The following is a 57,671-nucleotide window of genomic DNA, read 5'->3' on the forward strand; positions in this document are numbered from 1 at the left end:
GAAACACAATGTCGTAGTGGTCCCGTTCAAGGGCTGTTACGGGGGGTAAAATCACGTCGGCGTGGCGAGAGGTTTCTGTGATGTAGAAGTCCACAGCAACCATAAAATCTAATTGTGCAAATGCCTTGTCGAGCTGTTCAGCGTTAGGCGTAGTGACTACCGGGTTTCCCGCCCCAATAACCATGGCTTTAATTTGTCCGTCTCCGGGGGTAAGGATCTCTTCAGCTAAACAGGCAACCGGATACTCGCCAGCAAAAGCTGGAAGGCCGCGCACCCGGGAGGTAAACGTGCCCAAACTGCCCTTTCCTGCAACAGGCAATGTGTCTGCCGCTGGCTGGGTAAACATCATGCCGCCACGCTTGTCTAAATTACCGGTAAGTATGTTAAATAGCATAATGAGGTATTGGGTTAGCGTACCAAATGCTTGTACGCTTGCCCCCATTCTACCGTAACACACTGCCGCTTCTGCTTCGCAAAAATCGGTAACGAGCTGGATTATTTGCGAGGCCTGAATACCGGTTTTTTCACTGACTTTTTCTGGTGAAAAATTGCGTACGTAATGCTCTACTTCCATTATGTCTTCAGCATAAGGAAGAAGCGCCTCTACATTGTATAATTGTTTTTCAAACAGCACATGCAGCATGGCGAGTAGCAATAAAACGTCACTACCCGGGCGAATAAAGTGGTGTTCACAGCTAAGGTCCGCGGTTTCACTTCGCTTCGGGTCGATAACGACTACCTTGCCACCCCGTTTTTGTATGCCCTTCAAACGCTTTTTCACGTTCGGCACGGTCATAATACTGCCGTTTGACGCCAAAGGGTTCCCACCAATAATCATGAAATGCTGAGTATGATCGATATCCGGAATAGGTATTTGCGACATATGGCCGAATAGTCTGCGGCTGATGATGTGGTGAGGCAATTGGTCCACCGACGTCGCAGAATAGCGGTTATGCGTTTTAAGTGAGCGATAAAAGTAAGGCCCAAATAAAATAGCCCCCATGTTGTGCGCGTTGGGGTTACCTAAATACACACCCACCCCATCTTCGCCGTGCTCTTGTTGAATACCGTGCAGCTTATTGGCAACAAGGTCAAACGCATCCTCCCACGTAATCTCTTGCCAATTATCGCCCACTCTTTTTACAGGGCGTTTAAGGCGGTCAGGGTCGTCGTACAAATCTTTTAGCGCACTGGCTTTAGGGCAAATGTGACCTTGGCTAAAGGGGTTATCTTTATCCCCTTTTATTGACAGTATTTGTCTGCCCTTCGTTGCCACTTCAATACCACACATGGCTTCGCACAGCGTACACGTAGAATAATGCAATTGTTGTTCAGTGTTGCTCACGATAATTCCCACACAACTTGTTGTTAACGACTTGTTACGAAATTAGCCGCTATTGCTGTAATAGACAAGCATCACTTAAAGTGATGATAGAAGCGTTAACCGCTGAAATTGTACTTACAATCGCATAAGCTAAATAAATCCGTCGTACTTTGCAGTAAGATTAACCTAAGCTTTACAATTCGAGGGTACAAAAGAACCAGCTTAGTCATGTACTCTGATGTAGACAGAAAATAATTAAAAAGCAGTTGGAAACTCAATCATGATAACGACAAAGAAAAGCCTACTAGCAGTTACGCTAGTAAGCGCTCTTGGCTTGGGCATGGCGCCGGCCTCTTACGCACAAAACGACAGTGAAGAAAAAACCGAATACGAACTCGATAACTGGGACGTCAGTAACCCACCTTATGCGTTAAACGAAGTCACCATCAAAACAAACGAAACCACATGGTCTAGCTTAGACGTTGCGCCAAATGGCGAGTTTATGGTTTTCGACATGCTTGGCGACCTTTATAAAGTAAACATGAACGGTGGTGATGCCACGCCACTTACCCAAGATTTTGCGTGGAATATTCACCCGTCTATTTCTCCTGACGGCAAACACATTGCGTTTATCTCGGACAAAGACGGTCTAAGCAACGTATGGGTAATGGACATTGACGGCAGTAATCTTCGTCAAGTAACTAAAGAAAAAAGCAATCTTATCCACTCTCCTAAATGGAGCCCTGACGGCGAATACCTAGTGGTTACCAAAGGCATCATGTCTAGCCGCAGCATTCCCGCGGGCGAGATTTGGATGTATCATAAATCCGGCGGCGATGGCCTGCAAATTAAAGCCCGCAACAGCGGTAAACGCGACCAACAAAACATTGCCGACCCTGTATTTTCGCATGACGGTAAGTACATCTACTTTACAGAAAACACCGTGCCAGGCGCACGTTTTGAATATAACCGCGACCCGTTAGAAGGCATTTTTGCTATCACTCGCTACGACCGCGAAACGGGCGAAGAGAGCCGCTATATCAGTGGTACAGGCGGTGCCGTAGTCCCTACGCCTTCGCCTGACGGTAAATACATCGCTTTTGTGCGTCGCGTTAAAGACAGAACGGGGCTTTTCCTTAAAGAGATAAAAACCGGCGTAGAAACGCCGCTTACCCTCGAACTAGAGCGAGACATGCAGGAAGGGTTTGGCTCTGAAGGCTACTTTGCCTATTTCGACTGGATGCCGGATAGCAGCGAAATCGTATATTGGACAGGCGGTAAATTCCACACTATCGATATCGAAGATAAAATCACACGCACCATGGATATCACTGTTGAAGGCACCGTGAAATACGCTGACGCTCTGCGCTTTGACGTAGACGTAGCCCCTGATGAATTTGATGTGCGCATGATTCGCTGGTCTCAAATGTCGCCTAACGGTAAAACTGTACTCTTTCAAGCGCTAGGTAAACTTTACGTGCGCGACGTTAAGTCTGGCAAAATTAAGCGCCTGACCAAGCAAAACGACCACGACGAGTACTACCCTCGTTTTTCTAACGACGGTAAGAAGATTGTTTACACCACGTGGGACGACCAAGATTTAGGTACGGTACGCGTAGTATCAGCCCGTGGTGGTAAAGGAAAGGTTATTACCCAGCAGCCCGGTCATTACATTGAGCCTTCGTTCTCGGCCGATGGCGAAAAAGTGGTATTCCGCAAATTTACCGGCGGCTTTCTGCTAGACCCGACCTACTCGGTCGAGCCAGGTATTTACGTTGCCGACCTTGAAGAAGATTCTGTAAGTAAGGTGACAGACAATGGCTACAACGCCCACTTCGCGGGTGGCGACGACCGCGTATATTTCACAGAATCTGCCGGCGGCGAAGCGTATTATGAAACGCAACTTTCAAGCGTTAATTTGCAAGGTAATGACAAGCGTACGCATCTATACGGCGCAAATAAAGTAAGTGAGTACAAACTTTCGCACGATAAAAAATGGGTTGCGTTTGTATATCAATTTAAAACTTACGTGGCACCGTTTGTAGAAAATGGTAAGCGCATTACCATTGGTCCGAACATGACCTCGCTACCGGTAACACAGCTTTCAAGTCGAGCTGGTGAATACCTTACTTGGTCACCAGACAATAAAACCCTTAGCTGGTTTAACGGCCCGACACTTTTCAGCCGTTCACTCGATGAAGCCTTTGCCTTTTTAGACGGTGCACCTGAAACCTTGCCTGAACCGGTAGCTGAAGGTATGGATTTGTCGTTTACCACCAAGGCCGACAAGCCTTCAGGATACAAAGCCTTGGTTGGCGGTAAAGTGGTAACCATGCGCGATGCTGACAATACCCAGGAAGTCATTGAAAATGGCGTTGTACTTATTAAAGACAACCGTATTGAAGCGGTAGGTAAGCGTGGCGATATAGCTATTCCTGGTGACGCTATGCAGATAGACACCTCGGGTAAAACCATTATTCCTGGGCTCGTTGATGCGCACGCCCATGGTTCACAAGGTCGTAATGAGATAATTCCTCAGCAAAACTGGAGTCAGTTCTCCAACGTGTCGTTCGGTGTAACCACCATTCACGACCCATCAAACGACACCACGGAAATTTTTGCTGCAGCAGAGCTTCAGCGCAAAGGTAAAATTGTTGCGCCGCGTATCTACTCTACCGGTACTATCTTGTACGGTGCAGAAGGACTGGGTTACAAAGCTATCATCAACGACTACGAAGATGCTTATTTCCACGTAGAGCGCTTAAAAGAAGCCGGTGCTATATCGGTGAAAAGCTATAATCAACCTCGCCGTGATCAGCGCCAACAGGTACTTTGGGCAGCTAAAAATCAAGCGATGATGGTGGTGCCTGAAGGGGGCGGTAAGCTTCAGCAAAACCTAACCATGCTGGTAGACGGTCACACCGGTCTTGAGCACAGCATTCCGGTTGAAAAAGGCTATAGCGATGTTACTCAGCTATGGAAAGCCACAGAGTTTGGCTATACCCCTACCTTTGTTGTGTCGTACGGCGGCATGATGGGTGAAGAATATTGGTACGATAAAACGGAAGTGTGGAAGAACCCGCGTCTATTGCGCTATACCCCTTCTACTATTTTAGACAAACGCGCTATTCGCAGACCGACCGCGCCAGAAAACCAATACAACCACCAAAACGTCGCCAGCTACGCTAAAGAACTCCGAGATAATGGGGTCAGTGTACATATTGGCGCTCACGGACAGCGTGAAGGCCTAGCTGCACACTGGGAACTGTGGATCATGGAACAAGGTGGCTTTACGCCTTGGGAAGCGCTGCGCGGCGGGACTATTGATGGTGCTAAGCACTTAGGCATGGGCAAAGACCTTGGTAGTATCGAAAAAGGGAAGCTTGCTGACCTAGTGGTGATTGATGGCGATGTATTAAGCGACATTAGAAAGAGTGAGTACGTTGAGTACACGGTGTTAAACGGCCGTGTTTACGAGTCTGCCACCATGAACGAAGTGGGCAGTAAAGAAAAACGCGAACCTTTCTTCTTTGAGCAAGATAACGCGACCTTTATGCCACAGCAAACCGCGGATGAAGTGGAGGCGAAAGCCCACCACTATCACTGGGAGCATTAATCGCACGCAAACACGTTTGATGTAGTTTAACTACCACTAGGAAAAAGCCGATAAAGCCCTGTGTTTTATCGGCTTTTTTATTCTGGTTATGTTTGCTGGTAAGCCGCTTAAAACAAAATCAATGTTTTGTCTTTCGTAAAAGAGTGCTATAAATAAAAAAGGACTAGGGCTATACATGTATTTGTATGTATCAAGCCAATTAAAATAAAAGGACTTATTTGGCTATGCCGCATCATTTGCCCTTTGCACTATTACTTCTCACTTTTTTTCTCGCGCCTGTTTACGCACAAACAAGCGAGACGCCTACGTATTATCAAGATTGTTCCGTTCTCGACTTTGGTGACAAAGATATGTCTACCATGACAGAGGCTGAAAAAATTCAAGCTTTAGATGACTCTTTATTCGGTGCTTTAGAGCAAAGTGAAGAATGCATGGATGCCGCAGCGCAATCTAGCGCACAAAGTGTGGCTAGCGCCGCTGGCCAAGGTGCTGGTGCAGGAAATGGCGCAGCCTCGGGAAGCGTGTCTAGCGCTTCAGCAGCCAGTGGCGGCCAAGGGCAGTCAAATGCGCAAAACAGCGCCCAATCTCAAGAATCATCAACCCATTCACAAACGACCACCTCTAGTTCAGCTCCTTCAAAGCAATCTACTGGAGGTAAAGCAAAAGGTGGAAGTTCAGCGGTATGTGATGCCGTAATTGCCGGTTTGCAAGGAGCGACAACAGAGCAAGAAAAAGCTCATTTCCAAGCATTAAAAGAGCAATACGGCTGTAAATAAAACTCAGAGGAAGGAAAGGAAATGTCTTCATTTAATCCAAAGGCCCTGTTTACAGTGGTCGCTACGGCATCGTTTATACTCTTAGGCGGATGTGGCTCAACCCAAACTAATGTAACTAGCGTAGGCCCGTCGATGGTTGGCCCTGGCGGTGGGCAACAGCTTGGCGCGAACTCGCACCGTTATCGCTACAACTCAGATATATATATGGATGTCGCTATCCCGGTTTTTGACCCCGGCTTTCCTACAGAAAGCGATGGTTCAATAGATTACGATGAAATAGAAGAAGAAGGTATCTGGCCGCAAGTAAGACGCTTAGAAGCAAATCGATTTGCTATTGCCACCAAAGAAGCGTTAGGTGAAACCAAATCGTTTGGAAGCATCAATGTAACCCCAGACGCGTCGGCACTCGCTGATGTTTATATTCTTGGTAAAATTAATTATTCGGATACGGAAACCGTAGAAATTGGCGTAAGGGTTATGGACGCAAAAAATACGGTATGGGGCGAGGAAGAATTTGAGTACCGCGTTAGCGAAGGTTGGTATAGAGATGCGATGTCTCGTGGAGAAAACCCTAATGCGCCCGTGTTTGAGCAAATTGCTAAATACGTCTACGACCTGCTAATGAAAAAATCAGAAGCCTACAAACAAGAAGTACAGATGGTGTCAGACTTGCGCTATGCACAAATGTATAGCCCTGAAGCGTTTAGCCAGTATCTTTCTCAAAGCCGTAAAGGTGAAGTTGAGTTGGTGAGTGCGCCGTCTGAAAGCGATCCCATGCTTCGCCGTGTCCGCGCTATTCAAGCGAAGGACGAGCAGTTTATTGATAGCCTTCAGGAAACCTACGATTCATTTTGGGTAACCACAGAAACGCCTTACAGAAAATACCAAAAAGAAACCCTTCCAGAGGCTAAGAAAATCAGAGAGCTAAAAGCTGAGCGCACCACTAAACAGGTGACGGCCGGTTTGTTTGCCGTAGCCTCAGTACTACTGGGCTCAAACTCTAGCTCAACTGCTGGGCAAGTGGCAGCCGCCGGTGCAGGGATTGCCGCCATTGGCACCCTTAACGAAGCGATTAAAACGAACAAAGAACTTCACGCACAGCGGGATCTCTTTGACGAAATGGGCCAAAACCTTGATATTCAAGTTGCCGATCAAATTGTTGAAATTGATAACCAGCGTATTGAACTTCAAGGTAGCGCGAGTGAACAGTACTACCAACTGCGTTCACGCTTAAAAGATATCTATGAAATGGAAGCAACACCTATGACTGCGCTTTAAGCGTAGTCATATTCTGTTAAAACCGTTCTCATCTATTTATAAGATCATAGTAAAGGATTACGCATGCCAAGCGTTGAACAGCAAATTGAGCAAAGCAGAGCAAAGAAAAAAGCACTGATTAAAAAAAGTATATTGGGCTTTTTTGTTGTCCTCTTTGTTGGCGTGGCAGGCGTACTCCTTGTGTCTTTTTTACCCACTGTGTCCAACGAGGCGAAAAGCCCCATGGCACAGACCGACAACGCCACGCAATCCAACAACCGGGAAACACCAAACCCGCAGGTTACAGAATTTAGCGAAGCAGAGCGTAAAGCATTACAAGTCGCGCTTAGCGAGTCAAAACAACGGGTGACAGGCCTAGTGCAACGCGTAAGCCAGTCACGCCCTTTCGCCGTTAAAGCCGGTCAAATAGAAGCGTCGTTAAACCAAGCGTTTAATGAATACGGTGCCTCGAACTACGGCGAAGTAACATCGTTATTAAACGATATCGATAACAACACAGCAGCACTAAATAAAGAATACGAACAGGCCTACACAGCGCCTTATGAAAAAGCCCTCAACGCGTTTAATAACAATAATTCTGAGGCGTTTAACTTAAATCGACAGTCACTTAATATTAACCCCGACTTCGAGCAAGCCAAGATACTTCAGCAGCGAATTGATGTCTTTAATCAGGTGCAAGATGCCTACGAACAAGCCCGGGTGGGTAAGGTTGAAAACAACATTAATAAACAGCGGGAAGCCTACCGGAAGATAATTGCTCTAGACCCCTATCGAAGTGATGCAAAACAAGCCCTAGCCACCATAGATAATCAATTAAAAAATAGCCGCTTCAACGGATTATTAGCAAAGGCCAATGACGCTATAACACAGCAAAACTATGCCGCAGCTAAACAATACCTAAAGGACGCCAAATCTATCAATGGGTCAAGCCGTGAACTTGAGACCATTAGCAAAAAACTTAACACGCTGGTAGCGAGTGAAGAGCAAAACAAGATTGAAGAGCAGGTTACGCTTTTTGCACGTGCTGATGAATGGCAGACGGTCGCCCTATTATCGAACAAAGGTTTATCGTCTTTTCCCTCCAGCCCCATACTGCAGCAGGCAAAACAAAATGCCGAAGCTATCTTAAGCACGGCAAAACGCCTAAAAGAATTTCAGCAGCGCCCTGAACGACTGACCGATAACACAGTGCGAAGCCTTGCGCAGCAAGAAGTTGATGACGCTCACGCATTAGCACAGAAAAGCCCCAAACTGCTGGCTCAGATACGCGCCCTTGAAGAGGTTATGGATGACGTTAATACGCCTCGTGATGTCACGATAACATCGGATAACGACACCTATATTAAAGTGTTAGGCGTAGGACTGGTAGGCGAAGTAAAACGCAAGACCATCAAGCTTAAACCTGGCACCTACCGGATTGAAGGAAGCCGTGACGGCTACCGCTCTACTATTCGAGAAATCGAAGTATCACCGTCAGCAACCAACCTTTCGGTACATATTGCATGTACTGAAAAAGTATAAGGAACACGTTAGTGAGTAGTATCGATGAAGCCATTGCGAAAGGGAAGAAACGCCGCAAAGGAATGGCTATCGCTTCATTAATTGGGCTAGCCGTGATCTTGGCCCTTTATTTTAGTTGGCTTTTTCTCACCAAAGGGTATGCGTTTGTGGTGTCGCCAGAGCGTGCGGCAAAAGCGCCTGAGTTTAACGTGGTAAGCGGCACTGCGCTCTTTATGGCCGACAAGTTATATGTTTTTGGCAGTGCGGCGGAAGTTACCGTGTCGGCGCCCAAATACAAAGCCGCCAGCGTGGTGGTTGATGAAACCTCGTCAAGCACGATAAACGTCACACTTGTGCCTTTACCTGCCACCTTAACCGTTACCACGTCTCCTCAGCTCGACGAGGTCACATGGAAGATTAACCAAGAAAAAGTCGCCGTTTCGCCCAGCCTATCCACTGAACTGGAAGAGGGAAGCTACACGGTTAATGCTAGCCACCCTCACTACCAAGATGCACAAATACAGTTTGATGCCGATATTGCACAAGACATTCAACGTAATATCGCGCTAACCGCTATTGAGGGGGTTATTAGTATTAATTCCACGCCTTCTGGCGCTAGCGTTTCGCTCGACAAAAAAGAAGTTGGCGTAACGCCTCTGAAGATAAATACACAAGGTGGACAATATCGCGTAAGCGTGACTAAAGCAGGCCTGGAACCTTTAGAAGATACTATCGAAGTCACTAATCAACGCCCCTTACCGACTCGAAATTATAACCTTCAGCCGCTACAAGCGGAAATTGCAGTATCGATGAAGCCACAAGGTGGCGTACTGACGGTTAACGGTAAGCCCGTGAAGGCGAATACCCGTTTAGACGCTAATAAGGCACACACAGTAAAGTATGAAAAGACCGGCTTTATTGCGCAAAGTCAGCGCGTAACACTCGCCCCGGGCGAAACGAAAGCGCTGTCATTTGAGTTAGAAAAAGAGCTCGGTCGCGTGGTTATTACCGCCTCTACTGACGCCCTTGTTTCAATTAACGGAGTTAAGCAAGGACAAACGCCTTTAACGCTGAACCTTCAGGCTTTGCCTCATACAGTAACCTTTGAGCGCGACGGATACCGCAAGATACAAAAAACGGTGACACCTAGTGCGAAATCGTCAACCAAGGTACACGGTGACATGCTTACAGAGTTTGAAGCAAGGCGCCGAGACGGTACGCCGCTTTTCGCTACTACGTTAGGTATTCAGCTGTCATTGGTGACCCCAAAAGCGTTCACCATGGGCTCGCCAGCTAACGAAAAAAATCGTCAGCGTAACGAACACCAAAGAGACGTTTCTTTTTCTCGTCAAGTATGGGTGTCGAAGCACGAAATCACACAAGCTCAGTTTGCCGCGTTTAAAGGGAAAGATGGGGGAACTAAGCTTCCTGTCACAAATGTTTCATGGGATGAAGCGGCGGCCTTCACGAATTGGCTAAGTGAAAAAGAAGGGCTCACTGGGTTTTACATTATGCAAAACGGAAAAGTAAGGGGGGTTGATAAAGCCTCAAAAGGGTATCGTCTTCCCACCGAAGCAGAGTGGGAGTTCGTTGCCAAAATGCATCGTCGTGCATCATCTACAGCCTTCGTGTGGGGCAATCAGTTCCGACTCAGAGACAAGCAAGGTAACTTTGCCGACGCGTCGCTACGTGGCAAGCAGACATTCATCTTAAAAGACTATGACGATGGGTTTGCAGATAAAGCGCCTGTAGGTTCGTTTAAGGCAGACCGAGGTGGGTTTTACGATTTAGACGGAAACGTTCGCGAATGGGTTCACGACATTTACTCGGTAACGCCACAACATCAATCAGGCACCTACGCAGACTACATGGGCCCAGGCGGGCAAGGCAAACACGTTGTTAAAGGTGCGTCTTTTAAAATCGGTAGGTTGAAGAATATAAGAGCCAGCGTGCGCAGCGGCGAGAGCGCGCCAGCTGATGACATTGGTTTTCGAATAGCGAGATATGAGAATTAATATGAAAAAGAAACTAATCATTGCCGCCGTGCTATTAGCTATAGCGGGCACAGCCAGTGCGTACTTTGTTTCGTTAGATTCACCCCAAGACTTCCCAACAAATATTTAGGCAGCAAGGACTAAGAATGAATAAGAATAATACGTTGTCGATGAACCCCAGCTTTCTAGTTAGCGGCGGGGTGTTTCTACTTATTTTTGCGGTCGTGCACTTTTTATTTGCAGGCTTAATTCGCCCGGCGGCGGAAAAAGTGATGGCGACGGTGGGTACAGCCTCTCTGTCTTCTATTTGGGTCATTCTTAAAGATATCGAACAACAAGTGTGTATCTCACTTATGTTGTTTTGTATCTTTTTAATGGTGTACAAGTTATGGAAGCTACTTGATGAAGAAGAAATTTATTCAAGAGATTTGCTACCAGAACACGACAAAGACACGCCGCTAGATGTCGATAAAGCGCTGAACGAACTATCGTCTTCGTCTTATAGCGATACACCGGCGTACAGCACATGGATAAACTGCATAAGACGGTATAAAAACACCCAAAACGTGCAGCACGCGGCCGATGCTATTCACGCATCAGTAGAAAACATAGCGGCGCAGCTTGAAAGCGGCAATAACGTTATTCGCTATATTATCTGGGCTATTCCCTCGATTGGATTCGTGGGCACGGTTCGCGGGATTGGCGCAGCCCTAGCGCAGGCCGATGCCGCACTGGACGGTGATATAGCCGGAATGACAGCGTCTTTGGGCGTGGCGTTTAACTCAACGCTCGTTGCGCTTTTCATCTCACTTATTTTGATGTTGTTAATGCATTTACTCAATGGCCGTCAAGACACCATGGTTATTCGCACACAAGAGTCGTGTGAGCATCATTTATTGTCTCATCTGCACCATTAATTAGGCGAAGTAACTATGCCTAAAGTGCGTAAAGCCGAAGACGGATTTAACCTTGCCTTCTTAGACGTGATGGCCTGTGGCCTTGGCGCGGTTATTCTTATTTTTATTCTGGTCGACTTTAAAGCGTTTACCCCAGACCCGACCGAAGAAAAAGAGAAGCTAGAGCAAGAGCTCGCCGCGGCAGAGCAAGAACAACAAAAGCTCAAAAAATCGATTGATGAAATAAACGATAAGATAGCCTTGGAGTCGGCCAAGCAGGATGACGCTGAACAAGCCCAGGCCGACACCACGCAAGACCAGTCTAAGCTACTGCAAGACATGTCAACAGAAATGGCGGTGGTGGCCGACCTTGAAAACCAGCTTGCCGCCTTGTCTAAAGAAGTCGAGAAATCAGCTAACATCCAAATGCAGGGAACCGGCGAGCAAAACTACATTACCGGGATGAAAATAGAAGGCCCCGAAATCGGCTTTCTCATCGATAAAAGCGCATCGATGATGGGCGACAACTTGCTCGATATATTGGGCAAACTGGCACTAAGCGATGGGCAAAAAGTATCGACACCTAAATGGATAAGAACCAAGCGGGTAGCACAATGGATGCTAGCGCGCGTGCCACTGGAATCTCGCGTGACAATGGTTGCCTTTTCCGACACCGCAACCACCTTAGGTCTTCGCAACGTAAACAGCGCCAAAGTAAGCGGTTCGATGAACGCCATTGTGAAAGACTTGGGCGACATTGTGCCTAATGGAGGCACCAATCTTCAGGAAGGCCTAACTACCCTGTTTAAAGCCAACCCCAGCATAACGGATGTTTACATTGTGACCGACGGGTTGCCGACGCTCGGAGATGGCCTTCCCATGAACTGTAAAAACTTCATTAGCAGTAAAAAGTCCATTTCGTCGGATTGTAGAAGAAAACTATTTGTAGAAACCATAAAGCGAGCCAAAAAAGGGGTGCACTACAACGTTATTCTATTGCCTATCGAGGGCGACCCGTTTGCCTCACCCATGTACTGGGAATGGACCCGCGCAACCAGCGGCACCTTCCTATCACCGGCACCAAAGTGGCCTTAATGAGTAAAATACTGTGAAGAAGATTCAGCGCGCCCCCGTTGAGGTATTCAACATCGCCTTTCTCGACATTATTTCCTGTGCCTTCGGTGCGGTGGTTATGCTGGTGCTATTGGCTAAAAATGGCACCGAAGATACCGAACGAGGCCCCAGTAATGTAAGCGTGCTTATCGATCAGGTGCTGCAAGCACAAGCTGACGTAGAAACCCTTAAAGGAGCGCTATCGGATAAGCTTCAAGAGCTTAAGGCGGCGCAAAGCAAAACAGCGTCGGTCACAGAGCAAAAAGATAATCTAGACTCGTCGATACCCCGGGCACAGCAAACCATTAATCAGTTAAAAGACAAAGCGTCGTCCCTGCGTAATGAAATACGTCAGGCAACGGCTATGCTAAATACGCCTAATCCCACTGATACCCCTGATGATGACGTAGGCGGTATACCTACCGACGCTGAATACGTCATTTTCGCTATCGACAACTCTGGGTCTATGTCTTCTGGCAGTGGATGGAATCGCGTGATAACCATTGTGAACGACATTTTAAAAAATCACCCTAAAATGAAAGGTTTTCAGATAATGTCTGCCGACGGAAGCTTCATGTTTGCCAGTAAAGCAGGCCAATGGCTTGACGACAGAAAAACCATGCGAGATACGGCGATGAGCCAAATGAAAAGCTTTAAAGGGGGCGCAAGCCAGCCGGAGGCGGGGATCTTAAAAGCCATAAAGCTTTACAAGAACACCAAAGGCCGCGTGAGCCTATACGTGTTTGGCGATGACTACCAAAGATCAAACCTAGACCAAATTGTGGGTCAAATTACCCAAGCTAACCAAGGAGCCAATGGCCAGCCTGTTATTCGTATTCACGGCGTAGGCTTTAGCCGAAGTAACGGCAACGCACAGCGCTTTAGCGCATTTATGCAAGCGGTGGCGAAGCGCAATCGCGGTGCCTTTATTGGCCAATATTTTTAGGTATAAAGGGCGCCTACAAGCGCCCTTAAGATTAATTAAATTAGCTTTCGCTGTGTATAATCCGTTATTGATGCACCCTACCTATTTCGGCCATACTGCTCGTGAGATGACACCCAGTCAGATGAGCTAATGGCAGAGGCCAGCGAAATTTCACCGGCAAGCACAACCGACGCCACAATTTCAGCAAACTTATACACCCGATCGCGCCCGTAACAGTCTAACAGCTCTAAACATTCACGCTGCGTACCTATGCCTGTACCGCCGCCATAAGTCGCTACAATAAGTGATGGAATGGTTATAGACACGTATAAGTCGCCGTCGTCAGTAAGCTCAGAATACATCATAGCCGCAGACGACTCAGATACGTTCGCCACATCCTGTCCGGTAGCGATAAACATGGCAGTGATGCCGTTAGGCGAATGTAGGCCCGTGTTATTCACACCGGACAAGAACGAACCCACGCCGGCAACACGCCCGTGGTAATCGATTTGTTTAGGGTCGACCCGCATAACTTCGAGTAAGTGCTCACGCTTAATGGTTGCCTCGGCAGTAACCCGCTTACCGCGAGTACGCATTATGTTTATTTGTGAGGCTTTTTTATCGGTGGCAAAGTTAGATTCAAGGTAGAAATTCTCTATTCCTTCGTAGTGATCTAAAATCCATCCGCAGGCGGCGAAAGTCGCACGTCCCACCATGTTTTGGCCGGCGGCATCCCCCGTTCTAAAGTTAAACCGCAGAAAAGCGAATTTATTCGATAAAAAATGATCGATGTAAGTAAGCGTAGCTACACTCGATGTCGCTTCGGCTTCTTCTTTTATCTTTTCGAAATTCTCTTTTATCCATTTCACGAAATCTCTTGCGCCCCGAGCATTTTCAAAAATAAATACAGGGGCTCGCTGCATAGCGTCGTCAACAACGGTCGCCGTTACCCCCCCACTCATGTTAAGTAGCTTCATACCTCGATTATAGGATGCCACCAGCGTACCCTCGGTCGTTGCCAACGGCACTACAAATTCTCCTTGTGCATTCTCGCCGTTAATTTTTATAGGCCCAGCAATACCGATAGGAACCTGCGCCACGCCTATAAAGTGCTCAATATTGCCTTGCAGCGCTTTCGGATCAATGGAGTACTGACCAACATGGTCAATTTTCTTACCCGTAGCGCTTTCAAAATACGCTTGGCGTGTTTTTATAATGCTTTCGCCGTAGTCATCCATGTCATCTCGAGGGATAAATGCACTACGCTGACCAGGGGCAGTAATATTATCTTCTACTTCAAACTTTAACTTTCCAAAGGGGGAAGCAGAGAAGCAAATACCCAGTTTGCGCTTTTCGGGGCAAGGCGCTTCATCGATATCTAAATGTACGGTAATGGTTTGACGCAAGCCAAAGGGCTCGCCGTCTGATTGATTTAGCGCTTTGACAGAAATACAGGAGTCGGCAGTTAATTGAAGGGATATTTTATCTTCGGGAATTTTTTCCCCATCAAGTGATATCCATTTTACTTCTTTAATCGTCGCATCCTTCAATCTATTTTTAAGAGAGAAAGATAAGCCTTTATCTGTTTTGGTTAGACTTGCGCGTGTATAAAGTTGCTTTAAAAGTATACTGGGTACAAACATGAGACTACCTTCTGTCTTTTTGCTGTGTTATTTCCCTATCCCTCTGCTTTTTATAGCACATTCTTTATACAGTTCTATGACTTCTTTCTATTTCTTCGCCAAACATTTGCGTCATATCAACTTTCAATTTTGAGCCAAGCGCTTTTAAAAATGCGCCAACCCCTGAGAGTTAAAGTGCTCCAGAGATTCGGACCTTAGCCATAATTCGCCCACTTCTAAACACTCCTATAGTGAATACCGTCACCGCAGTAATGATGACCACGAGGTATCTGGCAGTAGCATAAAGGAGGCGTCACGGATTGAGATGCCAAGGATAAAAAGCCTACACGGAAGCGGCAGCCAGATACCTTTTATGTGCCCTATGCGTGATGCGTTTTTGGCATTGATGTCGTGTTTAGGCGGCTCATAGTGCAACCACACGCACCGAACAATTGGCCCAGTACAAGGACAGAAAATGAGAACAGGACTGTTTAGAAAAGAAGCAATTGATGAGCAATCTAATGAAGTAGACGGGAGCTTTTTAATGACGCCCAAACCGGTTTACTCGGCTATTGCTTTTGTATTGGTTGCTTGGATAGCAACTGCCCTTGTTTATTTAAACTTAGGCAGTTACGCACGCAAGGCATCGGTAGACGGGTGGCTAGAACCGAGCCACGGAGTATTTAAACTGTACGCAGATGCAAGGCGCGGTAATGTCGTCGACGTTTTAATTCACGAAGGGCAACATGTAGAAAAAGGCGCGCCATTAGTAAAAATTAACTACAGCAATAGCGACGCGTTGGGCAATCGCGTGAGTAGCCAACTGCTTATAGAATTGGAAGCAAAGCAAGCGCGAACTCACCAGAGCATTTCACGCCTTCGCGCACTACATCAAGCTCAGCTCACCGGCTTAGAACAACGCTTATCTCAAGCTAAACGCGCTTTGGACGACCTGAATGACATTGTTGATTTAGCCAAAATACAGTGGGTTATGGCAACCGAGCATTGGGAAAACGCTCAACTTTTATTGAACCAAGGGCATATAAGCCACGCCGAGCTTGAGAATCACACAATTCAACGAATAACCGCGCAGCAACAGCTCAAACTGGCCGAGAGAGATAGCAGTACAGAACAGGCAAACATAGCCTCCCTCACCCATGAACTCGCAACTCTGCCTCAGCAACAAGCCAACGAATTGGCGAGTTTTGAAAATACGTATAGCGACCTTAAGCAACAGATTGTAAGTCATAAAAGCAATTATGAGGAAACCATTTACGCCCCGCACAGTGGCTATATATCTGGCCTTCACGTTAAAGCGGGATATACCGTCGATAGTTCGCGCCCGTTGCTTACTCTCCTTCCCAAAGATGCTGATATTCAAGCGCGCATCGCGGTTCCCGTTCGCGCTGCAGGCTTTTTGCGTGAAGGGCAAGCTTTACACATTCGCTACGACGCATTTCCCTACCAGAAGTTTGGTGTGCAGAAGGGCGAAATCCTCAATGTTTCCCCGTCACTTGTACTGCCGGGCGAACTTATCGACGCGCCTATTGCTATCAATGAACCCGCCTATCTCGTTACGGCAGCCATAAGTACGAAAGAAATATTAGCGTATGGCAATCATATTTCACTAAAGGCCGGCATGACCTTCTCAGCTGATGTGCACCTAAGTCAACGTACGCTAATGGAATGGTTAATGGAACCGCTTTACAGCATCTCAGGGAAGCTTTAATGATGATGAGTATGACAATGCCCCACGTTAGCCACACCCTGACCACTAAAAAACGCGTGCCTGTCATCTTACAAAGTGAGGCGGCTGAGTGCGGACTTGCCTGTATGGCTATGATTGCCCAGTACTATAGAGATAAACGGGATCTCAACGCCCTACGCCAATCTATGTCAGTGTCGTTGCGTGGCACCACATTAAAAGATGTAATGAAAATTGCGAGTGATATGGGCTTTCAAACCCGGGCAATAAAGATAGAGCTTTCCCATATCACGCAACTTACCTGCCCTGCCATCTTACATTGGAATATGAACCACTTTGTTGTGCTGACGAAAGTGAAAGGTGACCGTATCACAATACATGACCCGGCACTTGGCGAAAGAAGGCTGTCCTACAAAGAAGCGTCTAAATGCATTACCGGCATTGCGCTTGAGGTATCACCTAGCGACAGCTTTAGCCCAATCAAAGCTGGCCCGCGGCTTGGCCTTACCCAGTTTTTCAAACGTACCACGGGGTTTAAACGCAACCTTCTTACTCTATTCGCCTTATCCCTGGTGCTGCAGTTATTCGCCCTCGCTGCGCCTTATTACATGCAAACCGTGGTAGACGATGTACTTATCTACAATAACAACGCCCTACTCAAAGCGCTCGCTATTGGTTTTGCCCTATTACTGATACTAGAAACCTTTACTAGCGGGGTAAGAAAGCTGGTTATTTTGTCGGTGTCATCGCGGCTTCAACTTCAAATGTCGGCGTCAGTATTCAAACATTTGCTGTCACTTCCTCTCGACTACTTCGACAAGCGCCACATTGGCGACGTGGTATCTCGATTTGGCTCACTGGCAAGCATTAGAGAGTTTTTAACCACCGGCGTGGTAACAGCTTTACTAGATGGGCTAATGGCCGTCGTCACCTTAGCGGTAATGATGGTTTATTCGGTGAAGCTCTCCCTCGTCGTAGTGGCAATCATGGCCACATATTTAGCCATTCGCTTAGGGCTACTCCCCCTTATTAAACGCCTTACCACAGAGCGCATTGCCCTTGCAGCGTCCGAACAAAGTCACTTCATGGAAAGCGTGCGGGCTATTTTACCAATTCGGGTTTACGGGCAAGAGACACAGCGTCACGGACAATGGCAAAACAAACTCGTGGCCACTTTAAACAAAGACATAACACTGGGTAAAATCAATATTGGCAGCACGCTGACTAATCAGTTCCTGTTTGGCGCAGAAAACCTCATTGTAGTGTATATCGGGGCTAGCTTAGTCATGGAAAGCACCCTTTCCATTGGTATGCTGCTGGCTTTTATCGCCTATAAATCACGTTTTGTTAGCGCACTAGATGGTGTGGTTAATAAGTTGGTAGAGCTCAATATGCTGGGCGTTCACTTTTCTCGTCTTAGCGATATTGTACTCACGCCGGTACAAGTAAAACCTCATCGTTACCAAAATGCTGACCTACCCTATTACGCGAATCAATCTCTACCTAATAATACGGCCATCGCCCTTGAAACTAAATCGCTGGGATACCGATACAGTGAATCTAGCGAGTGGATCTTTAAGGACCTCGCACTCACCGTCAAATCAGGTGATATTGTAGCAATTGTTGGTGAGAGCGGAAGCGGCAAAAGTACCCTGCTTAAATGCCTAATGGGGCTTTACCCGGTATCAGAAGGCAAAGTTGAACGCCCCAGCGTTAAGCAGCCTGTTGTCGCATCGGTCTTGCAAGACGATGCCTGCTTAAGCGGTACCATAGCGCAGAACATTTGCTGTTTTGAGCAAGCGCCAGACCTACAAAAAATGGTTCACGTCGCACATATCGCCTGCATTCATGAAGATATCATGCATATGCCTATGCAATACCACACCTTAGTAGGCGATATGGGAAGCAGTTTAAGCGGTGGCCAAAAACAGCGACTGCTTCTCGCCCGAGCCCTTTATCAAGAGCCCGATATTCTGTTTCTAGATGAAGCGAGCAGCCACCTGGATATGGCCAACGAGGCTCGCATTAACCAGCATCTAACATCACTCAATATGACCCGAATTATTGTGGCCCATCGCCCACAGTCAATTGCTATGGCAGATAAAGTTTACCGCTTGGCAAACGGGACACTACACCCCTGCTCTCCTACCGAAGTATCAGGAAGCGCAATATCAGGTAACCACGGAGAAACACGATGAAAACCCATGAAATAAGAGAACCCGCAGTATTAATGACAGAAGATGAGCGTATGCAAATTAATGCCAATGGCATTACCGCTCGTGACAGTGTAGTTCCTATTAACTGCTTGTCTAAACGCGAGCTGCAAGTAGCTCACAAAATTATGGAAGGCCGCTCTAATAAAGTTATCGCCTCAGAGCTCTTTATCAGCGAAAGAACGGTGAAATTTCACTGCGCTAATATTTACAAAAAACTCAATATTTCAAGCCGTTCGGCACTTATTGCGGGTTGCTTTAGAACCCTTTACCACGAGGCGGTCTCGCTTTAAGCGAACGTGCCTTTTTACACAAAACGCCAATACAAGGAGCGTAAATTATGAAAAACCAGCAACATCAACTCACTGTAAAATCGTGTGCCAGTGCACAGCCAGTCACACTCGTTGAGGAGCAGCTGTTCGACGTATCAGGAGGACTACGGGCTCGCTTGAGTGATATTAACCCTGTAGAAGGTGGAGGACCAGTAGAAGATAGGGGGCCAAAAGAGCCCGTATATATCACCTTAGCGATTGGTGAAGGCGGTGGCAAACTACCCGATATTTTATCGTAGTTCAGGCCAACTATCCGTAAACACGGGCAGCGTATGTGCGAGCGATTTGACTCGCTACGCATGCGTTGCTTTGTTCCGTTCTAACCTTTCACTCTTTTAACGCTGGCAAGGAGGCCGAATGCACGTTGCATTATTAGGCAGTGAACAAGATCCACAAATTAAGCATATAGCCATGGCACTTAGCCAATCTGCTACTCCCTTCTATTACGCTAATACGGCTCAATTTGGCACTGAATGGACAATAAGCTATGACCCTGATTTTGACGATGGGTTGATTCACTTCAATTCCCCCTCGTTATGCGATCAACCAAGGGTCACTTTTTCAAATACTCAGGCGGCGTATTGGCATGAGTACCTACCTGGCACACTTAAACGTACGCACGCCACGCCCGACACAAAAGGTACTGCTGCACAAAGCACAGATACAGAAAGGGCTGATACAAGCAGCAAGAGCACTACCTTTGAAAGGGAGTTTGGTTGGATTGAGCAAGAAAGAGCCAGCACCTTATTATGCTGGTTTAGCTATACGGATATAAAGTGGGTCAATGCTATTGATGCCGTTCGAAGTCATCAATGCAAGCCCTATCAATCCCGTATTGCGGGCAAGCTAGGGGCTCATATTCCTTACACGTTTGTTGGCAATGCGCCTGAGGTCGCCTCTCAATTTTGCAACAATATGCGGGAGGTTATCTATAAACCTGTGCGCGGAGGACGAACAGCCCAATTCGTAAACAAACAGCCCAATATGCGCCCTCTGCTTAATACTTTGTTAAGTGAGCGCCCCGTTACTTTCCAAAAGTACATTGGCGGGGTAAACGTACGAAGCTACGTGCTGGGGCAAGACGTGTTGAGTGTTCAAATTGATTCTGACGAACTCGATTATAGAAACGATGATAAGGCAAGTGTGTCTATAACCATTGTACCTAATGAAGTACAGCAGCTTGCCATAGCCATATGCCAGGCGCTGGGCATGCACTGGTGTGCTATCGACTGGCGAAAAAGTGCAAAGGGTAAATACTTCTTTTTAGAGGCCAACCCTAGCCCGTACTTTTTAAAAGTAGAGCAGGATACGGGGTTGGATATTACAGGAAGGCTAGTAGAACTGCTTTCAAAGACATAATGATTAGTCATATTCAAACTCAAAGCACCTCGAAATTGGGGTTGCAAATTTACCATTTAAAGATGACTGAGGTGTGTGAGAAGTAGCATATCAGTGCAGAGTCACTCACGTCTTTTTAGCTTTCACCGAAAGAGATAATGCATTTGCATTACCTACATTTACAAACTAAGATTAGAACTAACAATATTAGTTAAAAATAGAGGTTGTTATGGCACACGTGGCTTTAGAAACTGAATCAACACTTACAGATCGCTTTCAAACTACAGTGCCTAGTTCTGTTCGTCAGGCATTGCGCTTGGGTAAAAAAGACAAAATTAAATACGCTATTCAGTCTGATGGTAGTGTTGTGATATCACGTGTAGCATCACAAGAAAGCGACCCCGTTATTGGCGAGTTTTTATCATTTATTGCACGCGATATGCAGACTCACCCCGAAAAGCTCGAGCCACTATCAGCGAGTATGCGTGAAAGTGTTAATACATTGGTTCACGGTGTAGAAATTGATTTAGATGCTCCCTTGTTGGACGAGGACGAGTAAGCTTGCAAAAAACGATACCAATGGTCGTAAATGGGTGGACACTTTACGCTCACCCCTTGTTTAAAGAACAGTACCTCAACCTTAAATTACAGGTTGAGTCCTTACGAGAAAAAGACCCAAAGGGTTACGTTAGAAAAAATGCCACTAAACGTTTAGCTGCAATTCAAAGGCTAACCTTCGAACTCATTCCCCATGATCCTACTAGCGCTGAGTTTCGCCAAGGAAGTGCGTTAGGTGATGACAATAAACATTGGTTTCGAGCGAAGTTCTTCCAACAATATCGCTTGTTTTTTCGTTATCACTTTGAGTCAAAAATCATAGTTTATGCATGGGTTAATGACGAGAATAATAAACGCGCATACGGAAGCAAAACGGATGCTTATAAAGTGTTCGAAAGAATGCTGAAGTCTGGTCACCCGCCTGAAACATGGGATGAACTTCTAGATGCAGCTAAGGAAGAATTACTCTCTTTATAAACGCCCGTCTTACTTTTCACTAAAAAGTAGTTTTTGTATTTCAAAATTATTTAAGGCGATTACGAAACCTTGTCTAGCAATACGGAACGCCTGTTTTACAGGGGCTTAAAAAAAACAAGGGTAAGATAGTAATCGAAGCTTCCCTTCGCATTGGATAACCAATCGTCGGGGAAGCTTCTATTCAACGTTAATTAAAGAATAAAGCGCGATAAGTCTTCGTTATCTACCAAGGTTTCTAAGTGGTTATTCACGTAGTCGGCATCAATTACAAACGACTCACCGCTTTTTTCTGAAGCGTCAAAAGAGATATCTTCCATAAGACGCTCTAATACGGTGTGCAGGCGTCGAGCACCAATGTTTTCAGTGCGCTCGTTGACTTGCCATGCCGCTTCGGCAATGCGCTGAATACCCGAATCATCAAAGCGAATATCAACGCCTTCGGTTTTCATTAGCGCAATATATTGCTGCGTTAGCGACGCATTAGGTTCGGTAAGAATTCGTTTGAAATCGCCCACTTTAAGCGCTGATAACTCAACGCGAATAGGCAAGCGCCCTTGAAGCTCTGGAATAAGATCCGATGGCTTACTCATTTGAAACGCGCCAGAAGCGATAAACAGGATATGGTCTGTTTTTACCATGCCGTGTTTCGTTGATACCGTTGAACCTTCTACAAGTGGAAGCAGATCGCGCTGAACGCCTTCGCGAGACACATCACCTGAGTTATTGCCTTCGCGCTTACAGATTTTGTCAATTTCATCGACGAATACAATGCCGTGCTGTTCTACCGACTCAATCGCTTTTTCTTTCAAATCTTCTTGATTAACAAGGCGCGCCGCTTCTTCTTCAATAAGCAGTTTAAGGGCTTCTTTAATTTTCAGCTTTTTCTTTTTCTTCTGCGAACCCGACAAGTTCTGGAACATGCCTTGAAGCTGATTGGTCATTTCTTCCATGCCGGGAGGCGCCATAATTTCTACGCCAACTTGTGGAAGCGCCACATCAATTTCAATTTCTTTGTCATCGAGGTCACCCTGGCGCAGCTTCTTGCGAAACGCTTGGCGTGTGCCGCGATCTTCAACGTCTTCTTTGTTACCCCACGCATCTTCTGGTGGTGGCAGCAATACGTCTAAAATGCGCTCTTCCGCCGCTTCTTCCGCGCGGAATTTCACTTTTTTCATTTCGTTTTCTTTCGTCATCTTAACCGCGATATCGGCAAGATCACGAATGATCGTCTCAACTTCTTTACCTACATAGCCCACTTCGGTGAACTTTGTTGCTTCTACTTTGATAAATGGCGCATTGGCAAGTTTTGCCAAACGACGGGCAATTTCTGTTTTACCCACACCCGTTGGACCAATCATTAAAATATTTTTTGGCGTAACTTCTTGGCGCAGCTCAGGCTCAAGCTGCATGCGACGCCAGCGGTTTCTAAGTGCAATCGATACAGCACGCTTGGCATCTTGTTGACCGATAATATGACGGTCTAACTCGTGAACAATTTCTCTTGGTGTCATTTCAGACATGAATAAACCCTTTTCTAACAATGCTTGTTGTACTTATCCTCAAACGGACGACAACAAGCCGATAACAGCATTCAGCTATTACTTAGTAATCTAGTACATCAACCGTTTGGCTATGGTTAGTGAATACGCAAATATCACCGGCAATGGTCAGTGCTTTTTCAGCAATGTCTTTTGCACTTAATTCCGTATTATCTAAAAGTGCCGTTGCCGCTGCTTGCGCGTAATTGCCACCTGAACCTATGGCGATAAGATCTTGCTCTGGCTGCACCACATCGCCGTTACCGGTAATAATGAAAGAAGCGGTTTCATCGGCTACTGCCAATAAGGCTTCTAACTTGCGCAGCGCCCTATCAGTACGCCAGTCTTTGGCAAGCTCTACGGCGGCTTTGGTTAAATGGCCTTGGTGCGCTTCAAGCTTAGCTTCGAAGCGCTCAAATAGCGTAAATGCGTCGGCTGTGCCGCCCGCAAAGCCCGCTAAAATTTTATCGTGGTATAAACGGCGCACTTTGCGTGCATTACCTTTCATCACGGTATTGCCTAGTGATACCTGACCATCACCGGCCATCACTACCTGATTCCCTCGTCGTACAGATACAATCGTTGTCACGTTAATTCCCCGTTTAGCTGGGCGCTGCCGCGTTTTTATCGTGCAAAGGCAGCAGCGTACAAATTCAATAACAAATAAGTGGGGGGAGGCTTTCTAATTTCAAGGGCAAGACAGAATAATGTGCGCCTAGCGGTGGCTGCGATAAGGGCTTAGCACATACATTGTTTATTGAATACGCTATTTGTTGCGTGCATACTTTCGCGAATGTGGTCTATGGCTAATTTTGTGTGAAGTAGTCGAGGCGCAGGCATTAGCTAAAGAAATTTAGCAAAACCTATACGCCTCAATGTCGAAACCACCACCGTGTTCGCAACCTAGTGCTAAGTACTACAAGTTCCAGTACCAAATTTGACAGGTCGCAATATTCACTTTACGCAGGCTGTGCTTCGCTTTTTCCGCATCTCGTTTAGACTCGTAAGGGCCTAAAATAACGCGGAACCAATCGCCGTTACTGCCGGTGCTGTGTCTGATAAGCGCCTCTAAACCTTGAAAGGCAATTTTGGCTTTCATCTCTTCCGCTTGCGCACGGGTTCTAAACGACGCGCATTGCATCAAGTAGCGTTTGTCAGATTTTTCTTGTTCTCTAACTTCTACCTCAACCTCATAGCCAGGCAAGGTTTTAATGTATTCCCACTCTTCTTCAGGTAGTTCTGGCAAAGACTCTTGTGTAGGTGCAACCGGGCGAGATGCCTGTGTATCCACATCATCTTCTACGTTATCTTTAATTGACCATAAAAAAGCACCAAAGCCAATTACGAGTGCTAAAACGCCGATTAGGCGAACAATAGGAAGCTTACTATCAACCGGTGCATTTTTTTGCGCATTGCCAGCGGGTTTTCTGCCTTTTCCAGCAGGCTTCTTTTTTTGAGTAGAGCGTCCACGAGAGACATAATCGCGTTGAGCCATAGTCGGCAAAATTCCTACTTGTTATCGTTGTTCGTATTCGTAAGAAAACGTCGTATACCAAACCTAGTTAAAGGGGAAAGATTCTCACACCTTTAGTCGTGGCGAAATTTTAACGTATTGCTTCTCAACAAGCTAACTGAAATCGGTAGGATCGATATCGATTGACCACCTTACCTTAGTGGCCTGCGGTAAAGCCTGTAAAAACGGAAGCGCCAAACGCAGCGCATTATGAAGCGGGGCGCGTTTTTGATGACTACACACCAGCATGAATCGAAATCGGCCTTGGCGCTTTTCAATTAGGCATGGGAACGGGCCGCTTATCTCAATGGCGTGCGCTTGCGTAAATACCTGCTTACAGTCTTGTAAAAATCGATAAGCCAAACTGCTATCAGTAGCTTCGGCGCGTATTACGAACTGACTAATAAACGGGGGCAAGCTTGCCGCTTTTCGCTCCATTAACGCATGCCTGGCAAAGTGCCCGTAACCATTATGCACCAAATCTTGTAGCAGCGGGTGATGAGGATTATGGGTTTGCAGCCACATTTCACCGGGTTTACTTGCACGCCCCGCTCTTCCAGCAAGTTGAGTTACCAGTTGAGCAAGCTTTTCAGGGGCTCTGAAGTCTGCGCTAAACAGTGCGCCATCGCAATCGAGAACCGCCACTAATGTAACGTGAGGAAAGTGGTGGCCTTTAGACAAAATCTGGGTGCCCACAAGCAGCTGATATTCTTGGCGGTTAATTGCATCGAGCGTTTGATGTAACTTATCTTTACCGCGCACCGTATCGCTGTCTATTCGCACCTGCGTTACCCCGGGAAACAAGCTAGCAAGCCCCTGCTCTACTTGCTCTGTACCGGTACCCGCAGTAACTAGCTCGTTGTAATGGCAAGCTTCACAGTTTGTTGGCATAGCACGCATGCCGCCGCAATGGTGGCACTGCAATCGGTTTTGCGCTTTGTGTACGGTGTAAGGTCGCTCGCAACGCTTACACGTTACTGTCTCGCCGCAATGATGACAAAGTAACGCTGGCGCATAGCCTCGGCGATTTACAAACACCAACACCTGATTCCCTGCGCTAATATGCTGGCGCATTATGGTTAACAGGCCTTGTGAAATACCGTAGTGAATTGGCTGGTCGCGCGCATCTAATACGTGCTGATGGGTACTTTGCGCGCCCCCGGCTCGCTTGGTGAGTTGTAAGTGCGCATAGCGGCCGCTTAGCGCATTATTAAGGGTTTCAAGAGCAGGGGTGGCACTGCCAAGCAGTAAAGGAATATTATGCTGTTTCGCACGCATGGCCGCCAAATCGCGAGCATGATAGCGAAGCCCATCCTGCTGCTTAAACGACTCGTCGTGCTCTTCATCAACAATAAGCATACCCGGGTTATTAAGCGGGGTGAAAATAGCAGAGCGGGTACCTATAACAATGCCGAGCTCGCCCGCTTTTGCTCGCTGCCATACTTGCAGCCGGTCTTTGTCTGAAAGTTGCGAATGCAATACGCCCACGGCAATGCCAAAGCGCTTTTCGAAGCGGGATACAGTTTGCGGGGTAAGCCCAATTTCAGGCACAAGGATAAGCACCTGCTTTCCTTCGCGCAGTAAAGGCTCTATCGCTTGAAGGTATACTTCTGTTTTGCCGCTACCGGTCACCCCTTCAAGTAAACTAACCGCAAAGTTGCCGTGTTGACGGTTAAGGGCGGCGATGGCAACTGACTGCTCAGTATCGGGAACAGGTTTTTCTGCCATTGTTAACGTAGATAGCCAAGCGCCCGGCTTAAATTCAGGAGTAACCTCTTTGATAACAGCAAGCGACTTTTCTACCAAGGCTTTTACCGCTGGCGCACCAAACTGCTTACGCGCCTCTATCGCGAGCATCGCCCGTTTGGTCAAGGCGGTAAAACACGCGTTTTGCTTTGGGGCGCGAGATAGCGACGCTGACAGCGTTTTTTTACCCTCATCGGTAAGCATGAGCATATCTTGTGGAGTAGGGCCTGCCGACTCGCCTTTTCGCAATAATACAGGCAGCATGGCGTGTAACACTTCACCCGGAGCATGGTGGTAGTACTGCCACAGCCATTGCGCCATTTTTAGCAGCACCCCATCAACAATAGGTTGATGATCTAGCACCATTTCAATGGCTTTTAGCTTGTTGCTATTGTCAATTTCGCTCTCTGATTTTCGTAGTGTTTCAACAACTACGCCCACAAGTTTGCGCGGACCGAAAGGCACCATTACCCGTACGCCTGCTTCTAGTGCGCTATCGTGGGTATATGTGAAAAGTTGGCGCAGCGGCACTGGTACAGCAACTTGAATGAAGGCCATTGCGAACGTTCTACCTTATCGTAAAGTTATTAAAGTCTATTGAGCTTTCGGGCGTAACCGTTACATAAGCGCACATAAACGTATCTAGAGTAAGCTGCATGGAAAAGTCACGCTTATTTTACCCGCCATTAAACTGAAATATTTAAACATACTTTGCGCTTTAGCATAAAAGGAATGTTTCGTTGTTTAGCGAGCATACAAAAACCGCTTGATCAACCCTCTGCCATCCTTTATTATGCGCCGCTCTTTTTGCGATAGGCTGTTCTTTGAACGACTTATCATTTGAATTAAGTAACGTATGGTGTGCGACTTCGGGTTGTATAGCGATACGGCCTTATTATGTGAGGTAATCCCATGAAACAAGATATCCACCCTAAATACGAAGAAATCACAGCAACTTGCTCTTGTGGTAACGTTATGAAAATTCGTTCTACGCTTGGTAAAGACATCAACCTAGACGTATGTTCATCATGTCACCCTTTCTACACTGGTAAGCAACGTAACGTTGACACTGGTGGTCGTGTTGATCGCTTCAAGAAGCGTTTCGGTGCATTGGGCAAAAAGTAAGCCTGATATCGAGTTCGAAAAAAGCGCCTATACGGCGCTTTTTTATTGCCTGTCATTATTTGCAGGTTAAATAATATCTGTGCTTAATTGGCTATCAGCGCGTGCCCCCTCGCATCACTGTAAACGAAAAAACCTCTCTGCGCCTTAAGCCTCGCCTGCTCGGCGCGTTAATGCTCGTTGTCTAGCTTCGATAAGTGCACGTCCCAGTCGCCGCCGCTACGTTGTTTACATGCTTCTTCGCTGTCAAAATAGACCCCAACGGGTTTAGATTTAATGGCCGCTGTTGCAATATTCACCCGACTTATAAAGTCCATATCCCACCCATTGGTTTGCGCTACCTGCTTTTCATGCTCGCGACTAAAAACAGCCACGACTTTAGGTGTACGCCAGTGGCCAGTATGCGTAAGCCAGGCAAACCCGCTATTGTCTTCTTTTACGCTTTCGCATACGTCTGTGAGTACTTCAATAAGTTTTCGTTCTGTCATTACGCTCGTCCACGCCGCAGTTTCGGTATCAATGTTTGAGATATTAACAAAACGACGCCGCAGACATAATCGTTTGGTGAAAATTTAGGCTGTGATCCCTACGCCTCACAATAATAGAAATTAAAAATACAAAGACATATTGAAATAAATGATATGAATGATAATTATAGGCTTAATTTACTGGTCTAATTAGTGTGGCTCCCCTACATTGGTTAATGAGGATTCTGATCAGATATGTACACAATGAAATGCTGTGTTAAAGTTGCGATAGGCGTTCTGATAGTGGGTATTAATCTTATGAATATTGGCTTGCTATCATGCCTTGTAGCGCTTTCAGTTATTCGAATTCATATTGCGTAACTGAAAATGCAACAACAAATTAAGCTGGAACCTGTGGCTAGATTCGCTCAGTTTCAGTGTTTAAAACTTTTTGTAATTACTTGGTTAGAACGCGCTTGTGTTTATCTTCCTATAACTATAACGACATAAGATAGCGGCAAAGCGTGAGTAAAAACACCGATGAACCCTACATCTAAGGATACAATTTTACATGTCAGATTTTAGACAACGCGCACTCGATTATCACGCCTACCCCACCCCCGGAAAAATTCGCGTAGAGCTGTCTACGTCAGCAGATAGTGTTGACGACCTTGCATTAGCATACAGCCCCGGTGTTGCCGAACCAGTTAGGGAAATAGCTGAAGACCCCGATAATGCCTATAAGTACACCGCTAAAGGTAACATGGTAGCCGTGATTAGTAATGGCACCGCGATCTTAGGTTTAGGTAACCTTGGCCCCCTCGCCTCAAAGCCTGTGATGGAAGGTAAAGCCTTGCTGTTTAAACGCTTTGCCGGGCTAGATGCCATTGATATTGAAGTAAAGCATCGCACGACAGAAGAGTTCATTAATACTGTGGCGAATATCGCCGACACCTTCGGCGGTATAAACTTAGAAGATATTAAAGCCCCTGAGTGTTTTGAGATTGAACAAGAGCTTATAAAGCGCTGTAAAATTCCCGTATTTCACGACGATCAGCACGGCACTGCAATCGTCACGGCAGCGGGTATGCTAAATGCCCTTGAGATTCAGGGCAAAAATATCGAGAGTGCAAAAATAGTGTGCATGGGTGCAGGCGCAGCCGCGGTAGCTTGCATGGAACTACTCATTAAATGCGGCGCCCAGCGTGAACGCATTTATATGCTAGACAGAAAAGGGGTTATTCATACCCGTCGTGAAGAGCTGACTGAGCACAAAAAGCTCTTTGCTAACAACACCGACAAACGCACCCTTGAAGATGTTATGGAAGGCGCAGATATTTTTGTTGGCGTATCAGGGCCTGACGTTTTACCACCAGAAACGCTAGCGTTAATGGCAGAGAACCCTATTGTATTTGCTTGCTCAAACCCAGACCCAGAGATAAAGCCAGAGCTGGCCCATGAGGTGCGTAAAGACCTCATTATGGCAACCGGGCGCTCTGATTACCCAAATCAGGTTAACAACGTTCTATGCTTCCCTTTTATTTTCCGCGGCGCATTAGATGTTCGCGCCACGGCCATAAACGACGAGATGAAAGTGGCCGCCGTTGAAGCCCTTCGCACCATTACCAAAGAGCCGGTGCCAGAAGAAGTATTAGCGGCAAGTAAAAGCGACAGTCTGACCTTCGGTAAAGAGTACATTATCCCTAAGCCGATGGACCCACGCTTATGTGAACGTATCGCAACTGCGGTATCTAAAGCAGCGATAGCGTCCGGCGTGGCCCGGGTACCTGAAAACTCGGCCGAATAGGGGTAAATTAACAGTGGGGTTGCCGAAAACCAGACTAGCGAAAGGCTAACTTCAGTGATGTAGCATTAAACAAGAATTACTATGTTTAATATGCCATAAAAAACGGCGCTATTATTGTGAGATCACTTCACACTAATAGCGCCGTTTTTTGTTAGCATGGGTTAAGCTGAACTTTATTCATCTTCCGAGACGTTGTTTTCAAAGCTTGGATCTATACCCATTTCTTCCATAATGCGACGCGCTTCTGCTGGCACCCGATTAGGATTGTCTTTGCGCAAATCATCGTCGTTCGGTAAAGGTTGCCCCGTAAACGCGTGTAAAAACGCTTCGCAAAGTAACTCCGAATTGGTGGCGTGGCGCAAATTGTTTATTTGGCGGCGAGTACGCTCGTCGGTGAGTGCCTTCAGCACATTAATTGGTATAGAGACAGTGACTTTCTTTACCTGCTCGCTCTTTTTACCATGCTCTGCGTAGGGGTGAATATACTTACCGTTCCATTCTGCCATTGTACTAACTCGGTCTACTCTTTTTTATGTTATGAACAGAAATTCTAAACAAGTTCACGAAAAGGTCAATTGAGCAGTGTAAACCTCTTGACGTCTAGACATATATTATTTAATTTAGACGTCTAAACGTCTATAAAATTACATTTTCAAGAGAATAAGCCATGGTTTCTTACGCGCAAGGTATCGATGCATTAAACCAGTCCCTGTCGGAACTGCGTGATATTGATGTATCTTTTGAATTTTTTCCGCCTAAAACGGAAGCCATGGAACAAACACTATGGAAATCTGTAGAGCGCTTAGCGCCACTAAAGCCAAGCTATATGTCGGTGACCTACGGTGCAAATAGCGGCGAACGAGACAGAACACACGATGTGGTTAAGCGAATTCAACAGCAAACCGGTGTTGCTGCAGTTCCACACTTGACGTGCGTAGATGCAAGCCGCGAGGAGCTTAAGCAAATTGCAAAAGACTACTGGGATTCAGGCATTCGCCGTATTGTTGCGCTTCGCGGCGATTTACCGCCAGGGTTAGAAAAAACAGAGATGTACGCCTCTGACTTAGTTGCCTTGTTGAAAGACGTGGCGGATTTTGATATTTCCGTTGCTGCTTACCCTGAAAAGCACCCTGAAGCCCCGAATGCGCAGTTCGACCTGCTTAACCTTAAACGCAAGGCTGAAGCAGGAGCAACCGAAGCCATTACGCAGTTTTTCTTCGACACCAGCGTTTATTTGCGATTTAGAGACCGCGCAGCCGCTGCCGGTGTAGATATCGATTTAGTGCCGGGCATTTTGCCAGTAACCAATTACCAAACCCTGGTTAAATTCGCTGGCTTTACTAACGTGCATGTTCCAGGGTGGCTACATAAAATGTTCGATGGCCTTGACGCTGACGACCAGGCAACGCGAAACCTTATTGGAGCAAACATTGCTATGGACCAAGTTAAGGTATTAGCGAAAGAAGGGGTTAAGCACTTCCACTTCTATACCCTTAACCGTAGCGAACTCAGTTACGCCATTTGCCATATGCTAGGCGTACGCAGTGGCGCATAATCTCCGTGGCACTCGCTTTAACAGTACCCTCTGATAATATGAATGCAGAACAGGCGCGTAAAAAGCGCCTTTTTTATATCACCTGCATAAAGCCTAATTTAAATTTTGCCACCAAGGCTTACCCCAGTTACCATTTGATATAGGTGTATTGAACTATCCACACCTATAGGCCTCCCATCATATGGCCACTATTTTTCGCACATTTTAAGCGACAGACGCTATCTTCAGGAGAAGTTGAGTGGATTTAGATAAGGTTAAAACCTTTTATAACAACGTTGCCCCACAATTAAGGGACCTTTTCGGTATTTTTATAAAACGCTGTAAAGAGGACAACATTACTATTTCTGCCGGGCACTTAGCTTATGTAACGTTGTTATCTTTAGTACCGTTTATCATGGTGACTTTTACCATCATGTCGGCCTTTCCCGCCTTTGCTTCAGTAAGAAGTAAGCTTGAACACTTTGTCTTTAGTAATTTCGTGCCTACCGCGAGCGATGTTGTGCACAAGTACATGACAGATTTTGTAGGTAACGCGTCTCAAATGAGCGCCATCGGTATTTTATCTCTTTTGGTTGTCGCATTAATGCTGATATCCAACGTGGACAAAACGCTCAACAGAATTTGGCGCACGCAAAGCGATCGTCCTATTGTTTATACCTTTGCTATTTATTGGATGGTTATCACCCTTGGCCCCATGCTCATTGGCTCAAGTGTGGTGGTAAGCTCCTACCTAACCGGGCTGGCAGCGTTTACTGAAGAATACACTCCTGGTTTAGGAACCTTTTTATTAAGCCTTGTACCTAGCGGTGCTGCCTTGTTGGCTTTTGCTATTTTATACATGGTGGTGCCGAACAGAAGAGTCTACGCCCGACATGCCTTTGTAGGCGCCATTGTTGCTACCATTGCCTTTGAAATTACAAAATCTGGTTTTGCCCTTTACGTCACCAACTTTCCTTCATACGAGCTGATTTATGGTGCGCTTGCCGTAGTACCTATTCTTTTCTTATGGGTGTACTTATCTTGGATAATCGTATTATTTGGTGCGGAATTTACCTGTAGTCTAGGCGAAGCTTTTGAAAATAAAAAAGCAGAACACGCGCCTCGAAAAGTCCCAAAAGAGTAATATTCTTTAGCACACCCGCGTTTATAGGCATCGCGTTTTTTCGCCACCAGTAGTAAAGAAAAGCGCAGGCAGAATTAAAAGGTGACTACACCACTTCTGCCTACAAGCTTCACATTACAAGTGGTAAGAGCATTAACGCTATTTACGACAGGAAATAAGCCAATAAAAAAGGGAGCGTGCGCTCCCTTTTACATGAAATGTCTTCAACAACTAATTTTTCATAGACGCAATAAAGGCGTCCGACTCGGCAATTGCAGAGTTCATTTGCCCAATAAGTTGGGCTACGTTGTTCTCAATAGTTGAAAGCTCGCCTTGCAAAGCGCCAATCGCGCTTGCATTTAAGTTGTGTTTTAAATACAGCACATTGTCTTGAAGCGCATTAAGTACTGGGGGCATTTTACTTTCAGCTTTGCGCATAGCTTTCATCAACGAGGTATAACGACGCTGAGTTTCGCGAAGCTTAGCCGCACTATCGCGTTTAAGCGAAGCATTCTCGTATTTATCAAGCTCTTCTGACCATTCGTCGAACAGTGCCTCAGCAACACTTTCCACTTTGTCGATACGCGCACTAACCTCTTCTGAGGCTGCCACACTGTCTTCGTACTGACCGTTCAGGCGGTCGTAAACCTCTTCTAACTCACCGCCGTCAAAAGCAACCGCCGCACTAAATGCTTCGAGGGCTGAACTGAACTGCTCCTGTGCGTCTTCCTGAGACTCTTTTGCGTTTTCTACGCGGCCAACTAAGATATCGCGTTTTTCGACGCCCACCTTTTCCCACGCTGCGTAATATGCAGACTGACACCCGCTAAGGGCAAGCATAGCAACAAATGCTGATGCAACTAGTTTCATGCGGTTACTCCACCTTTAAAGCGCGCTGCGCTAATGATACTTATCAAATGTAATATGGCGCCTAGCGGCCAAAAAACAATAGCAAGTACTACCGTTGCCGCTAGGGCATAGCAAACACCTACTGTTATAAAGTAAAACAGTGCGCCCAAAATTCTGCCTTGAACCAAGTGACCCAAACCAGGAATAAAAAAGTTACATATTGCGGCAATTACATTACCGCCCGATCCTTGACCTGCCATATAAACATCCTCGCATTTCTTACTATAATATGATTAGCTAGCACGTAATGACACTTATTCTAAAGTATACACTTAGCGTTTAAGGTTTAAGTATAAACAGCGTTGAAGCAGTCAGCATGCAAACGTTCGTATAACAATAAACTAAACTATAACAGGCACTCACACAACGCGCAGAAACAAAATGAAACGACTTTACCCCGATGTTACCTGCTATGAGAATGGATTTATCGAAGTAGGAAGTGGGCATTCGCTTTACTTCGAGCAAAGTGGTAATCCAAACGGTATCCCCGTGCTTTTTATCCACGGCGGCCCCGGCGCAGGCTTACCTCCAAATTACAAATGCTTTTTTGATAGCAATAAGTACCGCATTATCGGTTATGAACAGCGCGGATGCGGCCGCTCAACTCCCATCGCAGATACACTTAATAACGACACTTGGTTAAATGTTGAAGACATCGAGGCCCTCAGAACTCACCTTAACATTCCAAAGTTTCTCTTATTTGGCGGCTCGTGGGGCTCGACGTTAGCGTTACTTTACGCACTTAAGTATACCGCTCATGTTACCGGCCTTATTCTTCGAGGCGTTTTTCTTGCAAGGCAAGAGGACCGGGATTGGTTTTTATCTCCTTCAGGCTGTGCCGCCCAGTTGTTTCCCGAACATTACCGACGATTTACCAAAGACGTGCCAACGCCAGTCACTTCAAGCGCAGTTTGCGACTTTTATAGCGCGATGGTGCGCTCCAGTAACGATGTACTGCGCCACGCCGCATTAAAACGCTGGTATCAATGGGAGGAACGCCTTTCGCGACTATCTCTTCCACCCGGTGTGGGAGACTCTACGTCCAACTACCCTATGCATCTTGTCACCTGTTTAGCCACACTAGAGTGTCATTTCTTGTCTAACAAGTGCTTTTTAGATGAAAACTATATTCTTGAAAACATAGGTAAAATAAGTCATATTCCGGGCACGATCATACACGGTCGTTACGATATGATTTGTAAAACAGAAGCCGCGGAAACCCTTCATAAGGCGTGGCCTCAAAGTCAATTACAAATCATTCCCGATGCGGGACACAGTACCTCTGAGCCGAGCATTGGCTATGCCCTTTGTCGTGCTACCCGCGATATGTCACGCTTTCTTCAGGAGTCATCTAAGTGATAGGACTAATTCAACGCGTATCAGAAGCCAATGTTACTGTAGCAGGTGAAGTTATCGGCGAAATTGGCAAAGGCATGCTAGTCCTGCTGGGCGTTGAAAAAGAAGACGGCGATGCCGAGATTGAAAAGCTTGCCAACAAACTATGCCGTTATCGAATGTTTAGTGATGAAGACGGCAAAATGAACCTGAATATTGAGCAAGTCGGTGGGGAAATACTGGTTGTATCTCAGTTCACCCTTGTTGCAGATACGCAAAAAGGGAATCGACCTGGGTTCTCTCGTGGCGCGACGCCTGAGCACGGTGAAGCCATTTACAAAAAGTTCGTTCATGCCCTTAGAGCAAAAGGTATGGCTGTCTCTACCGGCGAGTTTGGTGCAGACATGCAAGTAGGCCTTGTTAACGATGGGCCTGTAACCTTTCACTTTAACGTGTAGTAAACTTAAGCACAGAAAGAGCCGCTATTCACTTAAGCCACCCACACTTGCTTACATAATTAAGCTTGTACCTCTTGTGTTCTTACGTTTAAATAGACGCGGATATTGTTTACGCTTTTGCTTTGTATAATCGCCATGCAAATGAAAAGGTATTTTAAATACAACGTCTCCTACACATTCACTTTTTAAAAAAGGCCGGTTTATTTTGTACAAGGTAGTCACACCTAAAAGCGACGCCGAGTTTGAAGCCTATTTTCATTTTCGGTGGGAGCATTTGCGCCAGCCATGGAACTTCCCTCCAGGCTCTGAAAAAGATGAATATGAGCAAGTTGCAGAACACCGTATTATCACCAATCGAAAGGGCGACATCGTGGCCTGTGGCCGCGTACATTTGAATACCGCAGAAGAAGCGCAGATTCGTCACATTGCGGTTCATTCGGACCATCAGCGCAAGGGTTTAGGTCAGATGATCATGGCTGCGCTTGAAAATGTAGCCAAAGATTTAGGTGCTGAGCGAGCAGTAACGAATAGTCGTGAAATTTCCATCGACTTCTTCAGCTCCTGTGGTTTTAAAATTGAGCGTGAAGCACCTAATGAACTAGGTATGCTAAAACGCCAACAGATGGTAAAAAAGTTTACCGAAAATAACTCCCTTATTCTTCATCCTAAGTGGTGCAAATCACTACAGGAAACATGGTCAGAAACCATTCCGATCACCGAACACATGGGAATTAAGCTATACCAATACACAGGCAGAACCCTTGAAACCCGCGCCTCGCTAAACAAGAACATCAATATTCACGGTACCATGTTTGCAGGCAGTATCTTTTCTTTAGCCACATTAACTGGTTGGGGAATGATTTATCTACAGCTTAAAGAGCGCGGGCTAGATGGCGATATTGTACTGGGCGATGGTGATATTCACTATCACAAGCCTATTACCATGAAGCCAAGAGCAATCTGCAATATTGAAACCCTATCAGGTAAGTTTAAGCCATTGGAAAACGACAACAAAGCCCGCTTTGAACTTAGCGTAGCCATATTAGATGGCGATACCCCAGTGGCTGAATTTGAAGGCGTATTTTACGTACTCCCCCTTTCAAAAAACGAGGAAGAGTAACGGCACTAATAAGCCCGCCGTTTTATAGCGTTTGAAAGCAACCATAAAAAAAGCGCCGTTAAGGCGCTTTTTATTTAATTCAGTCTTTATCGTCGTAGCTATGCGACCATAGCTGCTTGAAGTTTTTTCATCGCGTTCTTTTCGATTTGACGAACACGTTCTGCAGACACCTGATACTTATCAGCCAAGTCTTGTAGCGTGATTTTATTATCTGCTAACCAACGCGTCTCGATAATGTCTTGGCTGCGATCATCTAACGTTTTAATCGCTGAGTACAAACGCTTACTCGCCGCTGTATCCCAGTCATTATTAATTACGTCAGTTTCAACGTCTGAAGATTTATCTTCAAGAAATTGAACAGGCGCAAAGTTGCCCGTTTCATCTTCATCCGCACTTAGATCAAACGCTTGATCTTGGCTGCTCATACGAGCTTCCATTTGAAGCACTTCTTTTGTACTCACACCAAGTTCATTTGCTACGGTTTGTACTTCGTCGTGTGTGAACCAACCCAGGCGTTTTTTGGCCTTACGCAGGTTGAAAAACAGTTTGCGCTGCGCTTTTGTGGTCGCAACTTTAACTATTCGCCAGTTCTTAAGTACAAACTCGTGAATTTCGGCTTTGATCCAATGTACCGCGAAAGAAACCAAACGTACGCCCACTGTTGGGTCGAAGCGTTTAACGGCTTTCATCAGACCAATATTGCCTTCTTGAATTAAGTCGGCTTGGGGTAAGCCATAACCTGAGTAAGATTTTGCAATGTGCACTACAAAACGAAGATGTGACATTACCAGCTTACGAGCGGCTTGTAAGTCTTCGTCTTCGCGAAGGCGCACTGCCAACTCGCGCTCTTCCTCAGCGCTAAGCATATCAATGCTGCTTACAGCTTGGATGTAGCCTTCAATGCTACCGCTGTGTGGCACTGACAGGGCCATAGATTGCAAATTGTTGCTCATTGTTCACCTCATTTATTGCCGCTTCATATTAGCAAAGTAACCGAAGCTGCGCGAGACCTAATTAAGATACAAAGTTTAACCAATGTGTAGGTATAGTGACTATTCCTACAATATCAAGACTAGAACTATGAAAAAAAGTTCAATTTTTCAATCTTTGGCATTACTCTCGTAAAGGTAAGATTGGCTTAGGTTGCAGTAGCACTATAAATAGTGCTGTTAGTTAGCTAACACTTAGCCTGAAAAGCTTACAACCTCATATCGAATACCACCACAAAAACGGCCTTGTAGCGGTGTTGGGTCGGTCATTTAACCACGGGATCATTATACTTTAATTACACCCCTTAAGGTCAGAACTAATCTCACGGGTATGAATTCTAACGATTGTATTGCTTGCAAGGGTACCGAAACGCAACCCAGAAACATAAGATTTTACGCATAAAATTCAATTAACCTATGTTAGACCTTGCTTTTCATACTGGAAACTGAAAATAATAGATTGTATTAATCGATTTTGCACTACAACCGCTGTACAGCATTTTCCAGACAATAATTATAAGAAACTGGAAGGGAAATACTTAAGGAGTAAGGCAAGTAAAGCAAAGAGGATTTGAATGTTTGCTTACGTCGCTAGACAGCCCATATTCGATGTAAACCGAGAAGTTTACGCCTATGAATTGCTTTTTCGCATCGGCGAAGACAACTGTTTTCCTGATATTCCACCTGATGAAGCTACGTCAAAGATACTCACCTCGACGCATCTAAGTTTAGGTATCGAAGAGATCACCGGCGATAAAAAAGCGTTTATAAATTTTCATCGCGATACCCTTATGTTTCGCCTCCCTACATCTTTAGATGCCAGCAAGGTGGTGATTGAGATTGTAGAGACCGTAGACGTTGATGATGCGCTCGTTGCAGCCTGTAAACACATTCGTGGGCTGGGCTACCCTATTGCGCTTGACGACTACGATATGAAAGGTAAATGGGAGGCCTTTATTCCCTTTACCAGCATAGTAAAAATAGACATTACCGAAATTCCTCACGAAAAAATCCCTGCACTCGTAGAACGCTTTAAAGCTAACAACATTAAGTTGGTAGCAGAGAAGATAGAAACGTACGAAGAGTACAACACGTTTAAGGAAATGGGCTTTGACTATTTTCAAGGTTACTTTTTAGCAAAGCCAGAAATTGTTAAGCACAGAAAGTTAGGGCCAAGCAGCCTAACCATGATGGAGCTGCTCACGCTAAGCAGCCAAGCGAAGCTCGATTTCGATGAAGTGAACAAAATTATTGAGCGCGATCCATCGCTAACCTATTTGCTTTTGCGCTTTATCAATAATCCTATGGTTAATAAGCGGCATAAGATTACTTCGCTAAAACACGCGCTTACCTTTATGGGCGAAGTTGAAGTGAAGAAGTTTATCTCGCTGCTTGCCCTTGCCAATTTGAGCGATGGTCAACCCTCTGAACTTATGCAAATGGCATTAGTTAGAGCGAAGTTTTGTGAACTTGTATTTACCGAGCTAAAAGACTCCGATAACCCGTTAAAAGGTTTTTTAACCGGTCTCTTGTCGCTACTCGACGCCATGATGGAGCAGCGTATTGATGATCTAGTAAGTAAAGTTCCAATTAGTGATGATGTAAAAGGCGCACTGTGTGGCAACCCTGGCATGCTTCGCCATTGTCTGACCCTTGCACAGTTTTTTGAACGAGCTGAATGGGCGGGAATTCAACAATTCGCTGCCAAATACAATATTAAGCAGAGTCTTCTACACAGCTACTATAACGAAGCAATTAAGTGGGCCAAACACATCCATCAATCAGCACTAAACGAAAAGTAACTCCCCTTACATACTGTTTGATTGCAAATTAATGATTGAATAGTTGTTAGATAACGCTTACATATCATACACTAGAGCGTGGCTTAGGATTTCCTAAGCCATCTTAAAACCATCATAAAAGCGATTTCAAACCGTTTTTCTTCAGGATTAGATTATGTTCGCGTTTATAGCTCGTCAGCCTATTTTAGATAAAAGCAAAAGTGTCTTTGCCTACGAACTGTTGTTCAGAGATGGTAAAGCTGGCGCTTACCCAGAGCATAATGAAGAAAAAGCAAAGTACATTTCTGAGCATTTTCACCCTTTGGGTCTTGATGATATCAGCGGGGAAAAGACATCTTTCATTACGTTTTCCTCTGACACACTTATATCGCGCTTCCCTACCACGCTTAACCCAGAGTCGGTGGTGGTTGAACTTGCCGACCCTACAGAAAATACCAGCGGATTATTTGAAGCTTGTCAGCACATTAAACAGCTGGGTTTCAAACTGGCAATAGACGACCCCATGATGGTTGGCGCGACACACGATATTTTCCCTCTTATCGATATCGTGAAAGTAGATGTAACCAAAACTCGCTTTGAAACCATCGAGAAGCACATTCCGCGCTATCACGACGCTAACGTACAGCTAGTGGCTGAACAGGTCGATACACAAGACAACTTTTCAACCTGTGTGGACTTAGGCTTCGATTTCTTCCAAGGCTACTTTTTCTCACAACCCGAGGCACGCATTTTAAGGCAGCTACCCGCCTCTAAAATGAACATCGTTGACTTAATGGGCGAAAGTTCGAACAACAACTTTAATATTGAGCGCATAAGCCACATTATTGAACGCGACGCAACGTTAAGCTTTTTGCTGCTTAAGTTTATTAATAACCCCACTATCAACAAACGTTACAAGATCACGTCATTAAAGCACGCGCTAAATTACATGGGTGAAGTTGAGATAAAGAAATTTATCGCTTTGCTGAGTTTAACCAACTTAGGGGATGATAAACCCTTAGAAATTATCCATATGTCGTTGGTGCGCGCTAAATTCTTTGACTTGTTAGCCGAACGCAGGGGAATTAAAAACAATCCGCCTATTTCGTTTTTAGTAGGTTTGTTTTCCCTGCTTGAAGGGCTGCTCGACCAATCTATGACCGATATTTTAAAGCAACTGCCTCTTTCTGACGAAGTGAACGACGCATTGCTTGGCAAAAACCTAGAGCTAAATAGCTATATGACGTTGGTTCGCGCTTTTGAAAGCGCGCTGTGGATGAACGTTATTAAGCAGGCCAAAGTGCTTAACATCGACCAGAAGCAGCTCCATATGCTTTATAACCAAGCTATTGTTTGGGGTAATGGTGTACGCAGTGCTATCTCTTCACACTATCCAAGAGCGACGGCATAGCTGCCGCTCTACATTACTTGGGCTCTATATCTCTTACGTGACGCTGCACCGAGATAAGCGAGCCCAAGAGGCCAAGAAGTACAGACAACCCCAGCATGGCCAGTAAGGCGGTACCGGTTAAGCCTGTAATATTGAAGTCTTTCTGATACATAGCCGCAAACGTCGTTATACTGCTGTCCATCCACCATAAAATGATAATCACCGCAAACCACGCCATTAACCCGCCAAGTAGCCCATACCAGAAGCCTGTGTATAGGAAAGGGCGATGAATAAATGCATCGGTCGCACCAACGAGCTTCATAACAACAATTTCGTCATATTTATTGAGTATATTTAGGCGAATGGTGTTGCCGATAATAAGCACAACGGCAATAAATAAGAGCAAGCCAATTAAGGTTACTAAGTCTCTTGCTATATCGATAACGGCGTACAAGCGCTCCAGCCATTCTATATCCAATTTTCCTATGTCCACTTCCCGCTGTTGACGAAGTTTATCTAGTAAGGCTTGTGCTGCTGTCGGCGATGCATGCTTTAATGACGGTGTTACTAATACTACATCAGGTAGCGGATTTTTCTCTAAGTAGGCAATCGCATCACCTAAACCGGATAGATGCTGAAACTCTTTTAGCGCATCATCGGCAGGAATGTAAACCACGCTATCGATTTCAGACCAGGTGTTTAGCCTTGCCACCAACTGTTGCGAGCTTGCGGCATTAATAGTGGGTTTTAGAAATAGAGAAATCTCGGAGGCTTGATCCCAGCCTGCGGTAATCTTTTCCGTATTTTTTACCATAATATAAAGGGTACTCGGTAAAGTAATACTTAAACCCAATACACCAATAGTCATCAGTGAAGCGACCGGCTGACGCCACAACTCCCCTAAACTAGAGAGCGCTTGACGCACATGACTTACGAAGAACATAACAATAGATTGAACAACACCCACTTTGGCGGCAGTCGCCCCATGTGCACGGCCTTTAAACAAAATGCTCATGACCAATCTCCTTTAGCACTTCCAGCACTTTCATTTGAAAGATCATCGGTTAAGCCATCGGTAATCATTTGTCCATTTTTAAGGGTTAGCGTGCGATATCGCATGCGAGCAATAAGCCCTAAATCGTGGGTTGCAATTAAGACTGATACGCCTGCCTGATTGAAGTCTTCAAAAAGGCGAATAATCTCCATGGATAGTTTGGGGTCTAGGTTACCTGTGGGCTCATCGGCTAAAAGCAGAGGCGGCTTGTTGACCACGGCACGTGCTATCCCCACCCGCTGTTGCTCACCGCCCGATAGCGTAATAGGCAAACAGCGCGCTTTATCTCTAAGGCCCACCATTTCGAGAGCGGCTTCCACGCGCTTGCGAATTTCTTTGTGGGTATAACCTTCAATAACCAGAGGGAGTGCCACATTGTCAAAAACCGACTTATCCATCAAAAGCTGATGGCTTTGAAAAATCATGCCGATATCTCGTCGAATATAGGCAATGTCTCGGCGGGTAATAGTATTGAGATCGTGACCGTTAATCAGAACGCGACCAACTGTGGGTCGCTCCATAAGGCTGATAAGTTTGAGAAGGGTACTTTTTCCTGCCCCAGAGTGCCCTGTTAAAAAGGCCATTTCCCCTGGCGCAATGTGAAAGTTCACTTTACTAAGCGCGCGCTGACCGCCCGGATAGGTTTTGCTTACCTGCTCAAACTTTATCATTCTTGTTCCCTACCGCTTCGCTGGTTTTAGCTTTCAGGTGCTTCCATTTCGCTAAACAATGCATCGATAAATTCTTGCCCGTCGAACTGGCGCAAATCGTCGATGCTCTCACCTACACCAATATACCTTATAGGAATTTTGAACTTATCGGCAATAGAGAATATAACACCACCTTTCGCTGTACCATCTAACTTAGTAAGCGTAATGCCCGTTAGGCCTACTGCCTCGTTGAATAACTTGGCTTGGCTCACTGCGTTTTGGCCGGTTCCGGCGTCTAACGTTAGCATCACTTCGTGGGGCGCATTTGGATTAATCTTCTTCATTACGCGAACCACTTTCTTAAGCTCTTCCATCAAGTTGTTTTTGTTCTGTAAGCGCCCGGCAGTATCAGCAATTAAGATATCGGTTCCACGAGACTTCGCGGCTTCTAGGGCATCGTAAAGTACCGACGCACTATCTGCCCCCGTATGCTGCGCGATAACCGGAATATCGTTGCGTTCTCCCCATACCTGAAGCTGCTCTACAGCTGCGGCTCTGAACGTATCACCTGCAGCAAGCATCACTTTTTTGCCCTGCTGCTGAAACTGCTTAGCCAGCTTACCAATAGTCGTAGTTTTACCTACGCCATTGACGCCCACCATTAAGATAACAAACGGCCCCTCGCTTGCGTCATGCGCCTGCATAACATCAGACAATGGCTGGTTAACTTCCGACAGCATTCCAGACATTCGTTGCTTTAAAATTTCAAGCAGCGCTTCAGCGTCTTTAAGATCTTTGCGCGACGCGCTGTCGGTAAGATGAGTAATGATCTTCTGCGTAGTATCCATCCCCACATCTGCAACTAAAAGCTGAGTTTCTAGGTCTTCGTAAAGCTCATCATCGATAGCCTTGCCCTTGAAAAGACTTACTATGCCGCTACCTAAATTTTCCTTAGTACGCGATAAGCTTTCTCTTAACCGTGCAAAAAGCGATTTCTTCTCTTTAGGTTTGTCTTGGACTTGAGTCTGGGCGTCTGCCTCGGCCTTAGCGCGAGCTTCCGCTTCTTCTTCGGCTTTAGCCTTGGCTTCGGCTTCAGCTTTTAAGCGAGCCTCTTCTTCTGCTTGCGCTTTCGCCTGTGCTTCAGCCTCTGCCTTTAAGCGAGCTTCTTCTTCCGCTTGGGCTTTCGCCTGTGCTTCAGCCTCTGCCTTAGCGCGAGCCTCTTCTTCCGCTTGGGCTTTCGCCTGTGCTTCAGCCTCTGCTTTTAAGCGAGCTTCTTCTTCCGCTTGCGCTTTCGCCTGCGCTTCAGCCTCTGCCTTTAAGCGAGCTTCTTCTTCCGCTTGCGCTTTCGCCTGGGCGTCTGCCTCTGCCTTTAAGCGAGCCTCTTCTTCTGCTTGCGCTTTCGCCTGTGCTTCAGCCTCTGCCTTTAAGCGAGCTTCTTCTTCCGCTTGCGCTTGCGCTTTCGCCTGTGCTTCAGCCTCTGCTTTTAAGCGAGCTTCTTCTTCCGCTTGCGCTTTCGCCTGCGCTTCAGCCTCGGCCTTAGCGCGAGCCTCTGCTTCTTCTTGGGCTTTAGCCTTTGCTTCGGCTTCAGCTTTTAAGCGCGCCTCTTCTTCGGCTTGCGCTTTTTGTTTCTCTGCTTTTTTGTTCTTACTGAACCAGCCAAAAAGTTTCGACATAGTTAGGACAAATCCTTATAAATTCTTTGCAAATTCGGCTACACTTGCCGCCTATTGTATGAACGCATGATACCATTGTCAGCCACTATGAAGCGAGTTTCTCGCCCTACTCGGGCAACATCTTCTGCAAAAAAACGTCATTCTTCTAAAAATGCCAGAGCCCACAGTGCAAATAGCAGCGGGCAAATCCGAATTATTGGTGGACAATGGCGAGGTAGAAAGCTACCTGTGCTTAATGCAGAAGGTTTAAGGCCCACAACCGACAGAAATAAAGAGACGCTGTTTAACTGGTTGATGCCGTACGTAAATAACGCCCGTTGCCTTGATGTTTTTGCTGGTTCTGGCGGTTTAGGCTTAGAGGCACTATCGCGCTATGCTTCACACTGCGACTTTATCGAACTCGATAAGCAGGCCGCTACTCAATTGAAAAGTAATCTCACCTTAGTTAATGCCAGTAATACCGCGGCAACAGGGGTGCATCAAGGTGATGCTTTGAATATATTAAAGGGTATCAGTGACGCGCCTTACGATATTATCTTTGTAGATCCGCCCTTCGCAAAAGGATTAGTCGCTCCCACGCTAGCAGCTATCGTCGATAATAACCTAGTACAAAGCGGCAGTGTTATTTACCTAGAGCACGAAAGCGCTCTCGTTACCCCATTGCTGCCCGCCCACTGGAACATTATTAAAGATAAGCAAACCAGCGCGCTACGCTATATGCTTATAGAAGTGAATTAGGCCGCAACCGTTTATCTGTTACGCGGCGTAATTAAGGTGAAACTCAACGCTTTCTTGTAAAGGGTGGGGCTTGCCTACATCCCTCGAATTAAAGTTCTAGGCCGATATTAGAAATGCCCGCCTCAAGCGCCAGCGCTTTCATTTCATCTGCCGCTTTCGCTGGATACTTGGCTTGCTCTACGTAATCGAGCAATTCGTTTTGCACCTCGACTTCAAATTCCATGAGCGGGTGAACTTTAACGCTCTCGTCGTCGGCTTCTTCTGTGGCAAGTAAGTAGGCCTCTACACTACCCTGAGACAACTTACTAATTACGACGGCACCTTGAGGATCATCCCCCGCCATCAAGTTGAGTAACCCAGCTAACCCAATTGCAGCGTCGATGGCTGGATACACGCCATAATTATCAAATTCACTGGTATCTGGTGTTGCCACCTCTACCTTCTCAAGCTGCACTGCGATATTGGATTTACTTTTAGGCGACTTCAGGGTCTCCCAAACTAAATTTAAGCAATTGCGCAGCGCACTTGCATCACCACTTTCGGTTAAGTCACAAAAAAGGGTGTAGTTAGGCAGCATTCGCTCAAGCAATGCAGCACCAAATGCAACGGCTTTCCAGCCTTCCAGGGCGCGTACTCGCCCAAATGTGTTTAGTTTTTGCTTTGCCATTTACAGTGCTCCAGTGGCATGCATGAAATATGAAGTAACGCCATCAAGCAGCATTTGAATAGCGATCATAACAAGGATCATACCCATTAATCGCTCCATAGCAACTAGACCTCGCTCCCCTAAAATTTTATGAAATACATTTGAAAATAAAAGGATAACAGCGCTTATCGACCACGAAGCGGCAAGCGCTATCGACCAATCAACCATTCTATCTGGTGCCTGATTCGCAAGCAGAATCAGCGCCGCTAATGTGGACGGCCCAGCAATCATAGGAATAGCGAGAGGTACCAGAAACGGCTCTTCACCTACCGCCAATCCGCTGGGGTTACCGGTTGAAGGAAATATCATTTTAAGTGCGATAAGAAACAAAATAATACCGCCTGCTATGCTGACGGTTTCCTGCTCAACGTTCAAAAAATTAAGCACAGATTGCCCGCTGAATAAAAATAGAAATAAGATACCTAGGGCAAACAGTAACTCGCGAATAAGAATAAATTGGCGTCGCTTTGGCTCAATCGATTTAAGCACCGACATGAATACAGGCAAGTTACCGAGCGGGTCCATGATCAAAAAGAGCATGATGGCAGCAGACCAGGTATCCATTTTTAACTATCTCCGGTGTAAGCGTTTGATTGCATAGGCCAACGAGTATAACCCAAGATTGGCTGTGATGGCGCGCAATGGTAAACCAAGCAGCCTAAGTTAAAAACACCTTTTCCTATCAATAGCCTCTTTTACTTAACTTTATATTTAACGTTCTGCCTTTCCTTCATGCTTTACTTGTAAAAAATGCTCGAAAATTAGTAAAAATGCGCTTAACTTGAACCTAGGGATATTATAAGCGACGAAATATGTTAAGTATTTTCATTTTAAACACAGCATTAGCATATTTACCCTAAAGGTGTAATTGAAGGTTTAGGCAAATTATCTGTTTCAGCATTTTACACCGTTTAGCTAATGTTCTATCGAATGGGCTTTTGATGTAATAGCGCTCATTAGCCCTTTTTTATAGGGCGTATAAACCAAAATAATAACAATCTAAATTAGGAAACTATGCAATGAGTTTGATGACAGTAAAAGAAGTGGCAGCATACCTTGGCGTGCAAGAGGTGCGTGTAGAGCGCCTTGAACGCGAGAGCTTGTTAGTATCTAAAGATAAGGATACTGATGGAAACCCACTTTTTGATAGTGGTGATGTAGAGCGCTACAAACAACTTGCAGAGCGCCTTGGTGGTATTTAAGTAGATGAGAAAAGCGCGAGTTTTTACCCGCCGCGCTTTTCAACCGTTACGTTTTTCGCCTTTAGTAGGTAAGCGTGCCATATCAATGTGCACGCTGCCCAAACTTAAGCGTTGAGTTTAAAAGTACGCTTAGGCGGTATAGTTATTAAGCATTCGCGCAATTGAACGAATACCCTTTGCCGTTGCGCCTACCGGCATTTCAGATGTTGCGCCGCCGTGATAGGCCGCCGCTAAATCTAGATGCACCCAGCCTTCTGGTTTTACAAAGCGTGACAAGAAACCAGCAGCGTTAGAAGCACCGCCGCCGCCGCCACCTTTCATGGGACGACTGTTCGCGGTATCTGCGAATGCTGATGGACAGCGCTCTGCATGGAAGTCTTCAAGCGGAAGTGGCCAAAAACGCTCGTTTTCTTCTTTTGCCGCTTTTAGCATTTGCTCGCGGGCATTGTCATCTAGTGAGAATACACCGTGATAGTCAGAACCAAGCGCGACTACCGCAGCACCAGTTAGTGTGGCAGCATCAATAATTAATGGTGCGCCAGTTTCTGTCGCTGCCATCAGGCCATCTGCAAGTACCAAACGACCTTCAGCATCTGTGTTCACCACTTCTACCGTTACGCCATTTTTATAGGTAAGTACGTCACCTAATTTATAAGCGTGACCGCTAATGAGGTTTTCAGCACAACATAGAATTAGCTGAATACGCTTTTCACTGCCTTGGGTAATAGCTAGACCTAGTGCGCCGGTTACCGTCGCGGCCCCGCCCATATCGCACTTCATATCTAGCATACCTTCACTCGATTTGATGCTATAGCCGCCGCTATCAAAGGTAATGCCTTTACCAACGAGTACTGCATCTATCGGAGCTTCTGCATTACCTGTTGGGTTGTAGTCTAGAACAAGCATTGCGGGCGGACGCTTACTGCCACGACCCACGTTATAAATGCCAATCCAGCCTTGCTCTTTAAGCTCTTCCCCAACCGTCATCGAATATGAAACCTTGTCACCACCTAACGACTTAAGCCACTGGGCTGCACGTGTTGCTAAGGTGACGGGGCTTAAATCTTCAGGCGTATCGTTAACTAGCTGACGGGTGAAAAGTAGTGCTGCATATTCTTGCTCAAGTGCAGCTTTGTCTTGGGTTTCTGCCCAGTTAATTGATGCCGGCTTACGTGCGCGGGTAAAGCTAAGTGCAAAGACCCACTGCTGCTCTTTATGCCAGTCACCGCTTAATGACACGGCAGGCAATACTAAGCCGTCTAGCTTTCGTGCCGCTTGTTGAATTAGACGCTCGTTTAGCTTGTCATCAGGTAAGTGAATTACAGCACCTGACTCGTTAAAAGAAAGTTTTGCACTTTCGCCCCATACAGCTTCTGCGCTGTTTTTCGAAAGGCTAACGGTAAATTCTGCCATTGGATTTTATTCCTTATACATCGTTGTGTTGCTGGAAAGCGCGTATTGCGCTTGCACAAATCTTTGTTATGCTTTGCCGCCATATTCTAGGTTTTTACCCCATTTGCCACCTTAACCTTACTGCACTTAGAAGTAAGTAAGGTATTAGCACTAAACGCCTTACCATCGAGGCATTGGCTTAGCAGCGATGGCATAAAACAAGGCCTAACATTCTCTAATTAAAAAGGCGACACATGAAGTTTTCACCTTCTTTACTACGCGGTACGCTTATAAAAAGGTACAAGCGTTTTTTTGCTGACGTCGAACTTGAAGACGGTACTATTGTTACCGCTCATTGCCCTAATACTGGTGCTATGAGTGGCTGCGCTGAGCCTGGCTATACGGTGTTTCTTAGCGAGTCGACTAACCCTAAACGAAAGCTTAAATACACATGGGAACTCGCGCAAACTTTTGACGGCCATTTCATCGGCATTAATACGCACAATGCTAATAAGTTGGTGGCGGAAGCACTCGATAACAAGGTACTGAAGGAATTTTCTGATATAACACGGTGGAAAGCAGAAGTAACACCACCGACAGCGAATAGTCGCTTCGACTTTGCGCTTGAGCGCGAAAATACTCAACACCAAGGTATAATCGAGTATATGGAAGTTAAATCCGTCACCTTAGCGGAAAACTCGAAAGGCTTTTTTCCCGATGCGGTAACCCAGCGCGGCGCGAAACATTGTTTAGAGCTTGCTCGTCTTGCTGAAAGTGGTATAAAGACCAGCCTATTGTTTTGCGTTCAGCATACAGCAATAGAAAGTGTTCAAGTTGCTGAGTACATTGATCCAACTTACGCTGAAAGCGTAAAGAAAGCCGCTGACGCAGGCGTATCCTTACTTGCCGCAAGCTGCATAATAGACGAACAAAAAATCCTATTAAATCAAACACTCCCTTTAATTTTGTAAAAAATAGGTTGATTTTTTTCATTTCGCCTTCATATTTGCGCCTTGTTTTAGTGGGAGAACGCACTAATGCGTTTGCTGGTAGCCAGCTGGCTAAATGAAGAAAAGACACACCAGCATAATAATTACATAGACACGATTGATTGCCTGAAGTTGTCGAGTCTGATATAGATATCGGTCCAATCAGGACAAGATGGATGTCGTAGTGTAGGAGATGTGGCACATGCCAACAGGAAAAGAAACAAAATCCCTAGGACTATTAGCGCTGGCAGGTTTACAGCCATACGAGCCTAAAGCTGACGAAGAATACATGGGCGAGCCCCAGTTAGAACACTTCCGTCTATTGCTTAAAGCTTGGCGCAACCAGCTTCGCGAAGAAGTTGATCGCACGGTAACGCACATGAAGGATGAAGCGGCAAACTTCCCTGACCCTGTAGACCGTGCAGCTCAAGAGGAAGAGTTTAGCCTTGAGTTACGTACACGAGACCGTGAACGTAAGCTAATAAAGAAAATTGAAAAAACGCTTAAGCGAATTGAAGAAGACGATTTCGGCTTTTGCGATTCGTGCGGTATCGAAATTGGTATTCGCCGCTTAGAAGCGCGTCCTACAGCTGACCTATGTATCGACTGTAAGACTATGGCTGAAATCAAAGAAAAGCAGCTCCAAGGTTAAGTTACTAACCCAGAGTATGTTAATTCAGAAAGCCTCATCCCACAAAGATGAGGCTTTTTATTAACTCCCTTTATTATGCATAACCGTTATGTAGGGCGTTTTGCTCCCTCACCTTCTGGCCAACTTCACTTCGGTTCATTGGTAACTGCCGTTGCCAGCTATCTCGACGCTAAAAGCCACAACGGCAAATGGCTGGTTCGTATGGAAGACATTGACGAGCCCCGCTGTATAGCCGGCGTTGATAAAGACATACTTCGCACGCTGGAAGCCCATGGATTACTATGGGACGACGAGGTGCTTTATCAAAGTCAGCAGCACGCACGCTACCAAATTGTACTTGACGAGCTCATTGCGAAAGAGCGCGCTTACTACTGCACCTGTACGCGGAAGCAAATTAAAGCCATGGGCGGTGTTTACAATGGCCACTGTCGTAATAAACACGTGGGTAGTTCACTCCTCCCGTTAAACGATGATAGTGCAGTACGTTTAAAACTTGATGTGCCCCTTGACGCTTTCATCGATGTAATTATGGGTGAGGTTAAGCCCCACGCCGGGCTTTCACTTAACCACCAGCAAACTAACGCTTCTGAGGGCGGGCCTTTCGCTGATGCATTACATGCTGAGGACGTGGTGCTAAAGCGTAGAGATGGCTTATTTTCTTATAACCTTGTTGTTGTTCTTGACGATGTGTTTCAGCAAGTGAACCACGTTATCAGAGGATGTGATTTGATTGATGTTACCCCCTTACAACGGGCGGTGTATCAATCACTTGGTTTTACTTCGCCTGAGTATGGGCACATCCCAGTCGCTGCTGTAGCGCCTGGCAGAAAATTAAGCAAACAAAATCGGGCAGCCCCGGTCAACAACAGCATACCTATCGATAATATCGTGCGCGTAATGCACTTTTTGGGCTTTTCCTTTCCTGGTGCAGCAACGTTTAATAACGTTGAGTCCGTGTTAAATGAGGCAATTTCCATGTGGAGTAGGAAAAAAGTAGTGAAAACAGCCGAAATTATTGTTCCACAGCATGAATCAACTTATTATAACGAACCTTTATAGTCTGCGGAGATACCATCATCATTCATCGTGTTTTTAAATCTGTTAAGCGCGCTTTTTCAAAAGAGAGTTCGTCACCTAACGCTTTAAAGCCAAGGACAATGACCCGTGGAGAGCACGGTATATCTCGTGAAGACATAAGTGCAAATGCATTGAAAGTAATGTATCGCCTTAATGGAGCAGGCTTCGAATCGTATTTGGTTGGAGGCTGTGTGCGCGATATTTTGATGGGGCACGAGCCAAAAGACTTCGACGTGGCAACCAACGCAACGCCAGAGCAAATTAAAGGCCTGTTTAAAAACTGTCGCCTTATTGGAAGACGCTTTCGCTTGGCACATATCGTGTTTGGTCGAGAAATCATTGAAGTGGCCACATTTCGCGGGCACCATCAAGAGTCAGATGAAGACGAAAATGTACCTAAAGCGAAAGTCGTAGCGAAACGGGACTCTCACGGACAGCTCGTAAGGGATAACGTATTTGGCTCGATAGAAGAAGATGCAGAACGCCGCGACTTTACCTTCAATGCCATGTACTACAGCGTGGCAGATTTTACAGTAACAGACTTTGCAAACGGCTTAGCCGCTATAGAAAAGCGTGAAGTTGAGCTTATTGGCGATCCTGAAACCCGCTACCGCGAAGACCCGGTACGTATGTTAAGGGCTGTACGCTTCGCCGTTAAGCTGGGTATGCGCATTGAAGAAAAAACCGCAGAACCCATCAAGCCTCTGGCTAACCTACTGCAAAACATTCCTCCCGCTCGCCTTTTCGAGGAAACGCTAAAGCTGTTTTTATCTGGCAAAGGGGAAGTAACCTTTTTGATGCTGCACGAGTACGGACTAATTGAGCCGCTATTCCCACAGCTGGCGCCATTTTTAAAAGACGAAAATAGCCGAGAAATGCAGTTTGTTCGCCGCGTGCTAGCTAATACCGATGAGCGTATTAATAGTAATCAGCGTGTTACGCCGGCATTTTTATACGCCGCTTTACTGTGGTATCCGGTTGAAGAACAGTCGCAGCATTTACAAAGCGAATCTGGCTTAAATGCCCATGATGCATTCAATATTGCGTCGGGCGAGGTTATTTCCCGTCAAACACAGCGTATTATGATCCCTAAGCGCTTCTCCACCGTGGTGCGAGATATCTGGATTTTACAACAGCGTTTACCAAAACGTTTTGGACGCCGCGCTTTCCAACTGCTAACACATCCTAAATTTAGAGCTGGCTATGACTTTTTACTAGTAAGAGGCCAGGTAGAAGGTGGCGACTTACTAGAGCTAGCGCAGTGGTGGACGCACTTCCAACACGCTGACAACGGCAAGCAGAAGGGCATGTTAAACGCCCTTCGCAAAAGCGAAGGTGGCGCCAAAGGCGGCCCTCGCAAACGCAAGCGTAAACCCGCTAAGCGAGGTCCCGATGCATAAAGAACACGTATATATTGGTGTAGGCAGTAACCTTGGCGATAGTGAAGGTAAAGCCCAAAAAGCATTCGACGCAATGGGCAAGTTAGAAGATACCCGTGTTTTAAAGACCTCGTCACTGTACTCTAGTAAACCAATGGGCCCACAGGATCAGCCAGACTACATCAATGCAGTATGCTTGATAGAAACTGCGTTGAAGCCTCATGGGCTGCTAAAGCAGCTTCAGCGCATAGAGCTTGAAGAGGGCCGTGAGCGCAAAGGCGAACGCTGGGGCCCTCGGACCCTCGATTTGGATATTTTGCTATACGGCAGTGAAAATATTGATACTGCCGACCTAATCATTCCGCACTATGGAATGGCTGAGCGAGAATTCGTCATGGTGCCGCTGTTTGAAATTGCGCCCAATATGGTGATGCACGACGGCAAGCCGATTTCTGCTTGGGTAGCAAACTGCTCCCTAGATGGACTTCGACGCCTACGCTCTTCCAATTAGCCGCAAAATCCGTATAGTTCGCCACACGATATCAACCAATATCAATCTGAGACATGTCATGAAGAAAGTAACAGTTTCGGGTTTGCTTAAGAAAAAGCAGGCCGGAGAAAAGATCACGTCTTTAACCGCTTATGACGCTAGCTTCGCCAAAATGTTCGATGAACAAGGCGTTGACGCGCTTCTTATAGGTGACTCTTTAGGCATGGTTCTTCAAGGTGAAGACGACACCCTCCCCGTCACTATCGATGATATTGCGTATCACACTAAAAGTGTACGTCGCGGTACAGAGCGCGCGTTCGTCTTAGCCGATATGCCATTTATGTCTTATGCCACGCCAGAGCAAACCTATGCAAACGCTGCCAAGTTAATGGCAGCAGGTGCAAGTATGGTAAAGATGGAAGGCGGTAGTTGGTTGTGCGACACCATTAAAGGGCTGAACCTGCGCGGTGTACCTGTTTGTGGCCATTTGGGTTTAACACCGCAATCGGTGCATGTATTTGGCGGGTTTAAAGTCCAAGGTCGTGAGGCAAGCCAAGCAGAGAAGTTATTAAGCGAAGCAAAAGCTCTTGAAGAAGCGGGTATTCAGCTATTAGTCCTTGAATGCGTACCTTCTTCACTAGGCAAAGCTGTTAGCGAAGCACTGACCATTCCTGTCATTGGCATAGGTGCAGGTAAAGATACCGATGGCCAAATTTTAGTGATGCATGACATGTTTGGTATTAGCGCGAATTACATGCCTAAGTTCTCTAAGAACTACCTTGTCGAAACAGGCGATATGCGTAAAGCCGTGTCTAAATACATTGAAGACGTACAAAGCGGTGCGTTCCCATCGCCAGAACACAGCTTTCAGTAACGAGGTTAGATATGAAGGTGATTGATAGTATTTCCACATTGCGCCAAACCGTTAATGCGTGGCGTCGCAATGGCGAGAGTGTAGGGTTTGTTCCCACAATGGGCAACCTGCACGATGGTCACCTTAAGCTTGTTAAAAAAGCTAAGGCGCACAACGACAACGTTGTGGTAAGCATTTTTGTTAACCCAATGCAGTTTGGCGCTAACGAAGACTTAGACGCTTACCCCCGCACCATTGAAGAAGATAAAGCCAAGCTTATTTCAGTAGGTGCAGACGCCGTATTTTTACCGAGTGTAGCTGAAATGTACCCTGCGGGCCTCGATGCCCAAACCTTCGTTGAAGTACCGGGCATTTCAGATTCTCACTGTGGCGCAAGTCGCCCTGGTCACTTTCGCGGCGTCGCTACCGTGGTGACTAAACTGTTTAATATGGTGCAGCCAGACGACGCATTCTTTGGCGAAAAAGACTTTCAACAGTTGCAGGTTATCCGTGCATTGGCCCGCGATTTGTCTATGGCGGTTACCATTCACGGTGTACCCACAGAACGCGAAGCCTCGGGGCTGGCCATGAGCTCTAGAAATGGCTACTTGTCAAAGGAAGAAAAGGCCACCGCGAGTGCTATTTATGAAGAGATGCAGCGCGTTAAAGCAGGTATCGAGGGTGGCAATATTGACTTTTCAGAACTTGAAGACGCGATGGTTACCAACCTTGAAGCCAAGGGCTTTAAAAAAGATTATTGTCAGGTAGTCAACGCAAGCACGTTTAAGGCAGCCACCGCAAACGACAAGGAGCTCGTTCTGTTAGTTGCCATGTTCATGGGAAAAACACGCCTTATTGATAACCTTCAGATTACTCGATAGGGCCTTCTTTTACAGACACCCCAAAGCGGCATGTTAACTCCCACCTCGGGTAAGCGTTCCCAAATACCGCTTAATGACAAAATGAAATTAATAAAAAACGCCCGAGACAGCAGTCTCGGGCGTTTTTTATTTGATTTAAATTGGTTGCCTAACGAACCAGCATCCGTCTAATCGAGCAAATACTCAGGCCCTGTTCTGCTTAAAATAGCTAGGACGCCACCTTTTCAGAATCGCGCACGAAGTTCATCAACTCTGCCCACGCCTGTGTTTCTTTCGCAATAAGATGCTGTTCAGCCAAAATAGCCGCTAAATCGTTATGGCTGGTCAACGGGTTCGCTAACACAACACGAAATACCGTAATACATTGGGAAGGGTAATCAGGCGCTTCTAAGCGCGTACGTGACACAAACGACTTACCCGCTTCACGCTGCTGCTTTTGAACAGCCACAACAAGGGCGTCCACTTTCTCATTAATCGCATTGCGCATGTTGGCATCGGCGTGTTTAAGCTTCTCTTGCACTTCTTCAGGGCACACCCGATAAGTCAGTAGTGATAATGTCGGGGTGGTGGTTAACTCAAAGTCACCCGCTTTGTCTATCATGTGCGAGAAGTCTTTCGCTTTATCAATACTGCGGTCGATAAGTAGCTCGTACCCCTTCCGCCCGAAAATATGCAGGGCGGAATAGACCATCATCGCCATACCGTTACGAGAGCCTTCTAACGTGGTGGCCCCCAAATCCTTCGAACCAGCGCGCAAAATATACTGTGCGTGATGCCTTACTGCATTAGCATTTTGTGGGTCTTTAAATAGGGCCATGCCTGCCCCCATTGGCACATACATTTGCTTGTGGGCATCTATCGTTACCGAGTCAGCGCGCTCAATGCCTTTTAACCTATCGCGATAGCGTGAAGAAAACAGTGTTGCTCCCCCCCACGCGGCATCCACATGGAACCAGCAGCCTAACTCGTTAGCAACGTCTGCTAACTCATCAAGAGGGTCTACGTGCCCGGTTTCGGTAGTACCGCCCACACCCACTATAGCAAGGAGTTTGTTACCCTCTTCCTGATAACGCTTACCAATACGAAGGGCTTTTGCCGGATCAAGGGTTTGTCGCGGCGCCGGGATTGTCAGTAGCTGATCACGACCTAAACCTAGTACATCAACGGCTTTAGACAGAGAGTAGTGACCACGCTTAGAGCACATCACGCCTAAGTTGTTTATATCGAGATGTCGGTATGCCGCTGCCAGACCCGCTTTCGCGACACCACAGAAACCGTCTTGTGGGCCAAGCAGCTTGTTGCGCGCTACCCATAGTGCAGTGATGTTCGCGATGGTTCCGCCTGAGCAAAATGCGCCTAATGAGTGCGCCGCGCTGTGTAAATGATTATCGTAAAAGCGTTGCGGTTGGTCGTACACTAAGTTGTGCATCATACCTAGCACTTGACGCTCTAAAGGCGTGAAGGCTTTCGATGTTTCAATTTTCACCAAGTTCTGATTAAGGCCCACCATTAACTTAGATAACGGCAGATGAAAATAAGGTAGCGCAGAGGTCATATGACCAATAAAAGTCGGTGAATAGGTATTTACAGAATGCGCAACCAGCTTATCAAGTAAGCTTTCAGCATGCGTAGACACAAACTCTGGCGACTCAGGTACTTTCGAGTCTGAGAAGTCTTTTTCAATTTCTTCTAACGATGTCTTCTTTGTCACCACGTGCTGCGACAGAAAATCTAAGATATTGTCAGATAAATGCTGCTCAATTTGAGCCAGCTTTGAGTCTTTGTGTTCAGGTTTGGTAAAGACCCTAAACAGGTGCTCTAAACTAACTTGCGCTTCACCCACTCAACACACCTCATACTTAAAACATTCACACCTTTCGCACTACGTTTATTAGGCGAAATAAACAGGCGGTTTTGTAGGACACCGGCCTGACACTTACTTTTCCTTTCAGCCATCTAGCGTGCACTTATCAGTGCAGCTATTTACTAGCTTATCCGAAAGCGTTACCGGTTAAGCTGAAGTATATTGGCGCGGTCCATTCGTTGCCAAACCTGAAAACTTATCACAACACTTTCAGGGTGTCGCACTTTACATCAGATTGCCTAGCTCGCCAAGAGGCAGCGCTAAGCAATTCGTTGCACAAAACCAGCGATGCAGACTGATTAGTCAGCTTTAATATACAAACCGGCTAACCGTGGAACTCGGTTTACCGATAACAAGCGACCAGAGTGACACACATTACTACTTTAAAATTAGCGCCGCAAAGTTTCACACTCTCTACTATATTTAATTTGTGAATAGTGTTGATGTTGAACGTGCTATACAAATCGAGCGGTATAGGCAGTTAACCCAGCAGTTAATTTATTACGACAATGCAAGGAGGTCGGTTTATGCCCATACGCGAAATATCCGAGGATTTCTCCATTGAAGATATCGTGCCTTATTTTCAGCCTATCGTTGATTTAAACAGTCAAGGAGTGTGGCGTTATGAATGTCTAGCGCGCCTCATTACCCAAGGCGATAAGACGTTTCTTCCCAGCGAGTTTTTATATCTTATTGAGCGTGAGCAGCATGTAAATTCACTGGCTGCAAACATGTTTGTACAGTGCGCGAGCTATTTTCACGACGTAAATATTCCATGGAACATCAACATTACCGCGAAAGATTTAGAGAACAAGGAATTAACCCATACCCTTATTACACATTTAGCAAGCTACCCAACGCCTGAGCGAGTTAGCATAGAAGTGAGCGCATCAACGGCCCTTTCTAACCCCAAAAGTTTAACTACGTTTATAGAAAAAAGCGCGCATGCTGGGCTAGGTGTGTTCGTAGATAATGTGGGGTCGTGCCCGGGAAACATACGTGCGCTAATGAATTTGCCGATAAGGGGAATAAAATTAGCTGGCGGATTAATAAAACATTACGACCAGCAAGAAGCCGTGCGAGAGTATGTGGATTATTTACTGTCGCTGTGTGAACGCCACGGCGTGAGTACTATTGCCGAGCACGTTGAAGACGAGGCTCACTTAGAAAGTGTGAAGCGCTTACCTATTCGCTATGCTCAAGGCTATGTGTTTAGCCCACCACTGGCAAATGTACGAAGCGCTAAAGCCCGTCATTAGACTCGGAGGGTGCGAGCGTTTTCTGTTATTCGCTAATAGACGGCAGATGCCTTGGCATCTGCCTAGTGCATAAAAAAGCGTTTTTGACGTATATCAGCTTTCTTCACTTCGACAATGTAGTTGCCAACATGCTTGCCCACTGCCTCGATATTTTCTTTCAAAGGGGGTCATGTGAACGCTGCCTGTAACCTCAGTTAAATCTGAGATTAACCCGTAGTGCTTTGCGGCCTGCGCAAACTCCATTAAGTAAACCAGCCAGTTGCTGCGCACTTCCACATTGGGCGTTATCGCCATTAAATCGACCATTGCCGCA

53 protein-coding genes (2 of these 53 cut by a window edge) are annotated in these 57,671 nt (G+C 46.1%); 34 read left to right on the plus strand and 19 right to left on the minus strand.

The annotated features are described in order from the left end of the window. Positions 1-1,345 carry the 5' portion of a molybdopterin oxidoreductase family protein gene (locus MADE_RS17630; RefSeq protein WP_012519894.1) on the minus strand. 845 nt of this gene lie to the left of the window's left edge, so 1,345 of the gene's 2,190 nt are visible here — the first part of the coding sequence; it begins with the start codon at positions 1,343-1,345; its stop codon lies beyond the left edge, outside the window. Positions 1,346-1,604: 259 nt separating this feature from the next. Between MADE_RS17630 and MADE_RS17635 the strand changes: the two genes are divergently transcribed. From MADE_RS17635 to MADE_RS17670, 8 genes are all read left to right on the plus strand, one after another. Then, positions 1,605-4,940, plus strand: coding sequence for an amidohydrolase family protein (locus MADE_RS17635; protein WP_012519893.1), 3,336 nt, complete (start codon positions 1,605-1,607; stop codon positions 4,938-4,940). A 224-nt stretch (positions 4,941-5,164) separates the two neighbouring features. Beyond that, positions 5,165-5,716 (plus strand): hypothetical protein, encoded by a 552-nt coding sequence (locus tag MADE_RS17640; RefSeq protein WP_012519892.1) that lies wholly within the window; start codon positions 5,165-5,167, stop codon positions 5,714-5,716. Between the two features lie 21 nt (positions 5,717-5,737). Further along, on the plus strand, positions 5,738-6,994 hold the full coding sequence (locus MADE_RS17645) for a hypothetical protein (protein ID WP_012519891.1): 1,257 nt from the start codon (positions 5,738-5,740) through the stop codon (positions 6,992-6,994). Positions 6,995-7,057: 63 nt separating this feature from the next. Continuing rightward, the gene (locus tag MADE_RS17650; protein ID WP_012519890.1) at positions 7,058-8,515 is read left to right on the plus strand and encodes a tetratricopeptide repeat protein; all 1,458 of its coding nucleotides are present in this window, start codon (positions 7,058-7,060) and stop codon (positions 8,513-8,515) included. Between the two features lie 11 nt (positions 8,516-8,526). Then, complete coding sequence (locus tag MADE_RS17655; RefSeq protein WP_012519889.1) at positions 8,527-10,509, plus strand: SUMF1/EgtB/PvdO family nonheme iron enzyme; 1,983 nt, start codon at positions 8,527-8,529, stop codon at positions 10,507-10,509. A gap of 125 nt (positions 10,510-10,634) precedes the next feature. Further along, a complete protein-coding gene (locus MADE_RS17660) occupies positions 10,635-11,405 on the plus strand; it encodes a MotA/TolQ/ExbB proton channel family protein (protein ID WP_012519887.1) in 771 nt (256 codons plus the stop codon). 15 nt (positions 11,406-11,420) lie between these two features. Continuing rightward, entirely contained in the window at positions 11,421-12,479 is a 1,059-nt protein-coding gene (locus MADE_RS17665) for a VWA domain-containing protein (RefSeq protein WP_012519886.1), read from the plus strand. Between the two features lie 13 nt (positions 12,480-12,492). Then, on the plus strand, positions 12,493-13,443 hold the full coding sequence (locus MADE_RS17670) for a VWA domain-containing protein (RefSeq protein ID WP_012519885.1): 951 nt from the start codon (positions 12,493-12,495) through the stop codon (positions 13,441-13,443). Between the two features lie 77 nt (positions 13,444-13,520). Here MADE_RS17670 and MADE_RS17675 read toward each other — a convergent pair whose 3' ends face one another. Beyond that, positions 13,521-15,065: a hydroxymethylglutaryl-CoA reductase gene (locus MADE_RS17675; protein ID WP_012519884.1), complete on the minus strand. Its 1,545-nt coding sequence runs from the start codon at positions 15,063-15,065 to the stop codon at positions 13,521-13,523. 454 nt (positions 15,066-15,519) lie between these two features. Between MADE_RS17675 and MADE_RS17680 the strand changes: the two genes are divergently transcribed. From MADE_RS17680 to MADE_RS17710, 7 genes are all read left to right on the plus strand, one after another. Beyond that, entirely contained in the window at positions 15,520-16,773 is a 1,254-nt protein-coding gene (locus MADE_RS17680; protein WP_012519883.1) for an HlyD family secretion protein, read from the plus strand. 2 nt (positions 16,774-16,775) lie between these two features. After that, the gene (locus tag MADE_RS17685; RefSeq protein WP_041912973.1) at positions 16,776-18,947 is read left to right on the plus strand and encodes a peptidase domain-containing ABC transporter; all 2,172 of its coding nucleotides are present in this window, start codon (positions 16,776-16,778) and stop codon (positions 18,945-18,947) included. Continuing rightward, positions 18,944-19,255 (plus strand): helix-turn-helix domain-containing protein, encoded by a 312-nt coding sequence (locus MADE_RS17690; protein WP_012519881.1) that lies wholly within the window; start codon positions 18,944-18,946, stop codon positions 19,253-19,255. Before MADE_RS17685 ends, MADE_RS17690 begins: the two co-directional genes overlap by 4 nt. A 47-nt stretch (positions 19,256-19,302) precedes the next feature. Beyond that, positions 19,303-19,533, plus strand: coding sequence for a hypothetical protein (locus MADE_RS17695; protein ID WP_012519880.1), 231 nt, complete (start codon positions 19,303-19,305; stop codon positions 19,531-19,533). 118 nt (positions 19,534-19,651) lie between these two features. Continuing rightward, positions 19,652-20,653, plus strand: a complete 1,002-nt coding sequence (locus tag MADE_RS17700) for an ATP-grasp domain-containing protein (protein WP_012519879.1) — start codon at positions 19,652-19,654, stop codon at positions 20,651-20,653. Between the two features lie 208 nt (positions 20,654-20,861). Further along, on the plus strand, positions 20,862-21,191 hold the full coding sequence (locus MADE_RS17705) for a type II toxin-antitoxin system PrlF family antitoxin (protein WP_012519878.1): 330 nt from the start codon (positions 20,862-20,864) through the stop codon (positions 21,189-21,191). 2 nt (positions 21,192-21,193) lie between these two features. Further along, entirely contained in the window at positions 21,194-21,667 is a 474-nt protein-coding gene (locus MADE_RS17710; protein ID WP_012519877.1) for a type II toxin-antitoxin system YhaV family toxin, read from the plus strand. A 191-nt stretch (positions 21,668-21,858) separates the two neighbouring features. Here the strand turns inward: MADE_RS17710 and hslU are convergent, their stop codons facing one another. From hslU to priA, 4 genes are all read right to left on the minus strand, one after another. Continuing rightward, entirely contained in the window at positions 21,859-23,187 is a 1,329-nt protein-coding gene (hslU, locus tag MADE_RS17715) for an HslU--HslV peptidase ATPase subunit (protein ID WP_012519876.1), read from the minus strand. Between the two features lie 82 nt (positions 23,188-23,269). Further along, positions 23,270-23,794: an ATP-dependent protease subunit HslV gene (gene hslV, locus MADE_RS17720; protein WP_012519875.1), complete on the minus strand. Its 525-nt coding sequence runs from the start codon at positions 23,792-23,794 to the stop codon at positions 23,270-23,272. A 327-nt stretch (positions 23,795-24,121) separates the two neighbouring features. After that, on the minus strand, positions 24,122-24,700 hold the full coding sequence (locus MADE_RS17725) for an SPOR domain-containing protein (protein WP_012519874.1): 579 nt from the start codon (positions 24,698-24,700) through the stop codon (positions 24,122-24,124). A gap of 132 nt (positions 24,701-24,832) precedes the next feature. Further along, positions 24,833-27,022 carry a primosomal protein N' gene (gene priA / locus MADE_RS17730; RefSeq protein ID WP_012519873.1) on the minus strand — a complete coding sequence of 730 codons (2,190 nt, stop codon included), beginning with the start codon at positions 27,020-27,022 and terminating at the stop codon, positions 24,833-24,835. Positions 27,023-27,376: 354 nt separating this feature from the next. Here priA and rpmE point away from each other — a divergent pair, with 354 nt between their 5' ends. Continuing rightward, entirely contained in the window at positions 27,377-27,589 is a 213-nt protein-coding gene (gene rpmE / locus MADE_RS17735; protein WP_012519872.1) for a 50S ribosomal protein L31, read from the plus strand. A 167-nt stretch (positions 27,590-27,756) separates the two neighbouring features. Here the strand turns inward: rpmE and MADE_RS17740 are convergent, their stop codons facing one another. Next, positions 27,757-28,074, minus strand: coding sequence for a hypothetical protein (locus MADE_RS17740; protein WP_012519871.1), 318 nt, complete (start codon positions 28,072-28,074; stop codon positions 27,757-27,759). Between the two features lie 550 nt (positions 28,075-28,624). Here MADE_RS17740 and MADE_RS17745 point away from each other — a divergent pair. Beyond that, positions 28,625-29,860, plus strand: a complete 1,236-nt coding sequence (locus tag MADE_RS17745; protein WP_012519870.1) for a malic enzyme-like NAD(P)-binding protein — start codon at positions 28,625-28,627, stop codon at positions 29,858-29,860. A gap of 173 nt (positions 29,861-30,033) precedes the next feature. On the opposite strand, the gene metJ is transcribed toward MADE_RS17745, so the two are convergent. Then, on the minus strand, positions 30,034-30,366 hold the full coding sequence (metJ, locus tag MADE_RS17750; protein ID WP_012519869.1) for a met regulon transcriptional regulator MetJ: 333 nt from the start codon (positions 30,364-30,366) through the stop codon (positions 30,034-30,036). A gap of 161 nt (positions 30,367-30,527) precedes the next feature. On the opposite strand from metJ, the gene metF reads away from it, so the two are divergent. Further along, positions 30,528-31,415 (plus strand): methylenetetrahydrofolate reductase, encoded by an 888-nt coding sequence (metF, locus tag MADE_RS17755; RefSeq protein ID WP_012519868.1) that lies wholly within the window; start codon positions 30,528-30,530, stop codon positions 31,413-31,415. A gap of 238 nt (positions 31,416-31,653) precedes the next feature. Then, entirely contained in the window at positions 31,654-32,538 is an 885-nt protein-coding gene (locus MADE_RS17760; protein ID WP_012519867.1) for a virulence factor BrkB family protein, read from the plus strand. Positions 32,539-32,748: 210 nt separating this feature from the next. Here MADE_RS17760 and MADE_RS17765 read toward each other — a convergent pair whose 3' ends face one another. Further along, on the minus strand, positions 32,749-33,387 hold the full coding sequence (locus MADE_RS17765; protein ID WP_012519866.1) for a DUF2959 domain-containing protein: 639 nt from the start codon (positions 33,385-33,387) through the stop codon (positions 32,749-32,751). Further along, positions 33,384-33,626 carry a hypothetical protein gene (locus MADE_RS17770; RefSeq protein ID WP_012519865.1) on the minus strand — a complete coding sequence of 81 codons (243 nt, stop codon included), beginning with the start codon at positions 33,624-33,626 and terminating at the stop codon, positions 33,384-33,386. The genes MADE_RS17765 and MADE_RS17770 overlap by 4 nt, the downstream gene beginning before the upstream one ends. 181 nt (positions 33,627-33,807) lie before the next feature. Between MADE_RS17770 and pip the strand changes: the two genes are divergently transcribed. The 3 genes from pip to MADE_RS17785 all read left to right on the plus strand — a co-directional run bounded on the left by pip (position 33,808) and on the right by MADE_RS17785 (position 36,339). Beyond that, on the plus strand, positions 33,808-34,785 hold the full coding sequence (gene pip, locus MADE_RS17775) for a prolyl aminopeptidase (protein ID WP_012519864.1): 978 nt from the start codon (positions 33,808-33,810) through the stop codon (positions 34,783-34,785). Next, complete coding sequence (dtd, locus tag MADE_RS17780) at positions 34,782-35,219, plus strand: D-aminoacyl-tRNA deacylase (protein WP_012519863.1); 438 nt, start codon at positions 34,782-34,784, stop codon at positions 35,217-35,219. The genes pip and dtd overlap by 4 nt, the downstream gene beginning before the upstream one ends. Before the next feature lie 205 nt (positions 35,220-35,424). After that, positions 35,425-36,339 carry a bifunctional GNAT family N-acetyltransferase/hotdog fold thioesterase gene (locus MADE_RS17785; RefSeq protein ID WP_012519862.1) on the plus strand — a complete coding sequence of 305 codons (915 nt, stop codon included), beginning with the start codon at positions 35,425-35,427 and terminating at the stop codon, positions 36,337-36,339. A gap of 98 nt (positions 36,340-36,437) precedes the next feature. On the opposite strand, the gene rpoH is transcribed toward MADE_RS17785, so the two are convergent. Next, positions 36,438-37,292, minus strand: coding sequence for an RNA polymerase sigma factor RpoH (gene rpoH / locus MADE_RS17790; protein ID WP_012519861.1), 855 nt, complete (start codon positions 37,290-37,292; stop codon positions 36,438-36,440). A gap of 611 nt (positions 37,293-37,903) precedes the next feature. On the opposite strand from rpoH, the gene MADE_RS17795 reads away from it, so the two are divergent. After that, positions 37,904-39,130 carry an EAL and HDOD domain-containing protein gene (locus MADE_RS17795; protein ID WP_012519860.1) on the plus strand — a complete coding sequence of 409 codons (1,227 nt, stop codon included), beginning with the start codon at positions 37,904-37,906 and terminating at the stop codon, positions 39,128-39,130. Positions 39,131-39,284: 154 nt separating this feature from the next. Next, positions 39,285-40,520, plus strand: coding sequence for an EAL and HDOD domain-containing protein (locus MADE_RS17800; protein ID WP_012519859.1), 1,236 nt, complete (start codon positions 39,285-39,287; stop codon positions 40,518-40,520). Positions 40,521-40,533: 13 nt separating this feature from the next. Here MADE_RS17800 and ftsX read toward each other — a convergent pair whose 3' ends face one another. Genes ftsX through ftsY form a run of 3 tightly spaced genes read right to left on the minus strand, consistent with a single transcriptional unit; the run spans position 40,534 to position 43,876 of the window. Continuing rightward, the gene (gene ftsX, locus MADE_RS17805) at positions 40,534-41,514 is read right to left on the minus strand and encodes a permease-like cell division protein FtsX (RefSeq protein WP_012519858.1); all 981 of its coding nucleotides are present in this window, start codon (positions 41,512-41,514) and stop codon (positions 40,534-40,536) included. Further along, positions 41,511-42,224 carry a cell division ATP-binding protein FtsE gene (gene ftsE / locus MADE_RS17810; protein ID WP_012519857.1) on the minus strand — a complete coding sequence of 238 codons (714 nt, stop codon included), beginning with the start codon at positions 42,222-42,224 and terminating at the stop codon, positions 41,511-41,513. The genes ftsX and ftsE overlap by 4 nt, the downstream gene beginning before the upstream one ends. 26 nt (positions 42,225-42,250) lie before the next feature. After that, entirely contained in the window at positions 42,251-43,876 is a 1,626-nt protein-coding gene (gene ftsY / locus MADE_RS17815) for a signal recognition particle-docking protein FtsY (RefSeq protein WP_012519856.1), read from the minus strand. 66 nt (positions 43,877-43,942) lie between these two features. Here ftsY and rsmD point away from each other — a divergent pair, with 66 nt between their 5' ends. After that, the gene (rsmD, locus tag MADE_RS17820) at positions 43,943-44,614 is read left to right on the plus strand and encodes a 16S rRNA (guanine(966)-N(2))-methyltransferase RsmD (RefSeq protein WP_023559942.1); all 672 of its coding nucleotides are present in this window, start codon (positions 43,943-43,945) and stop codon (positions 44,612-44,614) included. Between the two features lie 88 nt (positions 44,615-44,702). Here rsmD and MADE_RS17825 read toward each other — a convergent pair whose 3' ends face one another. Both MADE_RS17825 and MADE_RS17830 read right to left on the minus strand, forming a co-directional pair. Next, positions 44,703-45,281 (minus strand): YjaG family protein, encoded by a 579-nt coding sequence (locus MADE_RS17825; RefSeq protein ID WP_012519854.1) that lies wholly within the window; start codon positions 45,279-45,281, stop codon positions 44,703-44,705. Continuing rightward, a complete protein-coding gene (locus tag MADE_RS17830; protein ID WP_012519853.1) occupies positions 45,282-45,884 on the minus strand; it encodes a YhgN family NAAT transporter in 603 nt (200 codons plus the stop codon). 455 nt (positions 45,885-46,339) lie between these two features. Between MADE_RS17830 and MADE_RS17835 the strand changes: the two genes are divergently transcribed. Next, the gene (locus tag MADE_RS17835) at positions 46,340-46,522 is read left to right on the plus strand and encodes a hypothetical protein (protein WP_012519852.1); all 183 of its coding nucleotides are present in this window, start codon (positions 46,340-46,342) and stop codon (positions 46,520-46,522) included. A gap of 129 nt (positions 46,523-46,651) precedes the next feature. On the opposite strand, the gene pepB is transcribed toward MADE_RS17835, so the two are convergent. Next, positions 46,652-47,935 (minus strand): aminopeptidase PepB, encoded by a 1,284-nt coding sequence (gene pepB / locus MADE_RS17840; RefSeq protein WP_012519851.1) that lies wholly within the window; start codon positions 47,933-47,935, stop codon positions 46,652-46,654. A gap of 233 nt (positions 47,936-48,168) precedes the next feature. Here pepB and sfsA point away from each other — a divergent pair, with 233 nt between their 5' ends. The 7 genes from sfsA (at position 48,169) to panC (ending at position 54,235) form a co-directional block, all read left to right on the plus strand. Then, positions 48,169-48,885, plus strand: a complete 717-nt coding sequence (gene sfsA, locus MADE_RS17845; RefSeq protein WP_012519850.1) for a DNA/RNA nuclease SfsA — start codon at positions 48,169-48,171, stop codon at positions 48,883-48,885. A gap of 220 nt (positions 48,886-49,105) precedes the next feature. Next, positions 49,106-49,555: an RNA polymerase-binding protein DksA gene (gene dksA, locus MADE_RS17850; protein ID WP_012519849.1), complete on the plus strand. Its 450-nt coding sequence runs from the start codon at positions 49,106-49,108 to the stop codon at positions 49,553-49,555. 75 nt (positions 49,556-49,630) lie between these two features. Continuing rightward, positions 49,631-50,614 (plus strand): tRNA glutamyl-Q(34) synthetase GluQRS, encoded by a 984-nt coding sequence (gene gluQRS, locus MADE_RS17855; RefSeq protein ID WP_012519848.1) that lies wholly within the window; start codon positions 49,631-49,633, stop codon positions 50,612-50,614. A 98-nt stretch (positions 50,615-50,712) separates the two neighbouring features. After that, the gene (gene pcnB, locus MADE_RS17860) at positions 50,713-52,032 is read left to right on the plus strand and encodes a polynucleotide adenylyltransferase PcnB (RefSeq protein ID WP_012519847.1); all 1,320 of its coding nucleotides are present in this window, start codon (positions 50,713-50,715) and stop codon (positions 52,030-52,032) included. Next, a complete protein-coding gene (gene folK, locus MADE_RS17865) occupies positions 52,025-52,522 on the plus strand; it encodes a 2-amino-4-hydroxy-6-hydroxymethyldihydropteridine diphosphokinase (RefSeq protein WP_012519846.1) in 498 nt (165 codons plus the stop codon). Before pcnB ends, folK begins: the two co-directional genes overlap by 8 nt. 58 nt (positions 52,523-52,580) lie before the next feature. Then, positions 52,581-53,375, plus strand: coding sequence for a 3-methyl-2-oxobutanoate hydroxymethyltransferase (panB, locus tag MADE_RS17870; RefSeq protein ID WP_012519845.1), 795 nt, complete (start codon positions 52,581-52,583; stop codon positions 53,373-53,375). Positions 53,376-53,386: 11 nt separating this feature from the next. Further along, entirely contained in the window at positions 53,387-54,235 is an 849-nt protein-coding gene (gene panC / locus MADE_RS17875) for a pantoate--beta-alanine ligase (protein WP_012519844.1), read from the plus strand. A gap of 208 nt (positions 54,236-54,443) precedes the next feature. Here the strand turns inward: panC and panP are convergent, their stop codons facing one another. Continuing rightward, positions 54,444-56,078 carry a pyridoxal-dependent aspartate 1-decarboxylase PanP gene (panP, locus tag MADE_RS17880; RefSeq protein WP_012519843.1) on the minus strand — a complete coding sequence of 545 codons (1,635 nt, stop codon included), beginning with the start codon at positions 56,076-56,078 and terminating at the stop codon, positions 54,444-54,446. A gap of 548 nt (positions 56,079-56,626) precedes the next feature. Here panP and MADE_RS17885 point away from each other — a divergent pair. Further along, entirely contained in the window at positions 56,627-57,358 is a 732-nt protein-coding gene (locus tag MADE_RS17885) for an EAL domain-containing protein (protein WP_012519842.1), read from the plus strand. 93 nt (positions 57,359-57,451) lie between these two features. Here MADE_RS17885 and trmB read toward each other — a convergent pair whose 3' ends face one another. Then, positions 57,452-57,671: the 3' end of a tRNA (guanine(46)-N(7))-methyltransferase TrmB gene (trmB, locus tag MADE_RS17890; RefSeq protein WP_012519841.1), read on the minus strand. It continues 449 nt past the right edge of the window; the window shows 220 of its 669 coding nt (coding positions 450-669); the start codon falls outside the window, past its right edge; its stop codon occupies positions 57,452-57,454.

This window comes from Alteromonas mediterranea DE, from assembly GCF_000020585.3.
Classification (GTDB): domain Bacteria; phylum Pseudomonadota; class Gammaproteobacteria; order Enterobacterales; family Alteromonadaceae; genus Alteromonas; species Alteromonas mediterranea.

Bases quoted from the DNA above. Each gene is read 5' to 3' on its own strand.
- MADE_RS17635 (WP_012519893.1), top strand. From the start codon at position 1,605: ATGATAACGACAAAGAAAAGCCTACTAGCAGTTACGCTAGTAAGCGCT.
- MADE_RS17640 (WP_012519892.1), top strand. From the start codon at position 5,165: ATGCCGCATCATTTGCCCTTTGCACTATTACTTCTCACTTTTTTTCTC.
- MADE_RS17645 (WP_012519891.1), top strand. From the start codon at position 5,738: ATGTCTTCATTTAATCCAAAGGCCCTGTTTACAGTGGTCGCTACGGCA.
- MADE_RS17650 (WP_012519890.1), top strand. From the start codon at position 7,058: ATGCCAAGCGTTGAACAGCAAATTGAGCAAAGCAGAGCAAAGAAAAAA.
- MADE_RS17660 (WP_012519887.1), top strand. From the start codon at position 10,635: ATGAATAAGAATAATACGTTGTCGATGAACCCCAGCTTTCTAGTTAGC.
- MADE_RS17665 (WP_012519886.1), top strand. From the start codon at position 11,421: ATGCCTAAAGTGCGTAAAGCCGAAGACGGATTTAACCTTGCCTTCTTA.
- MADE_RS17675 (WP_012519884.1), bottom strand. From the start codon at position 15,065: ATGTTTGTACCCAGTATACTTTTAAAGCAACTTTATACACGCGCAAGT.
- MADE_RS17680 (WP_012519883.1), top strand. From the start codon at position 15,520: ATGAGAACAGGACTGTTTAGAAAAGAAGCAATTGATGAGCAATCTAAT.
- MADE_RS17685 (WP_041912973.1), top strand. From the start codon at position 16,776: ATGATGAGTATGACAATGCCCCACGTTAGCCACACCCTGACCACTAAA.
- MADE_RS17690 (WP_012519881.1), top strand. From the start codon at position 18,944: ATGAAAACCCATGAAATAAGAGAACCCGCAGTATTAATGACAGAAGAT.
- MADE_RS17695 (WP_012519880.1), top strand. From the start codon at position 19,303: ATGAAAAACCAGCAACATCAACTCACTGTAAAATCGTGTGCCAGTGCA.
- MADE_RS17700 (WP_012519879.1), top strand. From the start codon at position 19,652: ATGCACGTTGCATTATTAGGCAGTGAACAAGATCCACAAATTAAGCAT.
- MADE_RS17705 (WP_012519878.1), top strand. From the start codon at position 20,862: ATGGCACACGTGGCTTTAGAAACTGAATCAACACTTACAGATCGCTTT.
- hslU (WP_012519876.1), bottom strand. From the start codon at position 23,187: ATGTCTGAAATGACACCAAGAGAAATTGTTCACGAGTTAGACCGTCAT.
- MADE_RS17725 (WP_012519874.1), bottom strand. From the start codon at position 24,700: ATGGCTCAACGCGATTATGTCTCTCGTGGACGCTCTACTCAAAAAAAG.
- priA (WP_012519873.1), bottom strand. From the start codon at position 27,022: ATGGCCTTCATTCAAGTTGCTGTACCAGTGCCGCTGCGCCAACTTTTC.
- rpmE (WP_012519872.1), top strand. From the start codon at position 27,377: ATGAAACAAGATATCCACCCTAAATACGAAGAAATCACAGCAACTTGC.
- MADE_RS17740 (WP_012519871.1), bottom strand. From the start codon at position 28,074: ATGACAGAACGAAAACTTATTGAAGTACTCACAGACGTATGCGAAAGC.
- MADE_RS17745 (WP_012519870.1), top strand. From the start codon at position 28,625: ATGTCAGATTTTAGACAACGCGCACTCGATTATCACGCCTACCCCACC.
- metJ (WP_012519869.1), bottom strand. From the start codon at position 30,366: ATGGCAGAATGGAACGGTAAGTATATTCACCCCTACGCAGAGCATGGT.
- metF (WP_012519868.1), top strand. From the start codon at position 30,528: ATGGTTTCTTACGCGCAAGGTATCGATGCATTAAACCAGTCCCTGTCG.
- MADE_RS17765 (WP_012519866.1), bottom strand. From the start codon at position 33,387: ATGAAACTAGTTGCATCAGCATTTGTTGCTATGCTTGCCCTTAGCGGG.
- MADE_RS17770 (WP_012519865.1), bottom strand. From the start codon at position 33,626: ATGGCAGGTCAAGGATCGGGCGGTAATGTAATTGCCGCAATATGTAAC.
- pip (WP_012519864.1), top strand. From the start codon at position 33,808: ATGAAACGACTTTACCCCGATGTTACCTGCTATGAGAATGGATTTATC.
- rpoH (WP_012519861.1), bottom strand. From the start codon at position 37,292: ATGAGCAACAATTTGCAATCTATGGCCCTGTCAGTGCCACACAGCGGT.
- MADE_RS17795 (WP_012519860.1), top strand. From the start codon at position 37,904: ATGTTTGCTTACGTCGCTAGACAGCCCATATTCGATGTAAACCGAGAA.
- MADE_RS17800 (WP_012519859.1), top strand. From the start codon at position 39,285: ATGTTCGCGTTTATAGCTCGTCAGCCTATTTTAGATAAAAGCAAAAGT.
- ftsX (WP_012519858.1), bottom strand. From the start codon at position 41,514: ATGAGCATTTTGTTTAAAGGCCGTGCACATGGGGCGACTGCCGCCAAA.
- ftsE (WP_012519857.1), bottom strand. From the start codon at position 42,224: ATGATAAAGTTTGAGCAGGTAAGCAAAACCTATCCGGGCGGTCAGCGC.
- ftsY (WP_012519856.1), bottom strand. From the start codon at position 43,876: ATGTCGAAACTTTTTGGCTGGTTCAGTAAGAACAAAAAAGCAGAGAAA.
- rsmD (WP_023559942.1), top strand. From the start codon at position 43,943: ATGATACCATTGTCAGCCACTATGAAGCGAGTTTCTCGCCCTACTCGG.
- MADE_RS17825 (WP_012519854.1), bottom strand. From the start codon at position 45,281: ATGGCAAAGCAAAAACTAAACACATTTGGGCGAGTACGCGCCCTGGAA.
- MADE_RS17830 (WP_012519853.1), bottom strand. From the start codon at position 45,884: ATGGATACCTGGTCTGCTGCCATCATGCTCTTTTTGATCATGGACCCG.
- MADE_RS17835 (WP_012519852.1), top strand. From the start codon at position 46,340: ATGAGTTTGATGACAGTAAAAGAAGTGGCAGCATACCTTGGCGTGCAA.
- pepB (WP_012519851.1), bottom strand. From the start codon at position 47,935: ATGGCAGAATTTACCGTTAGCCTTTCGAAAAACAGCGCAGAAGCTGTA.
- sfsA (WP_012519850.1), top strand. From the start codon at position 48,169: ATGAAGTTTTCACCTTCTTTACTACGCGGTACGCTTATAAAAAGGTAC.
- dksA (WP_012519849.1), top strand. From the start codon at position 49,106: ATGCCAACAGGAAAAGAAACAAAATCCCTAGGACTATTAGCGCTGGCA.
- gluQRS (WP_012519848.1), top strand. From the start codon at position 49,631: ATGCATAACCGTTATGTAGGGCGTTTTGCTCCCTCACCTTCTGGCCAA.
- pcnB (WP_012519847.1), top strand. From the start codon at position 50,713: ATGACCCGTGGAGAGCACGGTATATCTCGTGAAGACATAAGTGCAAAT.
- folK (WP_012519846.1), top strand. From the start codon at position 52,025: ATGCATAAAGAACACGTATATATTGGTGTAGGCAGTAACCTTGGCGAT.
- panB (WP_012519845.1), top strand. From the start codon at position 52,581: ATGAAGAAAGTAACAGTTTCGGGTTTGCTTAAGAAAAAGCAGGCCGGA.
- panC (WP_012519844.1), top strand. From the start codon at position 53,387: ATGAAGGTGATTGATAGTATTTCCACATTGCGCCAAACCGTTAATGCG.
- MADE_RS17885 (WP_012519842.1), top strand. From the start codon at position 56,627: ATGCCCATACGCGAAATATCCGAGGATTTCTCCATTGAAGATATCGTG.